Annotated in this window: 59 protein-coding genes (2 of these 59 running past the window's edge); 34 read left to right on the forward strand and 25 right to left on the reverse strand. The window is 68.5% G+C overall.

What is annotated here, in order from left to right:
- The 4 genes from JNB_RS01130 to JNB_RS21225 all read left to right on the forward strand — a co-directional run.
- Window positions 1-200, forward strand: the end of a protein-coding gene (locus tag JNB_RS01130) for a cation-translocating P-type ATPase (protein WP_009774547.1). Its footprint begins 2,263 nt before the window's first position; only the last 200 of its 2,463 coding nucleotides appear in the window; the start codon falls outside the window, past its left edge; its stop codon occupies window positions 198-200.
- A gap of 187 nt (window positions 201-387) precedes the next feature.
- Window positions 388-981 (forward strand): DUF305 domain-containing protein, encoded by a 594-nt coding sequence (locus tag JNB_RS01135; protein ID WP_009774548.1) that lies wholly within the window; start codon window positions 388-390, stop codon window positions 979-981.
- Window positions 982-1,027: 46 nt separating this feature from the next.
- Window positions 1,028-1,900 carry a F510_1955 family glycosylhydrolase gene (locus JNB_RS01140; RefSeq protein ID WP_085942687.1) on the forward strand — a complete coding sequence of 291 codons (873 nt, stop codon included), beginning with the start codon at window positions 1,028-1,030 and terminating at the stop codon, window positions 1,898-1,900.
- Window positions 1,901-2,080: 180 nt separating this feature from the next.
- Window positions 2,081-2,410, forward strand: a complete 330-nt coding sequence (locus tag JNB_RS21225; protein ID WP_148232245.1) for a hypothetical protein — start codon at window positions 2,081-2,083, stop codon at window positions 2,408-2,410.
- 191 nt (window positions 2,411-2,601) lie between these two features.
- On the opposite strand, the gene JNB_RS01145 is transcribed toward JNB_RS21225, so the two are convergent.
- Entirely contained in the window at window positions 2,602-3,018 is a 417-nt protein-coding gene (locus JNB_RS01145; RefSeq protein ID WP_148232246.1) for a hypothetical protein, read from the reverse strand.
- A 971-nt stretch (window positions 3,019-3,989) separates the two neighbouring features.
- On the opposite strand from JNB_RS01145, the gene JNB_RS01155 reads away from it, so the two are divergent.
- The 3 genes from JNB_RS01155 (at window position 3,990) to JNB_RS01165 (ending at window position 6,944) form a co-directional block, all read left to right on the forward strand.
- The gene (locus tag JNB_RS01155; RefSeq protein WP_148232539.1) at window positions 3,990-5,135 is read left to right on the forward strand and encodes an IS110 family transposase; all 1,146 of its coding nucleotides are present in this window, start codon (window positions 3,990-3,992) and stop codon (window positions 5,133-5,135) included.
- Window positions 5,136-5,349: 214 nt separating this feature from the next.
- A complete protein-coding gene (locus tag JNB_RS22265) occupies window positions 5,350-5,580 on the forward strand; it encodes a helix-turn-helix domain-containing protein (RefSeq protein ID WP_202795211.1) in 231 nt (76 codons plus the stop codon).
- 218 nt (window positions 5,581-5,798) lie between these two features.
- Window positions 5,799-6,944 (forward strand): site-specific integrase, encoded by a 1,146-nt coding sequence (locus JNB_RS01165; RefSeq protein ID WP_009774552.1) that lies wholly within the window; start codon window positions 5,799-5,801, stop codon window positions 6,942-6,944.
- A gap of 21 nt (window positions 6,945-6,965) precedes the next feature.
- On the opposite strand, the gene glnA is transcribed toward JNB_RS01165, so the two are convergent.
- Complete coding sequence (gene glnA, locus JNB_RS01170; RefSeq protein ID WP_009774553.1) at window positions 6,966-8,390, reverse strand: type I glutamate--ammonia ligase; 1,425 nt, start codon at window positions 8,388-8,390, stop codon at window positions 6,966-6,968.
- 171 nt (window positions 8,391-8,561) lie between these two features.
- Between glnA and JNB_RS01175 the strand changes: the two genes are divergently transcribed.
- The gene (locus tag JNB_RS01175) at window positions 8,562-8,978 is read left to right on the forward strand and encodes a hypothetical protein (RefSeq protein ID WP_009774554.1); all 417 of its coding nucleotides are present in this window, start codon (window positions 8,562-8,564) and stop codon (window positions 8,976-8,978) included.
- Between the two features lie 14 nt (window positions 8,979-8,992).
- Here JNB_RS01175 and JNB_RS01180 read toward each other — a convergent pair whose 3' ends face one another.
- The 4 genes from JNB_RS01180 to lipA are packed head-to-tail and all read right to left on the reverse strand — an operon-like array spanning window position 8,993 to window position 12,498.
- Window positions 8,993-9,640: a LysE family translocator gene (locus tag JNB_RS01180; protein ID WP_009774555.1), complete on the reverse strand. Its 648-nt coding sequence runs from the start codon at window positions 9,638-9,640 to the stop codon at window positions 8,993-8,995.
- A gap of 59 nt (window positions 9,641-9,699) precedes the next feature.
- The gene (locus JNB_RS01185) at window positions 9,700-10,680 is read right to left on the reverse strand and encodes an endonuclease/exonuclease/phosphatase family protein (protein WP_009774556.1); all 981 of its coding nucleotides are present in this window, start codon (window positions 10,678-10,680) and stop codon (window positions 9,700-9,702) included.
- A 5-nt stretch (window positions 10,681-10,685) separates the two neighbouring features.
- Complete coding sequence (locus JNB_RS01190; RefSeq protein ID WP_009774557.1) at window positions 10,686-11,417, reverse strand: DUF4191 domain-containing protein; 732 nt, start codon at window positions 11,415-11,417, stop codon at window positions 10,686-10,688.
- A 55-nt stretch (window positions 11,418-11,472) separates the two neighbouring features.
- A complete protein-coding gene (lipA, locus tag JNB_RS01195; protein WP_009774558.1) occupies window positions 11,473-12,498 on the reverse strand; it encodes a lipoyl synthase in 1,026 nt (341 codons plus the stop codon).
- A 108-nt stretch (window positions 12,499-12,606) separates the two neighbouring features.
- On the opposite strand from lipA, the gene JNB_RS20205 reads away from it, so the two are divergent.
- Complete coding sequence (locus tag JNB_RS20205; protein WP_009774559.1) at window positions 12,607-13,008, forward strand: hypothetical protein; 402 nt, start codon at window positions 12,607-12,609, stop codon at window positions 13,006-13,008.
- A gap of 38 nt (window positions 13,009-13,046) precedes the next feature.
- Here JNB_RS20205 and lipB read toward each other — a convergent pair whose 3' ends face one another.
- The gene (gene lipB / locus JNB_RS01205; protein ID WP_040883452.1) at window positions 13,047-13,679 is read right to left on the reverse strand and encodes a lipoyl(octanoyl) transferase LipB; all 633 of its coding nucleotides are present in this window, start codon (window positions 13,677-13,679) and stop codon (window positions 13,047-13,049) included.
- 60 nt (window positions 13,680-13,739) lie between these two features.
- Between lipB and JNB_RS01210 the strand changes: the two genes are divergently transcribed.
- The 3 genes from JNB_RS01210 to JNB_RS01220 are packed head-to-tail and all read left to right on the forward strand — an operon-like array spanning window position 13,740 to window position 17,635.
- Window positions 13,740-15,965 (forward strand): MMPL family transporter, encoded by a 2,226-nt coding sequence (locus JNB_RS01210; protein ID WP_009774561.1) that lies wholly within the window; start codon window positions 13,740-13,742, stop codon window positions 15,963-15,965.
- 10 nt (window positions 15,966-15,975) lie between these two features.
- Window positions 15,976-17,037, forward strand: a complete 1,062-nt coding sequence (locus tag JNB_RS01215) for a Gfo/Idh/MocA family protein (protein WP_009774562.1) — start codon at window positions 15,976-15,978, stop codon at window positions 17,035-17,037.
- A gap of 1 nt (window position 17,038) precedes the next feature.
- On the forward strand, window positions 17,039-17,635 hold the full coding sequence (locus JNB_RS01220; protein WP_009774563.1) for a DinB family protein: 597 nt from the start codon (window positions 17,039-17,041) through the stop codon (window positions 17,633-17,635).
- Window positions 17,636-17,650: 15 nt separating this feature from the next.
- On the opposite strand, the gene JNB_RS01225 is transcribed toward JNB_RS01220, so the two are convergent.
- Window positions 17,651-18,385, reverse strand: a complete 735-nt coding sequence (locus JNB_RS01225; RefSeq protein WP_009774564.1) for a peptidase E — start codon at window positions 18,383-18,385, stop codon at window positions 17,651-17,653.
- A gap of 145 nt (window positions 18,386-18,530) precedes the next feature.
- On the opposite strand from JNB_RS01225, the gene JNB_RS01230 reads away from it, so the two are divergent.
- The 6 genes from JNB_RS01230 (at window position 18,531) to JNB_RS01255 (ending at window position 24,277) form a co-directional block, all read left to right on the forward strand.
- Window positions 18,531-19,421 carry an ABC transporter ATP-binding protein gene (locus tag JNB_RS01230; RefSeq protein WP_009774565.1) on the forward strand — a complete coding sequence of 297 codons (891 nt, stop codon included), beginning with the start codon at window positions 18,531-18,533 and terminating at the stop codon, window positions 19,419-19,421.
- Window positions 19,418-20,230, forward strand: a complete 813-nt coding sequence (locus JNB_RS01235) for an ABC transporter permease (RefSeq protein WP_009774566.1) — start codon at window positions 19,418-19,420, stop codon at window positions 20,228-20,230. The genes JNB_RS01230 and JNB_RS01235 overlap by 4 nt, the downstream gene beginning before the upstream one ends.
- 21 nt (window positions 20,231-20,251) lie before the next feature.
- A complete protein-coding gene (locus JNB_RS01240; protein ID WP_237700579.1) occupies window positions 20,252-21,352 on the forward strand; it encodes a sensor histidine kinase in 1,101 nt (366 codons plus the stop codon).
- Window positions 21,349-21,954 carry a response regulator transcription factor gene (locus tag JNB_RS01245; protein ID WP_009774568.1) on the forward strand — a complete coding sequence of 202 codons (606 nt, stop codon included), beginning with the start codon at window positions 21,349-21,351 and terminating at the stop codon, window positions 21,952-21,954. Before JNB_RS01240 ends, JNB_RS01245 begins: the two co-directional genes overlap by 4 nt.
- A 70-nt stretch (window positions 21,955-22,024) precedes the next feature.
- Entirely contained in the window at window positions 22,025-22,651 is a 627-nt protein-coding gene (locus tag JNB_RS01250) for a DUF5701 family protein (protein ID WP_009774569.1), read from the forward strand.
- 51 nt (window positions 22,652-22,702) lie between these two features.
- Entirely contained in the window at window positions 22,703-24,277 is a 1,575-nt protein-coding gene (locus tag JNB_RS01255) for a serine/threonine-protein kinase (RefSeq protein ID WP_009774570.1), read from the forward strand.
- Window positions 24,278-24,336: 59 nt separating this feature from the next.
- Here JNB_RS01255 and JNB_RS01260 read toward each other — a convergent pair whose 3' ends face one another.
- From JNB_RS01260 to lpdA, 3 genes are read right to left on the reverse strand one after another with little or no spacing between them, the layout of a single operon-like run.
- A complete protein-coding gene (locus tag JNB_RS01260) occupies window positions 24,337-25,236 on the reverse strand; it encodes a TIGR01777 family oxidoreductase (protein WP_009774571.1) in 900 nt (299 codons plus the stop codon).
- A gap of 20 nt (window positions 25,237-25,256) precedes the next feature.
- The gene (gene sucB, locus JNB_RS01265; RefSeq protein ID WP_009774572.1) at window positions 25,257-27,203 is read right to left on the reverse strand and encodes a 2-oxoglutarate dehydrogenase, E2 component, dihydrolipoamide succinyltransferase; all 1,947 of its coding nucleotides are present in this window, start codon (window positions 27,201-27,203) and stop codon (window positions 25,257-25,259) included.
- Between the two features lie 39 nt (window positions 27,204-27,242).
- A complete protein-coding gene (gene lpdA / locus JNB_RS01270) occupies window positions 27,243-28,622 on the reverse strand; it encodes a dihydrolipoyl dehydrogenase (protein WP_009774573.1) in 1,380 nt (459 codons plus the stop codon).
- 200 nt (window positions 28,623-28,822) lie between these two features.
- Here lpdA and JNB_RS01275 point away from each other — a divergent pair, with 200 nt between their 5' ends.
- Window positions 28,823-29,152, forward strand: a complete 330-nt coding sequence (locus JNB_RS01275; RefSeq protein WP_009774574.1) for a hypothetical protein — start codon at window positions 28,823-28,825, stop codon at window positions 29,150-29,152.
- A 39-nt stretch (window positions 29,153-29,191) separates the two neighbouring features.
- Here JNB_RS01275 and JNB_RS01280 read toward each other — a convergent pair whose 3' ends face one another.
- Complete coding sequence (locus JNB_RS01280; protein WP_158306110.1) at window positions 29,192-30,022, reverse strand: matrixin family metalloprotease; 831 nt, start codon at window positions 30,020-30,022, stop codon at window positions 29,192-29,194.
- Between the two features lie 117 nt (window positions 30,023-30,139).
- On the opposite strand from JNB_RS01280, the gene JNB_RS01285 reads away from it, so the two are divergent.
- Entirely contained in the window at window positions 30,140-30,331 is a 192-nt protein-coding gene (locus JNB_RS01285) for a DUF5302 domain-containing protein (protein ID WP_040883456.1), read from the forward strand.
- A 103-nt stretch (window positions 30,332-30,434) separates the two neighbouring features.
- On the opposite strand, the gene JNB_RS01290 is transcribed toward JNB_RS01285, so the two are convergent.
- Complete coding sequence (locus JNB_RS01290) at window positions 30,435-31,961, reverse strand: leucyl aminopeptidase (protein ID WP_040883458.1); 1,527 nt, start codon at window positions 31,959-31,961, stop codon at window positions 30,435-30,437.
- A 100-nt stretch (window positions 31,962-32,061) separates the two neighbouring features.
- Between JNB_RS01290 and gcvT the strand changes: the two genes are divergently transcribed.
- Genes gcvT through JNB_RS01305 form a run of 3 tightly spaced genes read left to right on the forward strand, consistent with a single transcriptional unit; the run spans window position 32,062 to window position 33,867 of the window.
- Window positions 32,062-33,174 (forward strand): glycine cleavage system aminomethyltransferase GcvT, encoded by a 1,113-nt coding sequence (gene gcvT, locus JNB_RS01295; RefSeq protein ID WP_009774579.1) that lies wholly within the window; start codon window positions 32,062-32,064, stop codon window positions 33,172-33,174.
- 5 nt (window positions 33,175-33,179) lie between these two features.
- The gene (locus JNB_RS01300; RefSeq protein WP_009774580.1) at window positions 33,180-33,650 is read left to right on the forward strand and encodes an OsmC family protein; all 471 of its coding nucleotides are present in this window, start codon (window positions 33,180-33,182) and stop codon (window positions 33,648-33,650) included.
- Between the two features lies 1 nt (window position 33,651).
- Complete coding sequence (locus tag JNB_RS01305; protein WP_009774581.1) at window positions 33,652-33,867, forward strand: hypothetical protein; 216 nt, start codon at window positions 33,652-33,654, stop codon at window positions 33,865-33,867.
- A gap of 63 nt (window positions 33,868-33,930) precedes the next feature.
- Here the strand turns inward: JNB_RS01305 and JNB_RS01310 are convergent, their stop codons facing one another.
- Window positions 33,931-34,512 (reverse strand): DUF3043 domain-containing protein, encoded by a 582-nt coding sequence (locus JNB_RS01310; protein WP_009774582.1) that lies wholly within the window; start codon window positions 34,510-34,512, stop codon window positions 33,931-33,933.
- Window positions 34,513-34,653: 141 nt separating this feature from the next.
- On the opposite strand from JNB_RS01310, the gene JNB_RS01315 reads away from it, so the two are divergent.
- Both JNB_RS01315 and JNB_RS01320 read left to right on the forward strand, forming a co-directional pair.
- Entirely contained in the window at window positions 34,654-36,030 is a 1,377-nt protein-coding gene (locus tag JNB_RS01315) for a dipeptidase (RefSeq protein ID WP_009774583.1), read from the forward strand.
- A gap of 2 nt (window positions 36,031-36,032) precedes the next feature.
- The gene (locus JNB_RS01320; protein WP_009774584.1) at window positions 36,033-37,100 is read left to right on the forward strand and encodes a glutathione S-transferase family protein; all 1,068 of its coding nucleotides are present in this window, start codon (window positions 36,033-36,035) and stop codon (window positions 37,098-37,100) included.
- Between the two features lie 96 nt (window positions 37,101-37,196).
- Here the strand turns inward: JNB_RS01320 and JNB_RS01325 are convergent, their stop codons facing one another.
- Entirely contained in the window at window positions 37,197-38,423 is a 1,227-nt protein-coding gene (locus JNB_RS01325) for a PHB depolymerase family esterase (RefSeq protein ID WP_009774585.1), read from the reverse strand.
- Window positions 38,424-38,621: 198 nt separating this feature from the next.
- The gene (gene nadA, locus JNB_RS01330) at window positions 38,622-39,815 is read right to left on the reverse strand and encodes a quinolinate synthase NadA (RefSeq protein WP_009774586.1); all 1,194 of its coding nucleotides are present in this window, start codon (window positions 39,813-39,815) and stop codon (window positions 38,622-38,624) included.
- A 155-nt stretch (window positions 39,816-39,970) separates the two neighbouring features.
- Here nadA and JNB_RS01335 point away from each other — a divergent pair, with 155 nt between their 5' ends.
- Window positions 39,971-41,134 (forward strand): glycerate kinase, encoded by a 1,164-nt coding sequence (locus JNB_RS01335; protein ID WP_040883460.1) that lies wholly within the window; start codon window positions 39,971-39,973, stop codon window positions 41,132-41,134.
- A 121-nt stretch (window positions 41,135-41,255) separates the two neighbouring features.
- Window positions 41,256-41,645 carry an iron-sulfur cluster assembly accessory protein gene (locus JNB_RS01340; RefSeq protein WP_009774588.1) on the forward strand — a complete coding sequence of 130 codons (390 nt, stop codon included), beginning with the start codon at window positions 41,256-41,258 and terminating at the stop codon, window positions 41,643-41,645.
- Window positions 41,646-41,661: 16 nt separating this feature from the next.
- On the opposite strand, the gene JNB_RS01345 is transcribed toward JNB_RS01340, so the two are convergent.
- Window positions 41,662-42,387 carry a flavodoxin family protein gene (locus JNB_RS01345; RefSeq protein ID WP_009774589.1) on the reverse strand — a complete coding sequence of 242 codons (726 nt, stop codon included), beginning with the start codon at window positions 42,385-42,387 and terminating at the stop codon, window positions 41,662-41,664.
- A gap of 115 nt (window positions 42,388-42,502) precedes the next feature.
- On the opposite strand from JNB_RS01345, the gene JNB_RS01350 reads away from it, so the two are divergent.
- A complete protein-coding gene (locus JNB_RS01350; RefSeq protein WP_009774590.1) occupies window positions 42,503-44,386 on the forward strand; it encodes a bifunctional UDP-sugar hydrolase/5'-nucleotidase in 1,884 nt (627 codons plus the stop codon).
- A 99-nt stretch (window positions 44,387-44,485) separates the two neighbouring features.
- Here the strand turns inward: JNB_RS01350 and JNB_RS01355 are convergent, their stop codons facing one another.
- Window positions 44,486-45,010, reverse strand: coding sequence for a hypothetical protein (locus JNB_RS01355; protein ID WP_009774591.1), 525 nt, complete (start codon window positions 45,008-45,010; stop codon window positions 44,486-44,488).
- A complete protein-coding gene (locus JNB_RS01360) occupies window positions 45,007-45,354 on the reverse strand; it encodes a PadR family transcriptional regulator (protein WP_009774592.1) in 348 nt (115 codons plus the stop codon). The genes JNB_RS01355 and JNB_RS01360 overlap by 4 nt, the downstream gene beginning before the upstream one ends.
- Window positions 45,355-45,429: 75 nt before the next feature.
- Here JNB_RS01360 and JNB_RS01365 point away from each other — a divergent pair, with 75 nt between their 5' ends.
- Window positions 45,430-46,413, forward strand: coding sequence for a carbohydrate kinase family protein (locus JNB_RS01365; RefSeq protein ID WP_009774593.1), 984 nt, complete (start codon window positions 45,430-45,432; stop codon window positions 46,411-46,413).
- Complete coding sequence (gene aat / locus JNB_RS01370; protein WP_237700580.1) at window positions 46,398-47,111, forward strand: leucyl/phenylalanyl-tRNA--protein transferase; 714 nt, start codon at window positions 46,398-46,400, stop codon at window positions 47,109-47,111. Before JNB_RS01365 ends, aat begins: the two co-directional genes overlap by 16 nt.
- A gap of 3 nt (window positions 47,112-47,114) precedes the next feature.
- On the opposite strand, the gene JNB_RS01375 is transcribed toward aat, so the two are convergent.
- Both JNB_RS01375 and JNB_RS01380 read right to left on the reverse strand, forming a co-directional pair.
- Window positions 47,115-47,345: a sulfurtransferase TusA family protein gene (locus JNB_RS01375; RefSeq protein WP_009774595.1), complete on the reverse strand. Its 231-nt coding sequence runs from the start codon at window positions 47,343-47,345 to the stop codon at window positions 47,115-47,117.
- Window positions 47,342-48,472 (reverse strand): cysteine desulfurase family protein, encoded by a 1,131-nt coding sequence (locus tag JNB_RS01380; protein ID WP_009774596.1) that lies wholly within the window; start codon window positions 48,470-48,472, stop codon window positions 47,342-47,344. Before JNB_RS01380 ends, JNB_RS01375 begins: the two co-directional genes overlap by 4 nt.
- Window positions 48,473-48,532: 60 nt before the next feature.
- On the opposite strand from JNB_RS01380, the gene coxB reads away from it, so the two are divergent.
- The 4 genes from coxB to JNB_RS01400 are packed head-to-tail and all read left to right on the forward strand — an operon-like array spanning window position 48,533 to window position 52,601.
- The gene (gene coxB / locus JNB_RS01385) at window positions 48,533-49,465 is read left to right on the forward strand and encodes a cytochrome c oxidase subunit II (RefSeq protein WP_009774597.1); all 933 of its coding nucleotides are present in this window, start codon (window positions 48,533-48,535) and stop codon (window positions 49,463-49,465) included.
- 20 nt (window positions 49,466-49,485) lie between these two features.
- Window positions 49,486-51,225: a cytochrome c oxidase subunit I gene (ctaD, locus tag JNB_RS01390; protein ID WP_009774598.1), complete on the forward strand. Its 1,740-nt coding sequence runs from the start codon at window positions 49,486-49,488 to the stop codon at window positions 51,223-51,225.
- Between the two features lie 3 nt (window positions 51,226-51,228).
- The gene (locus JNB_RS01395; protein ID WP_009774599.1) at window positions 51,229-51,633 is read left to right on the forward strand and encodes a cytochrome c oxidase subunit 4; all 405 of its coding nucleotides are present in this window, start codon (window positions 51,229-51,231) and stop codon (window positions 51,631-51,633) included.
- 8 nt (window positions 51,634-51,641) lie between these two features.
- Window positions 51,642-52,601 (forward strand): DUF3500 domain-containing protein, encoded by a 960-nt coding sequence (locus JNB_RS01400; protein WP_009774600.1) that lies wholly within the window; start codon window positions 51,642-51,644, stop codon window positions 52,599-52,601.
- Here the strand turns inward: JNB_RS01400 and JNB_RS01405 are convergent.
- The 4 genes from JNB_RS01405 to JNB_RS01420 form a co-directional block, all read right to left on the reverse strand.
- Complete coding sequence (locus tag JNB_RS01405; RefSeq protein ID WP_009774601.1) at window positions 52,598-52,951, reverse strand: metallopeptidase family protein; 354 nt, start codon at window positions 52,949-52,951, stop codon at window positions 52,598-52,600. The two genes, JNB_RS01400 and JNB_RS01405, sit on opposite strands and share 4 nt — an antisense overlap.
- 12 nt (window positions 52,952-52,963) lie before the next feature.
- On the reverse strand, window positions 52,964-54,118 hold the full coding sequence (locus JNB_RS01410) for an RNA polymerase sigma factor (RefSeq protein ID WP_009774602.1): 1,155 nt from the start codon (window positions 54,116-54,118) through the stop codon (window positions 52,964-52,966).
- A gap of 1 nt (window position 54,119) precedes the next feature.
- Window positions 54,120-54,539 carry a YciI family protein gene (locus JNB_RS01415; RefSeq protein ID WP_009774603.1) on the reverse strand — a complete coding sequence of 140 codons (420 nt, stop codon included), beginning with the start codon at window positions 54,537-54,539 and terminating at the stop codon, window positions 54,120-54,122.
- 191 nt (window positions 54,540-54,730) lie between these two features.
- Window positions 54,731-56,063: the 3' portion of a ubiquinol-cytochrome c reductase cytochrome b subunit gene (locus tag JNB_RS01420; RefSeq protein WP_009774604.1), read on the reverse strand. Its footprint extends 467 nt past the window's final position; 1,333 of the gene's 1,800 nt are visible here — the last part of the coding sequence; its start codon lies beyond the right edge, outside the window; its stop codon occupies window positions 54,731-54,733.

The following is a 56,063-nucleotide window of genomic DNA, read 5'->3' on the forward strand; positions in this document are numbered from 1 at the left end:
CGGCCGGAGTCTTCGAACCCTCACTGGGCCTCGTGCTGCGGCCCGAGGCCGCAGCCCTGTCGATGTCCGGGTCTAGTGTCATCGTCGCCGTCAACGCCCTGATGCTCAAGCGGCTCCGGCTCCCCGCCCCACCACAGACAGTCGAGGGCACCAAGCCCACGCAACGTGCAGCCGAACCCGCAGCGCACCGCGGCGGCTGACGCGAATCCCGACCAGTCGCCATAGGGCCGATCAGCCGGTTCAAGCCCATCTTCATCAAACCTTCAGCAAATCCAGATCAGAGGCCCATCGTCGCGCCGCATGCTGGACACCGGCCCGCACCCGACTTCCCCTTCGCCCGGGTGCGCGCCACCACGATCGAAGACGCAACTCAAGGAGCAAACTCTCGTGCACCTCAACAAGCGCTACCCCATCCTTGCCGGGCTCGGCATCACGGCCGTCCTCACGCTCAGCGCCTGCGGAACCGACGAAGCCGGGTCCGCGGCGCCCGGTGGCATGGGCTCCATGTCGTCGAGCGCGTCCGAGAACGCTTACGCAGGCCAGAAGGACGACGTCGAGTTCGCGCAGATGATGATCCCGCACCACCAGCAGGCCGTGGAGATGGCCGACATGGCCCTCGAGGGCGCGTCCTCACCCGAGGTCACCGCGCTGGCGCAGCAGATCAAGGCCGCCCAGGACCCGGAGATCGCGACGATGACCGGCTGGCTCAAGGAGTGGAAGGCGCCCATGTCCGCGGACGGGGGCCACGGCGGTCACGACGGCGGGATGATGTCCGATGGAGACATGAAGGAACTGTCGGCAGCAAATGGTGCCGCCTTCGACGAGATGTGGCTCACCATGATGATCCAGCACCACGAGGGTGCTGTCGACATGGCGCAGGACGTTCTCAAGACGACCAGCAACCCAGAGGTCAAGGAGATGGCCCAGGCGATCGTCGATGGGCAGAACAAGGAAATCGCCACGATGAAGGCCCTCCTCTAACAGTCGGCTAGCACACCATCCGACCTCCTTCGCCCGAAAGGCTTCAATGCACCGCTCGGCATCTCACGGAATCCGCGCGATAGTCGCGCTGGGGATCACGCTGACATTGCTGGCTGGGTGTTCGGCGAACGCCGATGACAACGCAGCCCAAGCGCCCACCGTCTCAAGCGCCGTCGCCAGCGCAACACTGCCGTCGGCGCACGTCCACGGGGTTGGCCGAGACCCTGCAGACGGTGCCCTGCTGCTGGCGACGCACGAAGGCCTCTTCCGGTACGGCCCCGACGGCCCCACGAGGGTCGGCCCGATCGTCGACCTCATGGGGTTCACCATTGCCGGTCCGGGCCATTACTACGCCTCAGGCCACCCCAACATGGTCCGCGAGCTTCCTCAGCCTATGGGCCTCCTCGAGAGCACGGACAGCGGCAAGACCTGGACGGTCCTCTCACGGGGCGGACAGTCGGACTTCCACACCCTCACGCAAGCCGGCGACACCCTCATCGCGTTCGACGGACAGCTCCGACGGACGAGTGACCACCGAACGTGGTCAACTGGCGCCCTCCCCGGAGAGCCGCGAACGCTCTCCTCCGACCCGGAGGGCAAGACCGTTCTCGCGACCACCCAGACCGGGCTGATGGCGTCCAAGGACCAAGGAGTCACATGGGCGCCGATCGCAGGTGCACCGCCGCTGCTGCAGGTCGCATGGGGTGACGCACGAACGGTCGCGGGCGTCACCCCCGACGGGGCAGTAGCGATGAGCGTCGATGGTGCTCAGACATGGCGATTGACCGGCGCAAGCGTCCCTCCTCCGCAAGCCATGAGCGCCAGCGTGACGAAGGCAGGCCTGGAGGTCCTCGTTGTGACCGAACAGGACGTGCTCAGCTCAAAGGACGGAACGCGGTTCACCACCATCAGCAAATGAGGTGGATCGCTACCGCGAGTACCGGGGAGGCGACTCGCCGGCGTCGTACGTCTGCTCAGCCTTCCGACCCTGAACAATCACTTTTGTTTGCCCGGCGTGTGCCAGCGCGCTCCATGCTTGCTCAGGACCCACGTCTCAGACGGGACGCAGCCGAACAGGCGACAATGGCCCGGCAATCGGGTGGCAGAAGCACCGCCGCCGCCGAGCAGGTCCGAGACCGCGGATACCGGAATCGATCCCGAGCTCATCGCGATCGATGGCAGCGGCGGGGTCCATGACGGCCAAGGGGGAGCGGACCGGTGGCCGTGGAGCCGTCGCTGGATTCATTACGTCGTCCCACGGATCAGCGCCGACATGGAATCGCTCATGCTCGACAACCGTACGGTCTTGGTGCCTTGGCACGGCCAGGTCATCCTCGCTTCGACCAAGCGACGGTCACCTCGAGTGATCGTCCACGGCAAGCATGGGGCCATGCTCGGCGAGGTGCGCCCATTCGAACAGAGGCGGTGAACCCGTCGCCGCCGTCAAGGAAAGCAAGCGCGGACCGCGGCAAAGTCGGACGAGCGTAGCCGTCCTCCACGCGGCAAAGTCGGACGAGCGTAGCCGTCCTCCACGCGGCAAAGTCGGACGAGCGTAGCCGTCCTCCACGCGGCAAAGTCGGACGAGCGTAGCCGTCCTGCACGCGGCATGTCCGGTAGTCCTCATTCGGCGCGCTTGCGCCGGCGCCGTTCCTGATCGAGGTCCAGACCGAACGCTTCTATTGACACTCGGCGTGACTCCTCAATGCCCAGCCACACCAACAGGTAGGTCCGAGCGTCGTCATCCTGGATCGGCCACACAGGCCACTCGCCGCGCTGCAAGCGTTCGACAGCGTCCCCGATGTCGGACAAGAACGTATCGTCGAACTCGCCGTCGATGTACGACCAGACTTCTAGCGTCATTTTCGGATGGGACATGTTCTTCCACCACAAATGACCAGTCTGCTGCGCATAGGGCTCAGCGAACACCAGCACGTGTCCGACGCGCCCTTCGCCGATGGCGAGCACTTCCGCCACACGGAAGTCGAAGTCTTGCGCCGGGTGTGGCGACACAGGAGGGAACTGAGGCTTCCAAGGCATGGGGGAATCTTCCCCCACGAGCGGACCGGCCGATCTGGGGCAGATCCGGAAATTGCCTGGCCCTAGAGGTGCGGTAGTTCCGCGCCGCCGCGCCGTTCAGCTCGGCGAAACCGCCAGCGAAAGATCGAGAGGATTGCCACGGGCCAAGCCAATAGCGCTGGAAGCCACAGCCACCACCGCAACCCTGCCTCCTCTGCGGCAATCGATATGGCGACCATCCCGAATACTCCGAGGGCCCGCCATGCACGCCCTTCAAAGAATCCGCGGGAGGTTCGCGGACGTGCCCGAAGTTGGCGGGCGTACTCGTTGGGACCCAGCGCCTCCCACACCTCGCGGGCCAACGCGATGACCTCCGCGTCATCCTGGGCGCCAGTCCGCATCACCAGCGACTCCCAGACTGGATACGTCTGATCTGCAGGCTCGTGTTCCAACTGCACCAGCGAACGTGCTCCGCCAGGGTCGTGGAGCGCGAGGATGACGTCCGCGAGAGCGCGATATCATCGCGCCACCTCGGCGTCACTGAATCCATTGAGCCGGGGAGGACTGCCCGCCAAGGCGACCGGGCGGCCATGCGCGAGAGCCGATGCAATCAATACGTGTGAGGGCTCGGGAATCTCCCACGGGAACTGAGCAGCAACCATCGGCACCCGCGCACACTACTGTGCCGGTCGATCAGCTCTCGACGATTTGACCGCGACTAGGTTTACCGGACATCGGCTACTTGTTTCATTGACGGCATGGCCGGGATCTGACGAGGCTCGGTCTAGGCGTTCGGGGTTGTCGCTCTCATTTCGGCTGCTCACCTCGGTGTGGCTCTCATTTGGCCTGCGCATCCCCGGACGTCGCCAGAGCGGGAGAGGCTCAAGAGGGGTTTGCCCTAGCTCGAAGTAGCGTTGCCCTCCCAGCTCGACCACCCATCAGGTTCGAGTTCGGAGGACACCATGGACACGGCATCGCGAGTCGTCATCGGGATGGACCCACACAAACGCTCAGTCACGATCGAAGTCATGACCAAGGACGAAACCATCGTCGGGACAGGGCGCTTCGCCACCGACCGTGACGGCCATGCCGCGATGCGCCGCTACGTCCAGGCGTGGCCTGACCGCGTCTGGGCGATCGAGGGATGCCAGGGCATCGGTCGGCACGTGGCCAACCGGCTCCTGGCCGAAGGCGAGCAGGTCGTTGACGTTCCACCGAAGCTGTCCGCTCGGGCGCGGGTGTTCGCTACCGGGCAGGGCCGCAAGACTGACGCCACCGACGCGCACTCGGTCGCGTTGGTCGGCACGCGGATGAGCGGCTTGCGACCTGTCGTCGACAACGAGGACCTGGCGGTGCTGCGGATCTTGGTCGACCGGCGCAGGTCGTTGGGCGAGGAGCACACCCGCAAGATGTCGCAGGTCCACCACCTGCTGCTCGAGTTGATCCCCGGCGGCGCGAAGAAGGACCTGTCCGCCGCCCAGGCCAAGAAGCTGCTCGCGACCGTCCGCCCGCGCGATGCCGCCGGCAAAACGCGGCGTCGGGTCGCGGCTGAGCTGATCGCCGACCTCGAGCGGATCTATCAGCGCAAGAAGGCCGCGAACAAAGAGCTGACAGCCTTGGTCGCTGCGACCAGCACCACGCTCATGGCCCTGAACGGGATCGGCCCTTCCGGAGCCGCACGGCTGCTCGTCGAGGTCGGTGACATCACCCGGTTCCCGGACAAGAACCACTTCGGCTCATGGACCGGCACCGCACCCATCGACGCATCCTCGGGCGACAACGTCCGTCACCGGCTGTCCCGCGGGGGCAACCGTCAGATCAACCGGGTGCTGCACATCATGGCCACCGTCCAGCTGCGCAACCCCACCGAGGGCCGCGACTACTTCGACCGCAGCAAAGCCCGCGGCAAGACCTCGAACGAGTCCATGCGGCTGCTCAAACGGCGCCTGTCCGACATCGTGTACCGGACCATGGTCAACGACGCCGCCCGACACATTGGGACGGGCCCGGGAGGGCAACGGGGCGACGACTCTGACTCCAGCGCGGCCGGCTCACAGCCCCACACCAACTCTTCGGACAAGCCACTTCCCGGACCCGCCACCACCGATCCTAGAACCCCGTTCCCGGCCGCCTCTTGACACAGAGGGGAGCCAGATCCGGTAAACCAAACCAGCAACGATGGGGAGGCTGCGACCGAACATCCGTGACGAGCCGCGCCCCGGACTTGGATCTGGGGCATATCTAGTCGTACGGCGTCGCTGGGTGACCACATCGGCTCGGTTCCGCGCTTTAGGTCGACATCGATGTTGTCGTCGGCAGTAGGTGGCTGGCGCTGGACGAAGGAGATCCACAGTGAGCACTACCCCACCCCACGCTATCCAGCGTGCATCTACTCACGCCGACGACGAGCTACTGACTTTGCAGGAAGTCGCCGCTATGGTCCGGGTACCGGTCGCAACCTTGCGCTACTGGCGCCACCTCGGAACAGGGCCGCGTAGCTTCAGGATCGGACGGTGCGTTCGCTACTGGCGCACGGAGGTCGCCTCGTGGCTTGATAACCAGTCTTCAGAAGCGGTGGACTAGGGGAGTAGTGGCGGCGCGAAGGCCGCCGGCTAGCGCGCTGGTCCCGACCTTGGCTCGACAGACCCATGCGACCTGGATGCGTGTTGCCCCGCGGACTGGACAAGGGGGATAGTCGGGGGGCGAGGTCGTTGAGACTCAGACCGCTGCCGTGGGCGTCATGTGCGTCGGCCCGCTGGCCGTCGAGTGACGGTGGGTAGGTGCGATGCCTCGGCCCTTCAATGCAGCACATCCCCGATGATCTCGATCCCGGGCAGACCGCCAATCAGCCGCTTGGCATCAGAAGGACTGTGACGATGGCCAATATCGAGAAGCGACCTGACGGGGTCTGGCGCGCGCGGTACTACGACGCCGCTGGTCGCCAGCACGCTCGTCATTTCAGGCGCAAGGTCGATGCCAAGAGCTGGATCGACGAGGTGACGGCCTCCATCGTGACGGGCAACTACGTGGACCCGAAGGTGGCGCGTACCACCGTGTCTGACTGGTGCGACTCCTGGCTCGTCGGGTACGGCACCCGACGGAAGTCCACGGTCCGGCAGGCTGCCGTGCACGTGAAGGTAATCAAGGCGGACTTCGGTTCCACTCCGCTCTCCGCGGTGAAACCGTCGGACGTGAAGGCTTGGACGGTGACGCTGGGGGAGCGGTATGCGCCCTCGACGACGTACGCGATGTACCGCAGGTTCGCTCAGATCATGAGCGATGCCGTGCACGACGGGATCCTTCAGAAGTCACCGTGCTCAAGGCGCACCTCGCCCCCGCAGGCGAGGCAGCGGCCACATGTCGCGACGACGGAACAGGTGTGGGCTCTCCACGATGTCATGCCTGCGCACCTACGCGTGGCCATTCTGCTCGGGGCGTTTGTCGGTCTGCGGGTGTCCGAGGCGGCGGCGCTGCGTGTGCAGGACGTGGACTACATGCGAGGCGTCGTGACTCCGCAGATTCAGTACCCGGACGTGCCCCTGAAGTCCGAGATGAGCATGACGGCCGTGCCAATGCCTTCGGAGCTGGCCCTCCTGCTATCGGCGAACCATGCCATGTACGGCGGCACCACGGTCGTCACCGCCGAGGACGGACGGGCGACAACCCCGTACGCGATCGAGCGGGCGATCCGGGCGAAGAGGGGGCAGGTCCCCGGGCTCCCGGAGGGCTTCCGGTTCCACGACCTGCGGCACTACCTCGCGTCGCTGTTGATCGCCTCCGGGCTCGACGTCAAGGTGGTCCAGACCAGGCTCCGCCATGCCACAGCCACCACGACGCTCAACACCTACGGCCACCTGTGGCCGGACGCGGACGAGTCCTCACGAGCCGCCGTGGCAGTGGCGCTGAATGCTCGTGAGGACTCGTCAAGGACTGCGGCAGGAGTCTAGGCCTCTGACCTGCGGTTTTGCTCAGATGTCGAAGTACATCTCGAACTCGTGCGGGTGCGGGCGGAAGCGGATCGGGTCGACCTCGTTCTTGGTCTTCCACTCGATCCAGGTGTCGATCAGGTCCTGCGTGAAGACGTCGCCCTCGAGCAGGAACTCGTGGTCGGCCTGCAGTGCCTCGAGCACGGCCGGGAGTGAACCCGGAACCTGCTCGATGGCGTCGTGCTCCTCCGGGGGGAGCTCGTACAGGTCCTTGTCGACCGGCTCCGGGGGCTCGATGCGGTTCTTGATTCCGTCGAGGCCGGCCATGAGCTGTGCGGCGAACGCGAGGTACGGGTTGCTCGACGGGTCGGGGATGCGGAACTCGATGCGCTTGGCCTTGGGCGAGTCGCCGGCGATCGGGATACGCACACATGCGGAGCGGTTGCGCGCCGAGTAGACCAGGTTGACCGGAGCCTCGTAGCCCGGGACGAGGCGGTGGTAGGAGTTCACCGTCGGGTTCGTGAACGCGAGCACCGCGGGGGCGTGCTTGAGCAGGCCACCGATGTACCAGCGCGCGAGGTCCGAGAGACCGCCGTAGCCGCGCTCGTCATAGAAGAGCGGCTCGCCGTCCTTCCAGAGCGACTGGTGCGTGTGCATGCCCGAGCCGTTGTCACCGAAGATCGGCTTCGGCATGAAGGTCGCGGTCTTGCCGATGCCCCACACCGTGTTCTTGACGACGTACTTGAACTTCATCATGTCGTCGCCGGAGGCGAGGAGCGTGTCGAAGCGGTAGTTGATCTCCTGCTGACCAGCGGTGCCGACCTCGTGGTGGCTGCGCTCGACGTTGATGCCGACCTTCTCGAGGTTCAGGCAGATGTTGTCGCGGATGTCAGCGAAGTGGTCGACCGGCGGGACGGGGAAGTAGCCGCCCTTGTAGCGGGTCTTGTAGCCCTTGTTGCCACCCTCCTCGACGCGGCCCGTGTTCCAGGCGGCCTCGATGGAGTCGACGTAGTAGTAGGACGCGTTGGCCTTGGTCTCGAAGCGCACGTCGTCGAAGACGTAGAACTCGGCCTCGGCACCGAAGTACGCGGTGTCGGCGATGCCGGTGGACTTGAGGTAGGCCTCGGCCTTGGCCGCGATGTTGCGCGGGTCGCGGCTGTAGGGCTCGTCCGTGAACGGGTCGACGATCGAGAAGTTCATGATGAGCGTCTTGTGCTCACGGAACGGGTCGAGGAACGCCGAGCTCACGTCGGGGATGAGCTTCATGTCGGACTCGTGGATGGCCTGGAACCCGCGGATCGAGGATCCGTCGAACGCCTGGCCATTCTTGAAGAAGTCCTCGTCGACCGACTGGGCCGGCACATTGAAGTGCTGCATGACACCGGGCAGATCGCAGAAACGGATGTCGACGAACTTGACGTCCTCGTCCTTGATGAACGACAGGACCTCGTCAGCAGAGCTGAACAAGTGGGGCCTCCTAGGCAAAGGGGAAGGTCGGGCGGCGCCCGGGCATGATCCAGACCCTATGTGGCAAGGGTTTCTCGTCCATGACCCGAATGTTTCACCGGTGTTACACCCTGCCAGAGGTCGCGGCGACCCGTCATGGGCGTCCGCAGTGAGAGCGAATACAGTCCTACGGTGAGCACGGAACGAACATCGGAGTATGCCGGTCAGCTCCTGGGCATGCCGGCTTCCGGTCCCGGGTCGATGGCTCCGCTGTGGCGGCGCGCCCTCGGATTGCTCGTGGACTGGTTCTCGGCACAGCTCATCGCGCACTTCGCTTTTGGCGCTGCCCTGGGGGCCGGGGGAGCGCAGGCCTTCGTGCCGCTCGGGGTCTTTGCCCTGATCAACGTCCTCAGCGTGACGGCGTTCGCTGCGACCCCGGGTCAGGCGCTCCTGGGTCTGCAGGTGCTGCAGGTGAGCCCGGGCTCGTTCCCGCTGCAGGTCGTCGTCCGGACCGCGCTGTTGTGCCTGTTCATCCCGGCGATCCTCAGCGATCGCAACGGTCGTGGCTTCCACGACGGCCTCGCCGGCACCGTCATCGTTCGCCGCTGACGCAGGTCCGACGGTCAGAGGGTGCGTGACCCCGTGGCGGCGGTGAAGCCGCCGAGGCCGATGTAGGTCAGGCCGATCGCGATCTTGCCCTTGGTCGACTTCTTGCCACGTCGAGCGCTGAGTCGCGTCGAGATCGTTCCGGCGAGCGCGCCGTAGCTCGCGTCGAAGACGAGACCGATCACGACGAACACCGCGCCGAGGACGAGGATCTGGCCGGTCATCGAGCCGCGGGCCGGGTCGAGGAACTGCGGGAAGAAGGCGAGGAAGAACAGCGCCACCTTGGGGTTGGCGATCCCGACGAGGTAGCCCTGACGCCAGCTCGTCCAGTCGCTCGGTCGAGCCGTGACGACCGGGGCCGCGACCGTCGTGGTTGCGCCGCGCGTGCGCAGCACCCCGATGCCGAGCCAGATGAGGTAGCCCGCTCCGACGTACCTGACGACCGACAGCGCGATGGCCGACGTCGCCAGGACGGCGGTGAGTCCGAGAGCCGTGGCGACGACGAACGTCGCGGTCGCGGACTCGACACCGAGCGCCGACATGACCCCAACCCGTCGACCACCGGCGACGCCCCGGGCCACGAGGAAGAGCATCGCGGGGCCGGGGAAGAGGATCAGGAGGAGAGACGCACCGGCGAACGCGGCAACGGTGGTGGGGGACGGCATACGCCGCACGTTAGACCTGACCAGCCACGCAGGGCCACGGCATTTCGGAAGGTGAGCGGTCAGTCGCCCAGCGCGAGCCGTGCCCAGACGAGGGCATGGTCGGTCCCGGGCACGACGGACATTCCGGCGTCCACGACGTTGCCGTGCCGGACGAGCACGTGGTCGAGCTGCACGAAGGCGGGTATGCCGCTTCCCTGCGGCCACGTGCGCACCCAGCCGGAGCCGGTGGCGCGCTGCGCGTCCACCATGCCTTCGGCGAGACGCCGGTATGCCGGGTGGGCCTGCGAGGCGTTGAAGTCACCTGCGAGGACCAGCGGGGTCTGCTCCGGTTGCTCGGACACCCAGTCGGCGGCCTGACCCAGCTGGCGGTGCCACCCGCGCACGAGCTTCGCCGTCGGTGGGTAGGGGTGCATCGCCCGCACGACGTAGTCGCCGGTGGGCGCGTGCACCGTGGCGACAGGTTGGTCGAAGAGCCCGGGGACGTGCTCGGCCGAGACCTTCGTGAGGGAGTGTCGGCTGAGGATGACCGTGCCGTCGGCGCCGAGTTGTGGTGAGCCGACGCGGTGGGGAAGCAGTTCGGACGCCCCGGCCGCATCGATCGCGTCCGCGGTTTCGGGCGTCACCTCCGTGAGAACCAGCGTGTCCACGTCCAACGTGCGGATGCGGTCGACGATCGCGCCGGGCTCGGCTCTGCCGAACTGGAGATTGCTCGCCGCGACGACCTCGTCGTTGCCAGAGGGCGCCACCGTGCTCTCACCCATCGCCGACGCGGTCAGGGTGAGAGGCACGAGAGCGACGACGAGCGCGGGCAGGGCCAGGCCGATCCGGCGACGCAGAAGCTCGGCGAGCGACAGGGCCCACACGACGGCGGCCACGCCAACGATCGGAAAGGCGGCTTGCAGGACCGGGAGGCGCCAACGGCTGGTGTCGACCCAGCGGGTCGCAAGCGCAGCGGCGAGCAGGACAGTGGGAAGGAGACAGAGACCTGCAACACCGATCCGGCGACCGCGAGACGTGGCGGGGCGGTCGGCAGTGGGCACGCGGCCTACTTGCCCTTCATCGCCTTGCGGTCGACGCGGGCGCGGGTGGGGTCCATGCCGGCCGGCACACCGGTGCGCAGACCGCCGAGGGACTTGAGGCGCTTGTTGACGACCGAGGCCTCGTCCTTGGTGAGGACCGGGCGCAGACGCGTGAGCTTGGAGCTGATCTTGCTCACCTTGACCTCGTCGTCACCGTCGCCGATGACCCAGAGGTGGACCGGCACGCCGGGGGCGACCCGGTTGACCTTCTTCTCCTCGGCCTTGAGGAGCTTGAGGGCGCGCTGCTTGGGGCCCTCGCCGATGAGGACGATGCCGGGGCGACCCAACGCGCGGAAGACCATGGCGGCTCCGGAGAGGTCGCTGGCCTTGGCGGCGCGGTTGGCGTCGACGGCCACCGGCTCGGTCGAGGCGTACCAGCCACGCTTGCCGATGCTCTGCAGGGCAGCGCCGGCCGCGCCGGGCTGGCCCTCGAGCGCGCCGTACATCGCCTTGTTGCCGCGGCGGTTCATGACGAAGACCGCTGCGAGCAGGGCTGCGGGAATCGCGATGATGACGAGGTACCAGCGCCAGATGCCGCCGAGAAGGAAGCCGATCCCCACGATCACCGCGAAGGTGATGAGGGCAGCCAGCAGCATGGCCCAGCCGATCTTGGCGTCGAGCTGCTTGATGGCCTTGTAGGCCTGACGGATCTCGGCGAACCGGCCCGGCTTCTTCTCTTCGGTGGTCTCTTTGGCCACGAGGTGCGTGCTCCTGCGTTGTCGGATGGCGCCGTGCGACGCCCTGATGCTCAGATCAGGATACGGCTCGTGCGGAGCGCGCCACCAAGGACGCTGCTTCCTGACGGGCCGGGTCACCGGCAGCCTGCTCGAGGTGGGACAGGTGCTCGGGGATCGGGCGGCCCCACTTCTTCATCGCGGTGGCCCACAGGCGGCCGGCGCGGTAGGACGAGCGCACGAGCGGCCCGGCCATGACGCCCTTGAAGCCCATGTCCTCGGCGACGTTGCTCCAGTGGACGAACTCCTCGGGCTTGACCCACCGGTCGATCGGGTGGTGCAGCTTCGAGGGGCGGAGGTACTGGGTGATCGTGAGGATGTCGCAACCGGCGTCGTGGAGGTCCGCGATCGCCTCTTCGACCTCGTGGTCCTCCTCGCCCATCCCGAGGATGAGGTTGGACTTCGTCACGAGCTCGGCCTCGCGGGCCATCGACAGGACCCTGAGCGACTTCTCGTAGGTGAAGGCCGGACGGATCTGCCGGAAGATGCGCGGCACGGTCTCGAGGTTGTGGGCGAACACCTCGGGGCGGGCGTCAAAGACCTGGCTCACGAGCTCGGGCTTGGCACCGAAGTCGGGCGGGAGGATCTCGACACCGGTGTTGGGGTTGAGGGCGTGGATCTGACGGATCGTCTCGGCGTAGAGGCCGGCGGCACCGTCGGGCTGGTCGTCACGGGCGACACCGGTGACGGTCGAGTAGCGCAGACCCATCTGCTGCACGGACTCGGCGACACGGCGCGGCTCGTCCAGGTCGAGGAAGGTGGGGCGACCCGTGGCGATGTCGCAGAAGTCGCAGCGGCGGGTGCAGACGTCACCGCCGATGAGGAAGGTGGCTTCCTTGTCTTCCCAGCACTCGAAGATGTTGGGACAGCTGGCTTCCTGGCAGACGGTGTGCAAACCCTCTTTTTTCACCATCGAGTGGAGCTGGGTGTACTCCGGCCCCATCTTGGCGGTGGTGCGGATCCACTCGGGCTTGCGCTCGATGGGGGTCTCGGCGTTGCGGGCCTCGACGCGCAGAAGACGACGTCCTTCGGGTGCGACAGTCACACGGACAAGCGTACGCCCGGGTGTGCCACACCCCACATTCGCCCTCGCCGCGTCGCTCTCCGTCACGCACCCAGGGAACCGAGCGGCCGCCGTCGGCGTCAGAGGCACATGAGACGACTCATCGTGGTGGGGACGGTCGCGCTCCTGACGGGGTGCGGCTCATCGGTTGCCTCACCTCGGCCGGCGACGTCGTCGCAGACACCGACGGCCGAGATCAGCTGTGGCGAGGTCGAGCTGGGGCAGGGCGAGGTGCTGGAGGTGGGCGGTGCCAAGGAACGCGCCTGCTTCGAGGGCGCCCTGCGCGAGGGACGAGCCGCGACCCTGGCCGTCTCCCAGCCCACCATCGAGGGCGATCCGATCGTCACGACCTGGCGGCTCGCCACCGATCGAACGCTCACGGGCGACATCGACTCGAGCAAGGACCGGTTCGGCAACCAGGCGCACACCCTCGTCTCGTGCGGGCGCATCACCCAGCTGCCGGACCCGTTGAGGTGCGCCCAGAGCGGGTGACGAGCGGACGGCATACGCCGCCGTCGTTGCAGTGAAACTCAGCCCAGGATGTCGGTGAGGTGCTTCTCGGCGTATGGAAGGAGATCCTGGACCGTCACGGTCCGCCCGGCCTCGCGGCTGATCGACGAGACGCCGGCGTCGGCGATGCCACAGGCGACGATGTTGTCCGCCCAGGTCAGGTCGGCGTCGCAGTTGAGGGCAAAGCCGTGCATGGTCGTGCGCTTGCTGACGCGCACACCGATGGCGCCGAGCTTGCGGTCGGGACCGCGGTCGTCGGCGAGCACCCAGACACCGCTGCGACCGTCGACGCGCACCGTCTCGACCCCGAACTCGCGGGTCATCCGCATCATCGCGTCCTCGAGCCGGCGCACGTGCGCCACGACGTCGATGGGTACCTCCTGGAGCGCCACGATCGGGTAGCCGACGAGCTGCCCCGGACCGTGCCACGTGATGAGGCCGCCGCGGTCGACGTCGACGACAGGAGTGCCGTCGAACGGCCGCTGTTCGGGCTGGGTGCGCTTGCCGGCGGTGTAGACGGCGGCGTGCTCGAGCAGCAACGTCGTGTTGGGCTCGCGCCCCTCGGCCACCGCGGCGTGCACCTCTCGCTGGCGCTCCCACCCGTCGTTGTAGTCGACGAAGTCAGGCGCAAAACCCAGGTGCACAAAACGCATGAACCCACGGTATGCCGTGAGCGCACCTTGCGCTGCACCGCACCGACGTAGGCTCCCGACATGACGAGCCGCGAGCGCGCGACCACGGTGGGCCGACCTCGGCGGATCCTCCTCGGAGCCCTCGCCGTCATCGTCGTCTGGTTGGCGATCGGGGCGGTGGGTGGACCCGCGACGGGGAAGCTTTCCGAGGTCCAGAAGAACGACAACGCGTCGTTCCTGCCGGCCGATGCCGAGTCGACCGCAGTGCTCAGGGCCGTGAGCCGGTTCAGCGACGAGGAGGAGATCCCACTCATCGTCGTCGCCGAGCGTCGCGACGGCGCCGAGCTCGGTGAGCGGGACGGCTTTGCGCTCCTGCAGCTGGTCCGCGAGCTGCCGGGCATCCCGCTGCCCGGCTCGGACAGGACGCTGGCCGACTACCTCGGCGAGGGGTCGCAGATCGTCCCCGTTCCTGCGCAGGACAGGCGGGCGGCGCTCGTCATCATCCCGCTCAAGGAGAGCGCGGCATCTGACGTCATCGACGGCGAGACACCCATCGTGGCTGCGGCAGAGGAGGTGCGGGTCAAGGCACGGGTGATGCTGGGCGCGGCGGGGATGACGACCCATGTCGGCGGACCCGGTGGCCTCATCGCCGACTTCTCTGCCGCGTTCGCGGGGATCGACGGTGTCCTGTTGCTCGTCGCGCTCTGCGTCGTCCTCGTCATCCTGCTCGTCGTCTATCGCAGCCCGATCCTCCCGATCGCGGTCCTGCTCAGTGCGGTGTTCGGCCTGTCGCTGGCGGTGCTCGTCATTCGCCCGCTCGCGGAGAACGGCACCATCGAGCTGTCCGGTCAGTCGCAGGGGATCATGTTCATCCTCGTCGTCGGGGGAGCGACCGACTACGCCCTGCTGCTCGTGAGCCGGTTCCGCGAGGAGCTGCACGAGCACGAGAGCACCTGGGTCGCGTTGCGCCGGGCCTGGCGGGGTTCGGTCGAGCCGATCGCAGCCTCCGCCGCGACCGTCATCCTCGGGCTGCTCTGCCTCATGCTCGCCTCGCTCCAGAACACTGCGGGGCTCGGGCCGGTGGGCGCGTTCGGTATCGCTGGTGCGTTGCTCGCGTCGCTGACGTTCTTGCCTGCCGTGCTGTTGCTCTTCGGGCGAAAGGCGTTCTGGCCGTTTGCTCCTCGCGTCGACCACGCTCATGCCGAGGACGTCGTGGGCACGCGCTCGCTGTGGGGACGGGTGTCCGGTCTCGTGGGACGGCATCCTCGACGGACGTGGGTGATCACCCTCGTGGCGCTGATCGCGGCGGCCGCGTTCGCGCCTTCGTTCAAGGCGGACGGGGTGACCATCAAGGACACCTTCCTCGTGGCGACGGACTCGGTCGATGCGCAGGGCGCGATCGAGCGGCACTTCGCTGCTGGGTCGGGCAGCCCCGTCCAGGTCGTCGTACCTGCCGACCGTGCGGAGGCGGTTCGCAGCGCAATGGACGATGACCCCGGCATCGAGTCGGCCTACGTCGGGCTGGCGCCACCGGTCCCGGGGCAGCCGGCGCCCGAGGCCACGCCGGTGGACGGGCTCCAGCTCGTGCAGGGAACTGCGACCGGGGCGGCCGACAGCACGGGTGCTGAGGAGACCGTGCGCAGGCTCCGGGCCTCGTTGGACGACGTCAGCCCCGACGCCCTCGTCGGCGGTCAGGCGGCGATCAACCTCGACGTGCTCGAGGCCAGTGGTCGTGACCTGCGGGTCATCGTGCCCGCGATCCTTCTCGTCATCTTCCTCGTGCTGTGCCTGCTCCTGCGGTCGCTGGTCGCGCCGCTGCTCCTCGTCACGGCCAACGTCATCTCGTTCGCCGCGACGATCGGGGTGTCGGCCCTGGTCTTCGACCATGTCCTGGGTTTCGGCGGGAGCGACCCGGCGATCCCGCTCTACGGGTTCGTCTTCCTCGTCGCTCTCGGGATCGACTACTCGATCTTCCTCATGACCCGCGTGCGGGAGGAGTCCGCACATCGCGGGACGCGGCCCGGCATCCTCGTGGGACTCGCGGTCACCGGTGGCGTCATCACGAGCGCCGGCATCGTTCTCGCCGCGACCTTCTCGTCCCTGACGGTCCTGCCCCTGGTCTTCCTCGTGCAGGTGGCGTTCATCGTGGCCTTCGGCGTCATCCTCGACACGTTCGTCGTCCGAAGTCTCTTGGTCCCGGCTCTGGCCCACGACCTCGGGCCGCGGGTGTGGTGGCCCGCGCGCTTGCCCGGTGATCGCGCGACCGAGGCGGAAATGCTCGCGAGGAGTGACGGTCCCTCGCACTAGGGTTCACGCCATGGTGAGAGTCGGACTGGCAGGTTACGCATCGGCAGGGCGCGGGATCCACGCGCCGATCATCCGCGAGGCCGGCCTCGAGCTCGCCGCCGTGGCGACGTCGAATCCGGATCGTCGAGCCGAGGTGGCGCAGGACTTTCCCGATGCGCTCGTCGTCGACGACCTGGACGCGCTGCTGGCCGTCGAGGGTCTCGACGTCATTGTGCTGGCGACACCGAGCGGCAGCCACCTCGAGCACGCCCTCAAGGTCATCGAGGCCGGCATCGCCTGCGTCGTCGACAAGCCCCTGGCTGTCACCGCCGACGACTGCCTGACCGTCGTCGATGCCGCCTCGCACGCAGGTGTGCCGCTCACGGTCTTCCACAACCGACGCTACGACCCGTCGCACACCACCTTGGCCACCGTCGTCGCGGATCGACTTGCGGGAGAGCCGTTTCGGTGCGAGCTGCGTTGGGAACGTTGGCGCCCCGTGCCCAAGGACCGCTGGCGCGAGAACGCCTCTGCGGCCGAGGGCGGCGGCATCATGCTCGACCTGCATGCGCACCTCATCGACTCTGCGGTGCAGCTCTTCGGCCCCGTTCTCACCGTGTTCGCCACCGTCCAGTCCCACACCACTCCCGCCGAGGACGACGCCTTCCTCGTATGCCGTCACGAGTCCGGCGTCGTGAGTCACCTCGGTGCCACCTCGGTCTCGGGCGCAGCGGGTCCGCGCGTTCGTCTCCTCGGGAGCGACGCGGCATACATTCAGAACGAGTTCGAGGGTGAACCGAACGTCTACGCGGACCTCGCCGACGCCGACGCAGACCACTGCGGTTGGCTCATGCGCGCGCTGGAACGTGAGGCGGTGCCCACGACGCCGGCGAGCCAGGTCGACTTCTATCGCGCGGTTGGCTCCGCCCTGTCGGCGCCGGACCCGCAGGCAGCCATGCCGGTCGACCCGCGCGATGCCATCCACACCCTGGCCGTCATCGACGCCGCGAGGGCGAGCGCCGAGGGCGAGCGGGTCGTCGAGGTCATCACACCCGGGCTGCGTCCCGGTCACACCGACGAAGGGGACTCCTGACATGACCGACGACCACAAGGCCATCCTCAAGCGCTATCTGGGTCGTTCCCGCGAGGCGGTGCTCTGGAAGCTCGAAGGACTGTCGGAGCACGACCTCCGCCGCCCGCTGACGCCCACCGGCACCAACCTGCTCGGCGTCGTCAAGCACCTCGCAGGCGTCGAGGCGGGCTACTTCGGTGACTGTCTGGGCCGGCCTGTCCCGGACATGCCGCCGTGGTACGCCGAAATGATGGCCGACACCCTCGAGGACAACGGCGACATGTGGGCGACGGCGCAGGAGTCCAGGGACTCGATCATCGACCTCTATCGCCGGGTCGCGGCCCACGCCGACGCGGTCATCGAGGAGCTCGACCTCGACGACACGGGTTCCGTGCCGTGGTGGGGTGAGAGCGGCACGGCCGTGTCGCTGCAGTGGTTCCTGGTGCACATGATCGCCGAGACCAACCGGCATGCCGGCCACCTCGACGTCGTCCGCGAGCTCGTCGACGGAGCGGCCGGGATGCGACCCGAATCCACCAACATGCCCTCCGACGACGAGGACTACTGGGAGAGCCACCGGGCTCGGCTTCAGGAGACCGCAGACCAGTTCACGGGCTGATTCTTCGCGAGAGGCTCAGGGGTTGACGAGGCGGCGCGGTTCGAGGCGCTCCTCGACCGCCGTGTCGCCCTCACGCGTGACGATGTAGGCGCCCTTGTTGTCGCGCTCCGAGACCGCCTCGACGAGCTCGGTGCCGTGATAGACGAGGCCGACGCCGTCGTCGGTGCAGTGGGTCGTGGGCAGGGTGCCGTTGGCGACGAGCTCGTGGACGAGCGGTCGGCGGCGGGCCTCGGAGTCGTAGTGCACGCCGTTGCCGTAGGGGAGGAGTGCCAGTCCGTTGGTGACGGCGCGCAGCTCGGGTCCGAACGAGTCCGTCGTCCCACCGAGGTACCAGCAGATGGATCCGGCGGAGACGCCGGAGAGGACGACCCCGGCCTCCCACGCGGCGCGCATCGCGGGCGCGAGGTCGTGGACCTGCCAGACGGCCAGGAGGTTGGCAACCGAGCCACCATTGACCCAGACGACGTCCTGGTCGAGGAGCAACCCGGGCACGTCGTCGTGGTTCGGCATCGGGAAGAGGTCGAGGGTGGTGATCTCGAATCCGGCCACGCGTCCGGCCTGGTGCAGGTGGTCGTTGAGGTAGCGCTGGTCACCCATGGCCGTGCCGACGACCGTGACCTTGGGGCGCCGGCCCGTGACGCCGGACAGCTCGACGGCGTGGTGGACGAGGGCATCGAACTCGAGGAACGTGCGGCTGGAGGGGCGGTAGCCACCCGAGGTGGCAAGGATCGTCGGCTGGTCGGCAGGCATGGATTCGACCCTAGCCGGACAGCGCGAAGGGAGCCGGACGGCATACGCCGTCTTCGCCGAAGGCACCTGACGCCTGACATTTGTCATGGGCCGGTCGTGACAACCGTGTGAGGGCGCGAGGCACGTCGCCCGTGAGGCTCGATGCATGACGACACACACAGCGGTCAGCCTCCGCGGCGTGACCAAGAAGTTCGGAGATGTGGAAGCCGTCCGGGGGATCGACCTGGACATCGAGCCGGGCGAGGTGGTGGCTTTCCTCGGCCCCAACGGCGCCGGCAAGACCACGACCATCGACATGCTGCTCGGGCTCTCGAAGCCGACCAGCGGTGAGGTCGAGGTCATGGGCATGAAGCCCCGTGACGCCATCGCTCACGGCCTCGTCTCGGCAGTGATGCAGACCGGGGGACTGCTCAAGGACCTGACCGTTCGCGAGACGGTCGCCTACATGGCCAGCCTCTTCGCCAACACCGAGTCGGTCGACGACGTGCTCTCACGGGCAGGCATCAGCCACATCGCCGGCCGCAAGGTCGGCAAGTGCTCGGGTGGCGAGCAGCAGCGCCTGCGCTTCGCCCTCGCCCTGCTGCCCGACCCGGCGCTCCTTCTCCTCGACGAGCCCACCACCGGCATGGACGTCGAGGGCCGCCGCGCGTTCTGGGGAGCCATCCGTGAGGACGCCTCCCGCGGCCGCACGGTCCTCTTCGCGACGCACTACCTCGAGGAGGCCGACCAGTACGCCGACCGGATCGTCCTCGTGAGCAGCGGCAAGGTCGTGGCCGACGGCAGCGGGTCGGAGGTCAAGGCCCTCGCCAGCGGTCGCACCGTGCGCGCCACCTGGTCCGGCGCCGACGTCGACCGCCTGACCGCCATCGGTGGCGTGGACTCGGTGGAGCTGCGCGGGGACACGGTCTACGTCCACGCCAAGGACACCGACTCGGTCGCGCGCTACCTCCTCGCCGAGACCGACGCGCGAGACCTCGAGATCACCGCGCGGGGCCTGGAAGAGGCCTTCCTCAACCTGACAGGAGCAAACGCATGAGCACCGCAACGAACACCGCCACGTCCTCCGCCAGGAGCGCCGTGGACCCCAGCACTCGCACGGTCCCTCGCTTCGGCGGCTTCAACACCACCATGCTCGGGATCGAGCTCAAGCGGATGCTGCGCAACCGCCGCACGATCATCTTCACGCTGATCTTCCCGGCCGCGATGTTCTTCGCGTTCGGAGGACAGTCGGGCTGGAACGAGAAGGTCGGGAACGGCAACGTCGCGGCCTACATCCTCGTCTCGATGGCCCTCTACGGAGCAGCCCTGACCGCGGCCGCAGGTGGTGCCATGGTCGCCATCGAGCGGGGGCTCGGTTGGTCCCGATCGCTGCGGCTCACGCCTCTCAACCCTGCCGTCTACATCCTCACCAAGGCGCTCGTGGCGCTGGTCATGGGCACCATCGCGGTCACCGTCGTGAACCTCGCCGGAGTCATCCAGGGCAAGCCGCACATGCCGGTCGGCACGTGGATCAGCTGCGCCCTGCTCACGGTGGTCTGCACCCTTGTCTTCGCGGCCCTCGGCGTGTTCATCGGCTACCTCGTGCCGGGCGAGAACGCCATGCAGGTGCTCGGCCCGGGGCTGGCCCTGTTCAGTTTCGTCGGCAACGTCTTCATCCCGATCGACGAGGGAACGACGATGTGGCACGTCGCGTCGTTCACGCCGATGTTCGGAGTCGCCGAGATCGCCCGGTCCCCGCTGACGCACGACCTGCCCTGGTACGCCGTCCTCAACGCGGTGCTCTGGCTGGCCCTGTTCATCGGTGGGGCGGCGTGGCGGATGAGCAAGGACACGGCGCGGGTCTGACCGCACGGCAAAATGGAACCCATGAGCCAGACCATGCCCCTCCAGCGGCCACTCGGCCGCCGGGGGCCGTGGTTTGCCGCCATCTGGCTGGTCTTCCTCATCGATCCTGTTCGCGTCGCCTGGGATGCCCACGACACCGCGAAGGGCGACATCGGCCTGCTGGCCACGCTCGCCTTCGGGACGCTCTACATCGTCATCTGGATCCGGCTTCGCGCCGACCGTGCCCGACTGGTGACCCGACCGTCGTGGGTCGAGTCCATCGGGTGGCTGGCCTCGATGGCCAGCCTCGCCACCGTCATGGTGTGGGCGCTCGGGGAGACCGGCACCGCATCGGCGGTCTATTGCGCCGTCGCGACAGTGATGCTCCTTCCCTTTGCGTATGCCGCCCCGATCGTTGTCGGGATCGCGGCACTGATGATCGTGCTCGGTGAAACGCGACCGACGTGGGACTCGGGAGCCGGCACGGCGTTCGGCGTCCTTGCAGCGGCCCTGGCGGTCTTCGGGATCCAGCAGATGATGGTCCGCAACATCGAGCTCATCAAGGCCCACGACGAGAACGCCGACCTGGCGGTCGAGAACGAGCGCACCCGTTTTGCCCGCGACCTGCACGACATCCTCGGTCACTCCTTGACGGTCATCACGGTCAAGGCCGAACTGGCACAACGACTCCTTGACGTGGACCCGCCACGGGCCAGGGCCGAGCTGGCCGACCTCGAACGGTTGTCGCGCGATGCCTTGGCGGACGTCCGTCGCGCCGTGGAGGGCTATCGCGATCTGAGCCTCCCCGGTGAACTGGCGAGGGCGCGCACCGCCCTCGCGGCCGCCGAGATCACGGCGGAACTGCCCAACTCCACCGAGGACGTCCCGACGGCGTTGCGCGAACTCTTCGCCTGGACCGTGCGCGAAGGCGTCACCAATGTGTTGCGGCACAGCAACGCTCAGCGTTGCTCCGTGGTCCTGACGCCGACGTCCGTGGAGGTGCGCGACGACGGCGGCGGTCCCGGTGGTTCGACGCTGGGCAGTGGACTCACGGGCCTGCAGGAACGCGCGTCCGTGCTCGGAGGGACGGTCGTCACCAGGTCGTTGGAGCCCGGCTACTCGTTGCGGGTGGTGGTCGCGTGATCCGGCTGCTGCTGGCCGACGACCAGGCTCTGGTCCGTGGGGCCCTCTCGGCGTTGTTGTCGCTCGAGCCCGACCTCACCGTCGTGGCCGAGGTCGGGTCCGGGGATCTCGTGCTGGACGCCGTGCGCGAACACCGACCCGACGTCGTCCTCATGGACGTCGAGATGCCCGGACTCGACGGCATCGCCGCCACCGCCCAAGTGCGCGCGACCTACCCCGAGACCCGCGTCCTCATCGTGACGACCTTCGGCCGGCCGGGCTTCCTGCGGCGCGCGATGCATTCCGGCGCAATGGGATTCGTCGTCAAGGACACCCCGGCCGCCCAGCTCGCCGACGCCGTGCGCCGAGTGCACGCCGGCCTGCGCGTCGTCGACCCGGCCCTCGCGACGGACAGCCTCGTCGCTGGTGAGTCCCCGCTGACGCAACGCGAGACCGAGGTCCTCCAGGCCGCCCGAGACGGCTCGTCGGTGGCCGTGATCGCATCCCGGCTCTTCCTCTCCGAAGGCACCGTCCGCAACCACCTGTCGGCGGCGATCGGCAAGACCCAGGCGGCCAACCGGGCCGAGGCCGTCCTCACGGCCGAGAGCAACGGCTGGCTCTGACCGACGTGCCGGGAACGTCGGCTGCCGGTGACGCGTTGAGTACCCCGTCGCCGAAGCAGAGGGAGCACGCATGTCATTCGAGGACCAGGTCACCACGCTCATCGAGTTGGGGTACCCCGCACTGGCAGGGTTGAGCGAGAGGGCCTTTCGCGCCGAGATCGCACCGCTGGCCGAGATGGCCGGCCGTCTCGACGAGGCGGAGCCGAAGGACGAACCGGGGCGGACGGCATACGTCATCGTCGTGACACGGGAGCTCGTCGACCCGATCACGACAGTCCCGTTGCTCCGCCTGGTGGGCGGACGCAGACCCGGGGTCGTCGACCGCAACCACGCCGAGGGCGACCTCGCGACCTATGACCCGCTCCCCGAGCTCAAGGTGCCGGAGGTGCGTGCCTACCTCCTCGTCGACATCGAGCGCGGCGAGGAGTTCTGTGGCGTTCGCCCGCAGGAGGCGCTCCCGGTCATCCGAGGTCGTGGCCGGACTCCTCTCACCATTGACGAGGGCATCGCCGTGGTCACGCAGGCGCCGCACCTGCTCGAGAAGAACAAGTGCTTCATGCTGTCGGGCTCACGCCGTTCGGACCGTCGCGTCCCGGCCCTGTGGATCAGCGAACGCGCGCCCAAACTCGGCTGGTGCTGGGACGGGAACCCGCACACGTGGCTCGGCGTCGCCTCGGCGGGGGAGCGCATCGCCTGACCCTGTGGAAAAGCTCGCGGCGGCTTCGGGCATCTCGGCAACCATGAGGTCATGGAGACCTCGGAAAGGCCGACCGACAGCCGGTATGCCGGCCGCCACCGGATCGTGGACCACACCACTCCCAGCGTGCCCGGCTACGACGTGGTCGAGCCGATCGGACAGGGCGGGTCGGGCGCGGTGTGGTCGGCGACGGATGCTGCGGGCGCGACGGTCGCGATCAAGGTCGTGCCCGCGGTCGATGCAGCCGACGCTCTCGTGGAGCTGGCCGTGCTCGGTCGGATCACCGATCCGCACCTCGTCCGGTTGCACGAGGCGACGGCACTGCCGAACGGCGACGTCGCCCTCGTGCTCGACCACCTGGCCGGTGGCACTCTCGGGTCGGCTGTCCGGGCGCGCGGCCACTTGGCGCCGGGGGAGGCCGTGACGGTCCTCAGCCCGATCGCCTCCACGCTGGGGCGGCTCCACGGGATCGGCGTCGTGCACGGAGACGTCTCACCCGACAACGTGCTCCTCGATCTGGAGGGCCGGCCCTTCCTGGCCGATCTGGGGGTGGCGAGCATCGTGGGGGAGCAGCTCGCGGAGCTCCGGGGGACCGAGGGCTTCGTCGCGCCCGAGGTGGCAGTGGGCGGGGCACCGTCGCCGGCGTCCGACGCCTACGCCCTCGGTGCGCTGGCGTGGTTCGTCCTCACGGGAGAGGCGCCGGGTCCGGCTGTCATCCGGGGACGATTGGGGGAGCGGGTGTCCGGGCTGCCCGTCGACCTGGTCGCCGCGGTTGAAGGAGCGCTGCGTTCACGCGCCGAGGACCGTCCCAATGCCGACGCGCTGGCCGTGGCGATCTTCGAGAGTGCCGACCCCGAGCCGCTCGTGCTGGTGACCGGTGGCGATGACGTCAGCCTTCTCACCCGTCGCATCCGGGCTGCTGCTCGCGCGTCGTCGCACGGTGGTGCCGCGGCAACGTCGGCGCCCGGGCCCGGGCGGGCCCGTGACCTTGCTCGTCGTTGCCTGTCCACCACGTCCACTGGCAGGAAGGTCGCCGCCTCCGGGCTGCGGAGCCTGCGCGCCGTCGCGCCGTTCGTCATGGTCCTGGGAGTCATGGCCGCGGTCGCACTCGGGGTGGTGGCGTGGAGCGGTGGACGTGACGACGCGAGGGCTTCGACCGGATCACCTTCGGCGCTGGCGAGCGCGACGCCCTCGAACGGACCAGCCGCGGCGTCTGGCGCCTCGGACGCGCGTCTGGGGAAGGATGCGCCGCGAGCCGATCCGCTCGGGTTGGTCAGTGCTCTGGCACGGGCGCGAGCCGAGGCCTGGTCGACCGGGATTGCGGCCAGACTCGTCGAGGTCGACGCGCCGCGCTCACCGGCCCTCGCCCGCGACACCGAGGTGCTGGCCGGGGTGCAGCGGGCCAACCAGCGTTACGTGGGGCTCACCTTCACCGTGCGCGAGGCTGCTTTCGAGGGGGAGTCGCGCGGGGTCGCCACCGTCCGGGCGCGCATCGACACGGGCGCCCATGTCGTGAGGGGTCCCGGTGGTGACCAACGCAGACCAGCGGTGGCGGGGCCCCCCGTGCTGCTCGATCTCGTCCGCACCGACTCGGGCTGGCGCGTCCAGGAGGTTCGAGCGGTCTGAGCTGGGCCGAGAGACGACTGGGTCCGGCGACCGATGGAGCCCTGGGTCGACGTAAATCGTTACGCGGGAGCCGTCAGGAGCCAGCGGATCGCGTCGGGGAGGGTGGCCTGACCGTGGGTGAAGCCGGTGTCCTGCAGTCGCTTCGGCACAGCCCGCTGGCTCGCGACGATGTCACCGGCCATCTCTCCGACCACCGCGCGCAATGCGAACGTGGGAGCCGGCAGGAGCGTCGGACGGTGCAGCTGGCGACCCATCTCGGCGACGATGTCGCGCTGGCGAGCAGGCTCAGGACCCGTGAGGTTCACGGGACCTTCGAGCCTCTGGTCGAGCACGTGCTCGATGGCTCGAACGTGGTCGGCGAGGGTGATCCACGACCAGAACTGTCGCCCGTTGCCGAGGGGGCCGCCGAGCCCCAACTTCGCCAGCCGGAGCAACATCTTGATCGCGTCGCCGTCGGGAGCCAGCACGATGCCGGTACGCAGGCAAGCCACGGGTGCCCCAGCAGCCTCGGCGGGCTCGGTCGCGCCTTCCCAGGCGTGGACGAGGTCGACGAGGAAACCCGAACCGGCGCTGCTCTCCTCGGTGAGTACCTCGTCACCGCGGTCGCCGTAGTAGCCCACGGCTGAACCGTTGACGAGATGGATCGGACGTCCTGTCTGCGCGATGGCCGTGGCCAGCGCAGTGGTTCCGTCGACGCGTGAGTTGATCAGCTCGGTCTTGAAGGCCGGGCTCCACCGATGGGCACCCAGGCTCGCGCCGGCGACGTTGACCACGGCGTCGACACCGTCGAGGACCGCGGGGTCGAGCTGGCGGGTTGAGGGGTCCCACTGGATCTCGGACTCGTGCTCGGGTGCTCGTCGAACCAGGCGGACGACGTCGTCACCGCGCTCCCGCAGCGAATGACACAGCGCAGCGCCGATCAGTCCGGAGGAGCCGGCGACGGCGATGCGCTGTGTCATGTGGATCAGGACTCAGAGACTCAAAGGCCCAGATCGGCTTCGAACGCGCCTTCTTCGAGGCGCTCCTTGACCGTGGTGAGGAAGCGGGCGGCGTCGGCGCCGTCCACGATCCGGTGGTCGTAGGACAGGGCAAGGTAGACCATCGAGCGGATGGCGATGGTCTCGCCACCGTCGGAGTCCTTGACGACGACGGGCCGCTTGACGACCGCGCCGGTGCCGAGGATGGCGACCTGCGGCTGGTTGATGATCGGCGTGTCGAACAATGCTCCACGCGACCCGGTGTTGGTGATCGTGAACGTCCCACCGGCGAGGTCGTCCGGCATGATCTTGTTGGTGCGCGTGCGCTCCGCGAGATCGGCGATGTTGCGCGAGAGCCCCGCGATGTTGAGGTCGCCCGCGTTCTTGACCACCGGCACGAGCAGACCCTTGGCGGTGTCGACGGCCATGCCGACGTTCTCGGTGCCGTGGTAGGTGACGTTCTCGCCGTCGATGCTCGCGTTGACCGTCGGGTGGACCTTGAGGGCCTCGATCGCGGCGAGCGTGAAGAACGGCAGGAAGCTGAGCTTGCTGCCCTCGCGGCGGGCGAAGTCACCCTTGGCGCGGTCACGCAGACGCGCGATCTTGGTGACGTCGACCTCGACAACGGTCGTGAGCTGAGCCGACGTCTGGAGCGACTCGACCATGCGCTTGGCGATCATCTTGCGCAGGCGCGTCATCGGCTGGGTCGTGCCACGCAGGCTGCTGTCGCCGGCTGCCGCAGTGCTCGACGAGGCAGCTGCCGGAGCGGCTGCACCAGTCGAGGCGGGGGCGGCGGGTGCCTCGGCCGGGGCCTTGGCAGCCTCTGCCGCGGCGAGGACATCCTGCTTGCGGATGCGACCGCCGACGCCGGTGCCCTTGATGGAACCGAGGTCGATGTTGTTCTCGGACGCGATCTTGCGCACGAGCGGGGTGACATAGGCCGACGCGTCCTGCGACTCGTCGCTGGCGGAAGTTGCCGATGCCGGAGCAGCCGGAGCAGCCGGAGCCTGCGGTGCGGGAGCCGCGGGGGCGGTCGGCGCCGGGGTGGGTGCCGGTGCGGCGGGGGCCGCGGCCTCTGCGGGAGCCGGTGCTGCCGGTGCGGCCTCGGGTTCGGCGGCAGCCTCGGGCTCGGGCGCGGGCGCCTCCTGCGCAGCAGCAGCCTGCGGTGCCTCGGGAGCCGCAGCGGGCTCCTCGGCAGCGGGCTCAGCGGCGGCCGGTGCGGCCTCGGCGGCTGGTGCTTCGGCAGCGCCAGCTGCGTCTCCACCGATGACGGCGAGGTCGGCGCCCACAGGGACGGTCTCGTCCTCCTGGACGAGGATCTTGCTCAGCTTGCCTGCGACAGGGGAGGGGATCTCGGTGTCGACCTTGTCGGTCGAGACCTCGAGCAGCGGCTCGTCGACCGCGACGTCGTCGCCCTCGGCCTTGAGCCAGCGGGTGATCGTGCCCTCCGTGACCGACTCGCCCAGAGCAGGCATGGTCACGGTCGTGCCACCACCGCCACCGGCAGAAGGAGCAGCGGGAGCAGCCTCGGCCGGAGCGGATTCAGCGGGTGCAGCCTCGGCAACCGGAGCTTCCTGCGCCGGAGCCGGCTCAGCGGGTGCTGCCTCAGCAGGCGCTGCCTCGGCGGGAGCGGCTTCAGCGGCGGGCGCTTCCTGCGCCGGAGCCTCGGCGGGCTGCTCGGCAGGTGCAGCGGTGTCGCCACCGGCGGCGGGTCCATCACCGATGACGGCGAGGTCGGCGCCCACGGGAACGGTCTCGTCCTCCTCGGCAAGGATCTCCTGGAGCGTGCCAGCGACAGGTGAGGGGATCTCGGTGTCGACCTTGTCGGTCGAGACCTCGAGCAGCGGCTCGTCCACGGCGACCTGGTCACCAACGTTCTTGAGCCACCGGGTGACGGTGCCCTCGGTCACGGACTCGCCGAGGGCGGGCATGGTCACACGTTCGGACATGGTGTCAGTTCTCCTATCGACGGTGGCTCTGCGTCAACTCTAGTTGTGAGCATGCAGGGGTTTTCCAGCGAGCGCCAGATGGGCCTCGCCGAGTGCTTCGTTCTGGGTGGGGTGCGCATGGATGAGGGGTGCGACGTCGTCGGGGTGGGCTTCCCAGCCGACGATGAGCTGTGCCTCACCGATCTGCTCACCCATCCTCGCGCCGATCATGTGAACGCCGACGACCGGTCCATCCTTGGAACGCACGAGCTTGACGAAGCCGGCGGTCTGCAGGATCTGGGACTTGCCGTTGCCGCCCAGGTTGTACTCGTAGGTCTCGACCTCGCCGTGCACCTCACGGGCCTGCGCCTCGGTCAGTCCGACCGACGCGATCTCGGGGTTGCAGTAGGTCACCCGCGGGATCGTCGACTCGACGATCGGGGCGGGCGAGAGTCCGGCGATCTCCTCGGCGACGAAGATGCCTTGCTGGAAACCGCGGTGCGCGAGCTGGAGGCCGGGAACGATGTCGCCCACGGCATACACGCCGTCGACGCCAGTGCGGAGGCGGTCGTCGGTCGTGACGAAACCACGGTCGAGACTCACGCCGGCTTCGGCAAAGCCGAGCCCGTCGGTGACCGGGCCGCGCCCGACGGCGACGAGCAGCAGGTCGGCCTCGATGGTCGTGCCGTCCTCGAGGGTGACCGTGACGACGTCGCCCTCCTGCGTGGCGCCGGCGAACTTCACGCCCGCCTTGACCGTGATCTTGCGCTTGCGGAAGGCGCGTTCCAGAACCTTGGACACCGCCTCGTCCTCGGCCGCGACGAGCCGGGGGAGAGCCTCGACGACGGTGACCTCGGAGCCGAAGGACCTGAAGACCGACGCGAACTCGACACCGATGACGCCGCCACCAAGGACGACGACACGGTCGGGGACGAAGTCGAGCTGCAGTGCCTGCTCGCTGGTCATGATGCGGCCGGCGATCTCGAGGCCGGGGAGGGACTTGGCATAGGAGCCGGTCGCGAGGACGACGTTGCGGCCGGTCACGCGGCGTCCGTCCACCTCGATGGTCGACGGGTCGACGAGCCGACCCGTGCCCTCGATGAGGTCCACCTTGTGCGCCTTCGCGAGGCCCTGGAGGCCCTTGTAGAGGCGACCAATGACGCCGTCCTTGTAGGCGTTGACGCCAGCCATGTCGATCGACTCGAGCGTCGTCCTCACGCCGAACTGCTCACCTTCACGGGCGGTGTCGGCGACCTCGGCGGCGTGGAGCAGCGCCTTGGTCGGGATGCAGCCGACGTGCAGGCAGGTGCCGCCCAGCTTGGACTTCTCGACGAGAGCGACGCGAAGCCCCAGCTCTGCCGCGCGGAAGGCGCAGGCATAACCACCGCTTCCGCCTCCCAGAATGACCACGTCATAGGTGTCCTCGGCGGTGGCCGGCATCGTTCACTGCTCCCTTGGTTTGCGGCAGGGGGCGCGCGCCGAGCGGGTCTCGCCGACGTCGCGCCAGTGCCGCCCATCCTGTCACTGCACCGTGTCCGTCGTCACACGAGGTCCTCGTCCGTCCACGAACGCTCGCGTATGCCGTCCGCCACCCAGCGAAGTCACACTCACCTCCCAGCGGTCTTCCGTATCGTGGCGCCATGGCGTGGTTCAGGCGGCGGAAGGGCGAAGCCCCCGCGAAGGGTGCGGCGGCACCGACGAAGGACGACGTGCGCAGGGCGCGCAAGCACCTTGAGGAGTTCGCGCGCAGCCGCCGTGGGGTGGAGGCCTTCGTCGAACCGGCCACGAACGTCACGGCGACGACGGTCATCCTCATCGCCCACGACGGTGAGTGGACGCGCCGCGCTGTCCCGTCCCGTGAGGACGCCTTCAAGCTGGCGACCAACCTGCACCTGCCGACCTACGACGTCAACCAGACGGGCTACCCGCAGCGGATGCGCGACTGGAACTCGCGCCAACGCGGCCACTGACCCATCAGGTCAAGGCTGCGACGAAGTCGGGTGTGAAGGTCAGAACTCGCGGTTGCAGGGCACGGCAGCCAGAGCGGCGAGCCCTCGACGATCGCCGTCGCCGAGGCTGGTCTGGCCCTTGTTCTCGGCGTTCATGAGCTGACCGGCTGTCTCGCTGTGGGCCAGGCCGAGGAGGTGGGACAGCTCGTGCGCGACGATCGCGACGGCCATCTCGTGCCCGCCCTTGCGGACGCTGACCTCGGTGAGGGCTGGTCCGTCGAGGTAGACGATGCCGGTGACGTTGTGCAGCTGCCCACGGCTGTCCGTCATGGCCACGCTGCCGCCCACGCCAGCGACGTTGCCGTCGAGGGTGGGGACACGTTCGGGGGTCGTCCACGCCACGAGCGCAGGCGACCAGCGGTTGCCGTAGCGGCCGCGGTCCATCGTCGGCCGCACCTCTTGGGCCAGTTCGTCGGTCGGCCCATCGACGACGATCTGGAGTCCCGCTGCCGGGCCGACCATCGAGATGGCGTCCCTCAGGATGGCGTCGGCGTCCGACGGCGCCCGCTCGTGGTTGACGACGAGATGCAAGGGGCGGCACGGGTCGTAGGCCGCCACACTGCCCGGTTTCGTTGCCAGGAGTTCGAAGCCGCCCGAACCAACAGGGGCTCGAGGGGCCGCCACGAGCCGCCCGACCACGGCGTCCTGCGCGAGCGGAGGCCTCACCTGCGCCAGCGGGACGATGCTGGCCACGTGGTCGATCTGCTGGTCCGCGACACCTCGCACCAAGATCAGCCCTGCCGTGATCGCGAGGGTGGCGACAATCGGCGCCACAGCGACACGTGAGCGGCGGGGCGGCTGGGACACGGCATACCCGTCCTGGGTGACCATGTCCACAAGATCGCATTCGCGGGTGCCCGGCGTCAGGCCGATGGCGGAAAGCATGTGGCTCTCGCGCGGCTGAGCGTGCGAGAGTGAGGCGACCGCACCACCGATCCAGGAGGACCCGTGTCCGAGTCAAAGAGTTCCCGTCCGACGCCCAGCGAGGACATGAAGAAGAAGTTCCGCGAGGCCCTGGACAAGAAGCACGCCCACGGCGGCGCCGATGTCTCGGCCACTGCGGACCAGGGCAAGGTCGACCACGGTCACGGACCCGAGACCTCCGGGCGCGACCAGATGTTCCGCCGCAAGTCCGGCTGACCCACCGCCAGATGCACTTCGTGCCCGAAACGGACACGCCGTCGGCTGCGTACGCAGCCGCGACCGTGTCCGTTTCGGGCACGAAGTGCATCTGGGCCTGGGGTCAGGCGGTGTGGTTCTCGATGAGGTTCACGAGCGTTGCCACGCCGTAGCCGGTGCCGCCCTTGGGGATGGCGCCGTCGGCACCCTTCTCGTTGAAGGACGGGCCGGCGATGTCGACGTGGGCCCACGAGATGCCCTCGCCGACGAACTCCTGGAGGAAGAGCCCGGCGGTGAGCATGCCGCCCCAGCGGTCAGCCTTGTGCTGGAGGTCTGCCACGACCGAGTCGAGCCCGGCGCGCAGCTCGCGCGGCAACGGCATCGCCCACGAGTCCTCGCCCTCGGCGCCACCGGAGTTGACCACCTTGGTGCGGAAGTCGTCGTCGTTGGCCATGACACCGGCGACGCGGCTGCCGAGCGCGACCATCTGCGCACCCGTGAGAGTGGCGATGTCGACGATGACGTCGGGCTTGGCCTCGCTGGCCAAGCAGATGCCGTCACCGAGGACCATGCGCCCCTCGGCGTCGGTGTCGATGATCTCGACGGTCGTGCCGTTGCGCATCGTCACGACGTCACCGGGACGCTGGGCGGTGCCGCTCGGCATGTTCTCGGCGAGGCAGAGGTAGCCGGTGACGGACACCGGGCCACCCAGTTCAGCGGCGGCGATGACCGTGGATGCAACCGCGGCGGCGCCGGCCATGTCGGACTTCATGGTGAGCATGCCGCCGGCCGGCTTGATGCACAGGCCGCCCGAGTCGAAGGTGATGCCCTTGCCCACGAGTGCGACGGACGGGCTCTTGGCCCGACCAGCGGTGGGGGAGTAGGTCATCGTCACGATGCGCGGCGGGTTGACAGAGCCCTGGCCGACGCCGACGATGCCGCCGAAGCCGCCCTTGGCGAGGGCCTTCTCGTCGAGGACCGAGATGGTGACCTTGCCCGAGGATGCCGCAGCGACGGCCTTGACGCGGTCGACGAAGGACTGCGGGGTGAGCAGGTTCGGCGGGGTGTTGACGAGGTCGCGGGTGAGGTCGCGAGCGGCGCCGATGATGGCTGCGCGCTCGACGGCGGACTTGACCCCCTTGCCCTGGCCGAGCGACGAGACGACCGTGATCTTGGGCCCACCAGAAACAGGCACCTTCTTGGCCTTGGGCTGGCCCCCGACCGACGCCTTGGTGGAGGACGCATCGAAGCTGTAGCAGCCGGCATACGCACCGTCGGCGACAGCCGCGAGAGCGGCCTCGTCGGAGGCCGGCAGCGCCACGGCGACCGAGGCCTTCGTGGCGACCGAGCGCAGGGCGGAGCCGGCGGCGGAGCGGAGCACGTCGGGCGTGATGTCGGCGGCGGCGCCGAGTCCGGTCACGACGATGGCGGTGGCGGCCACATCGGGCACGGCCACGACGCGGACGGTCTCGCCCGGCTTGGCCTTGGCCTCGAGGTCGGTGAGAACTGCGGCGAGGTGCTTCGCGGCGGCGGTCGGCAGACCGTGGCCGGCGGCGAGCGTCGCGCCCTTGTCGGTCGAAACGGAGCCGACGACGAGGGCGTCGACCTTGAGGTTCGCGGCGTCGCGCGTGGTGAGGCTGAGGGTGGGCACTGCTTGCACTCCTGGCGTGGTCTGGGCAGGCGAGATCATCGCCCCTTAGCCGAGCACCCTAGCCGCGACCGTGATCCGGGCCACGCGATAGCGTGCCGTCATGACCGATCTGTTGCACTCTCCCGTCCATGACCGCCACGTTGCGCTCGGTGCCAAGCTGGCCGACTTCGGTGGCTGGGAGATGCCGATCGAATACCCCGGTGGTGGGGTCGTCGCCGAGCACAAGTCCGTGCGCGAGCGCGTCGGTCTCTTCGACGTGAGCCACCTCGGCAAGGCACGCGTCAGCGGCCGCGCGGGTGACGTCAGCGCCATCGACTTCGTCAACTCCTGTCTGACCAATGACCTGAGGCGGATCGGCCCGGGTCAGGCGCAGTACACGCTGTGCTGCCAGGACGACGGCGGGGTTGTGGACGACCTCATCGCCTACGTCCGGAGCGAGGACGACGTCTTCCTCATCCCCAACGCGGCCAACACCGCTGCCGTCGTGGACCTCCTACGGGCGGCCGCTCCCGAAGGCATCGAGGTCGAGAACCTTCACGACGCGTATGCCGTGTTCGCCGTCCAGGGTCCCAAGAGTGACGAGGTGCTCACCTCGCTCGGGCTGCCGGTCGATCACGACTACATGTCGTTCGTCGAGACGGAGTGGCAGGGTCTGCCGGTCATCGTCTGCCGCACCGGCTACACGGGGGAGCGCGGCTACGAGCTCGTGCCCGCGTGGGACGCCGCCGGCTCGCTCTGGGACGCACTCGCCTCCGCTGTCGCCGACCAGTCGGGTATGCCGGCCGGTCTCGGCGCGCGCGACACGCTCCGCACCGAGATGGGCTACCCCTTGCACGGCAACGACCTCAGCACCGAGATCACGCCCGTCATGGCTGGCGCCGCGTGGGCGGTCGGCTGGGACAAGGACACCTTCTGGGGCAAGGAAGCGCTGGCCGAGCAGCGCGCGGCCAAGACGAGCCGGTTGAACCGTGGGCTCGTCGTCACCGGCCGCGGCATCCCACGTGCCCACTGCTCCGTCCTCAAGGACGGCGAGGTCGTCGGCGAGGTGACGTCGGGGACGTTCAGCCCCACCCGCAAGGAGGGCATCGCCCTCGCCCAGCTCGAGCGCTCCGTGGCCATCGGCGACGAGGTCGTCATCGACGTGCGCGGCCGCGAGATCCCGGCAACGGTGACCAAGCCGCCGTTCGTCGAGGTCGGCGTCCGCGAGAACTGACGCGCATGGGCGACCACACCTACCGGGCCACGATCGCGTGGGAGGGATCCACGGGTGGCGGCTACACGGCATACCCGCGAGATCACGAAGGAGCGGTGCCTCCGGCGACGGAGTCGTTTGCCCTGAGTGCCGACCCGCACTTTCGCGGTGACGCGACCCGGGCCAACCCGGAGCAGCTCCTCGTGCTGGCGGCGAGCTCGTGCCAGATGCTCTCGTTCCTGCACGTCGCGGCCACGGCAGAGCTGGACGTGCTGGACTACACCGATGACGCCGAGGGCATCATGCCGAAGGGCGAGCAGCCGATGCGGATCACACGAATCACGCTGCGCCCCAGGGTGTTGGTGGCCGCGGGCAGCGACGTGGCCAGGTTCGAGGAGCTCATGCACGAAGCCCACGAGAGCTGCTTCATCGCCAACTCACTGAACACCGACGTCGTCGTCGAGCCGACTGTCGAGATCGCTATCAAGGAGAGCTGACATGACCGAAGCCTGGAGCTGGACCTATGAGAACGCCGCTGGGGCGGCCGTCACCGGCGAGCCGACTACGGCGACGGAGTTCCCGACGCAGTCCGACGCCGAGAACTGGTTCGGGGAGGTGTGGCGTGAGCTGGCCGAGGCCGGTGTCGCAGCCGTGACCCTGCACCGCGACGGCGAGAAGATCTACGGCCCGATGCCGCTGGACAGCTCTGTTTAATCACTGATTGCGCAATCTGCCGTCCCCCGCTGCGCTCCTCCCGACGGATTGCGCAATCAGTGATTACTTGGGGTAGGCGCCGCGCTTGACGATCGGGCGGGGCATCCGGGTGCGACGCATCTGGAAGGCGCGCATCGCGGCGTAGAAGCCGTCGCCGCGCTGGACTGCGTTCTCGCCGAACTTCGCGGCAAGCTGCTTCTTGATCCGGCGCCAGGCCAGGAACGTGTCGACGACAGCCGCCGCGATGAGTCCGTAGACGAGCGTGAAGACGATGAGCATCGCCCACGACTGACGCACGAACGACAGCGCGAGCACGATGAGCATGACGGGCAGCATGAACTCGGCGACGCCCCAGCGAGCGTCGATGTAGTCGCGGATGTAGCGCTTGGCCGGACCCTTGTCGCGCGCCGGCAGGTGCGTCTCGTCACCGGTGATCATCGCCTGGCGCTGCTTGGCGAGCTGCTCGCGTCGCTTGGTGCGGTCGGCACCCTTCGCGGCCTTGCGGTCGGTGACGACGAGGGGCTGGCGACGGGCCGCCTCCTGGTCGCGCCGCTTGGGCGTGGGGCGATTCTTGGCACCTTCGCGGGCAGCGTTGGCTGCCTGCTCCGTGAGCTCTTCCTGGGTGGTCCTGCTGCGTCCGAACACGGCCCGAGTGTATGCCGCCGGGCTGGGTCCTCGTTCCGGCCCCGCCTGCGCTCGCCTGCGTCCGCGCGCACGGTCGGGTTTGCCGCCATCCCCACGGACGTCGTGCTGACGTCGTGCTGTCGCCGTGGGTAGGGTCGCAATGTGACTGACTCATCAACCACCCCGACCGCCCTGACCGAGCTTCCTGCACTGCGCGAGACGGTGCGCGGCCTCATGCCGCAGCTGCGCGCCGACCTCGAGGCGCTCACCCGCATCCCGAGCGTCTCCTTGCCGGCCTTCGACCAGAGCCATGTCGATGCGTCCGCCGAGGCGACGGCCGACCTGCTGCGCGCCGAGGGCCTCGAGGTCGAGATCGTCCGCGAGGGCGGTGCCCCCGCGGTCATCGGGCACATCGACGGACCCGAGGGTGCACCGACGGTCATGCTGTATGCCCACCACGACGTGCAGCCGCCCGGGGACGACGCCGACTGGGACAGCGCACCCTTCGAGCCGACCGAGCGCGACGGTCGCCTCTACGGGCGAGGTGCCGCCGACGACAAGGCCGGGATCATGGCCCACATCGCCGCCCTGCGCGCCCACGCCGGCAACCTGCCGGTCGGTGTCACGGTCTTCGTCGAGGGTGAGGAAGAGGTTGGTTCCGACTCGCTCATGACCATCCTTGAGCGCCACGGCGACAAGCTCAGGGCAGACGCCATCGTGCTCGCCGACTCGACGAACTGGGACATCGGAACGCCCGCGCTCACCACGACCCTGCGCGGTCTCATCCGCGTCGTCGTCACCGTCACGACCCTTGACCACGGCATCCACTCCGGCATGTTCGGCGGCGCTGTCCCCGACGCGATCACGGCCCTCGTGCGCCTCATCGCCACGCTCCATGACGACGAGGGCAACGTCGCCGTCGCCGGGCTCAAGTCCGGGGAGGCCGCCGACCTCGACTTCTCCGAGGAGCGGCTGCGCGAGGAGTCCGGCCTGCTCGACGGTGTCTCGACGATCGGCTCGGGTTCACTCCTGTCGCGCATGTGGACCAAGCCGTCCCTCACGACGATCGGCATCAACGCGCCGTCGGTCGAGAAGTCCTCCAACACGCTCGTCCCCAGCGCCTGCGCCAAGCTGTCCATGCGCATCGCCGCGGACGAGGTCCCGGCCGACGCGTTCAAGGCCCTTGAGAAGCACCTGCGTGAGAACGCTCCGTGGGGCGCCAGGATCGAGATCACCCTCGACGACCAGGGCGCAGGTTTCGCCGCCGATGCGAGCGGACCGGTCTATGACCAGGCCCGCGCCGCCTTCGCCGACGCGTGGGGCAAGGAGCCGGTCGACATCGGTGTCGGAGGGTCGATCCCCTTCGTCGCGGCCTTCGCCGAGCGCTTCCCCGACGCCGCGATCCTCGTGACCGGCGTCGAGGACCCCGACACGCGCGCCCACGGCGCCAACGAGTCGCTCCACCTCGGCGAGTTCGAGAACGTCTGCGTCGCAGAGGCGGCGCTCTTTGCCCGCCTCGGCGCGATGCCGAGGTCCTGACGATGTCGCAAGACACCAGCGCAGCCGGGGCCGAGGGGTCCTCACAGGGCTCGTACGTCGAGGCAGAGTTCAAGCGCGACACGGCATACATCGAGGACCGGATCACCCGCACCGGTGAGCAGTGGCCGGTCGAGGCGGGTCGCTATCGCCTCGTCGTGGCACGGGCCTGCCCCTGGGCCAACCGCGCGATCATCGTCCGTCGACTCCTCGGCCTCGAGGGCGTGATCTCCATGGGCATCTGCGGACCGACCCACGACGCGAACTCGTGGACGTTCGACCTCGATCCTGGCGGCCTCGACCCGGTGCTGCACATCCCGCGCATCAAGGACGCCTACCTCACTCGCTTCCCCGACTACCCCAAGGGCATCACCGTCCCGGCGATCGTGGACGTGCCGACCGGGGGAGTCGTCACCAACGACTTCCCGCAGATGACCCTCGACTTCTCGGGTGAGTGGACCGAGTTCCACCGCGAGGGTGCGCCGCAGCTCTACCCCGAGCACCTGCGCGCCGAGATCGACGAGGTCAACAAGCGCGTCTACACGGAGGTCAACAACGGCGTCTACCGCTGCGGGTTCGCCGGGACCCAGGAGGCCTATGACGCTGCCTATGACCGGTTGTTCACGGCGCTCGACTGGCTGGAGGAGCGGCTCGCCACCCAGCGCTACCTCGTCGGCGACACGATCACCGAGGCCGATGTGCGGCTGTTCACGACGCTGGCCCGCTTCGACGCGGTCTATCACGGGCACTTCAAGTGCAATCGTTCAAAACTGTCCGAGCTCCCAGCGCTCTGGGCCTACGCGCGCGATCTCTTCCAGACCCCGGGTTTCGGTGACACCACCGACTTCGTGCAGATCAAGAGCCACTACTACGAGGTCCACCGCGACATCAATCCCACGGGAGTCGTGCCGCTCGGACCCGACCTCGCCGGCTGGGCGACGCCGCACGGGCGCGAGTCCCTCGGTGGTCGACCGTTCGGCGACGGGACTCCGCCGGGCCCACCGCCCGAGGGCGAGCGCGTTGCGCCGAGCAACAACCCGCACGTCGGCGCGGACGGGCTCATCTCACTCTGACGGCGCGCCCACTCTCACGTTGATCTCGCCCAGCGGAAGGACCACGGCAGCGCGGTGCGACGAGATCACCGTGGCGGTGCGAGGCGGACCCGACGGTCAGCACTTCTGCCAGTAGCCGGGGCTCGTCTCGCGCACCGCTGAGGTGTAGAAGGTGTTGTAGAGCCCGAGGTTGTCGTTCGATCCGTTCGCGAGCGCATAGCCGCCGACGTTGTGGGCTCGACCCGCCTGGACGTGGGCGTAGTTCGTCGCCGTGACGCACGTTGGCGTGCTGGTGGCGGTGGGAGTGGGAGTCGGGGTGGGCGTTGCTGTCGGGGTGCCGGTGGGCGTCGCTGTCGCAGTGGGTGAGGGTGAGGAACCGATGAGCCCGAAGAACTGCGCGTCGTAGTAGGCGCCGCAGACCGTGTCGATGAAGTAGGCACCAGCCGTCCCGCACTGCGTGAGACCGCTGCCCGGATCGACTGGCGTTCCGTGGGTCATGCCCGCGATCTCGGTGAGGCGAACCGCTCCACCGCCGTACTCCGTCCAGGTCACGCCCGACGCCAGAGTGCCTGTGGCAGTGGGGGACTGGCTCACACCTGCGACGTCGGTCCACTGGTCCCGCAGCTCCCGACCGTTCATCGGAGCGACGGTCGTGTCGGACTGGCCGTGCCAGATGGCGACCTTCGGGCGCGGACCGGACCACGCGGCATACCCCGCTCTCGCAAGGTCACCCCACGCCTTCGGCGTCTTGTCCACGCCCGGGTTCATGCACGAAAACGCCTGTGCCACAGTCGTTGCGCACCCATGTGCGATGCCAGCGTTGATCGAGCCACCGGCAAACAGGTCCGGGTATGCCGCGAGCATGCTGGCCGTCATTGCCCCTCCGCCGGAGAGCCCGGTGACGTAGACGCGGGCCGGGTTCGCGGAGTAGGTCGTGATCGCGTGCCGGACCATCGACGCGATCGAGGCGACCTCGCCCTGGCCGCGGGTCACGTCGCCGGCCTGGAACCAGTTGAAGCACGTGTTCATGTTGTTGGCCGTGCTCTGCTGCGGCAGGACAACGGTGATGCCGTTGCGGTCGGCGAGATCACGCCACCCAGATCCGTTGAGGTAGGTGCTGGCTTCCTGGGTGCAGCCGTGCAGGGCGATGACGAGGGGAGCCCCGGCTGCTGCGTTGTCGGGCCGATAGCTCCACATGGTCAGGGCGCCGGGGTTCGACCCGAACGACGTGACCTGTTGCAGCGTGGCAGCGGATGCCCCCTGTGCGGTGACGATGCCGAGCGTTGCGGCGGCGGCCACCGCGAGGGCGGACATCCAGCCGAGGACAGTGCGAGTGCGGGCCATGCCGACCTCCCGGGTCCGGGCATCGCCGTTGACGCCCTGGTCCGGGAGACGCTAGTGAGGTCGACGTCGCGAAGCCGTGGGCGCAGCCCCCATGATTCCGGGCTGCCGACTGGTCCCTCGCCCCACTGTCAGGACCTCGAACCAGGTCATCTTCGGACCACGTGCGGAGCCCGACGCCCCGCTGCACTCCGGAGCGCGTCAGTCCTTGCTGGTCTCGCCGGGCAGGGCGAGCATCTGGTCGAGGGCGGCCCTGGCCTCGATGGCGACCTGCTCGTCGACGCGGATGGCGTTGACGACGCGGCCCTCGACGAGCGACTCGAGCGCCCACACGAGGTGCGGCAGGTCGATGCGGTTCATCGTCGAGCAGTAGCAGACGTTCTTCTCGAGGAAGGTGATGCGCTGCGTGGGGAACATCTGGCCCAGGCGCTGGACGAGGTTGAGCTCCGTGCCCACCGCCCACGCCGTGCCGTCGGGCGCGGCGGCGATGGTCTGGATGATCTTCTCGGTCGAGCCCACCTCGTCGGCCAGCTCGACGACCTCGTTGCGGCACTCGGGGTGGACGATGACCTTGACGCCGGGGATGGTCGCGCGGGCCGCCTCGACCGCCTCCGTGGTGAAGCGTCCATGGACCGAGCAGTGTCCGCGCCACAGGATCATCCGGGCCGCCTGCAGTTCCTCGATCGTGAGACCCCCCATGGGACGGTGCGGGTCCCAGACGACGCAGTCATCGAGCGAGCCGCCGAGGTCGCGCGCCCAGGTGTTGCGGCCGAGGTGCTGGTCGGGGAGGAAGAGGACCTTGCCCTCACCCTCGACCCCGCCGGACTCGCCGAAGGCCCACGTGAGCGCGGTCTTGGCGTTGGAGGACGTGCACACCGTGCCGGAGTGGCGACCAGTGAAGGCCTTGATCGCGGCCGACGAGTTCATGTAGGTCACGGGGACCACCTGATCTGCGACACCGGCCTCCACGAGCTGGTCCCAGCAGTCCTCGACCTGGGCGATGGCCGCCATGTCGGCCATGGAGCACCCGGCCGCGAGGTCGGGAAGGATCACGGTCTGGTCATCGCTCGTGAGGATGTCGGCGGACTCGGCCATGAAGTGCACGCCGCAGAAGACGATCCACGGGGCGTCAGGCCTGGCCGCAGCCTCCTTGGCCAGCTTGAAGGAGTCGCCGGTGACGTCGGCGAACTCGATGACCTCGTTGCGCTGGTAGTGGTGACCGAGGACGAACACCTTGTCGCCCAGCGCCTCCTTGGCCGCACGCGCCCGGGCCACGAGGTTGGGTTCGGACGGTGCCGGCAGGTCACCGGGACACTCGACGCCGCGCTCGGAGCGCAGGTCGCGGCCCTGGCCGAGGACGAGGAGCGGGAGCGGGGCGATGGGCGTGGTCGTCACAGAGCGATCGTATGCCGGGTCACTCCTTCCCGGTTCTGGGTAGTCGAGAGGAGAGAACTCGCCGTATGCCGCCCGGCGCGAGCGGCGGGTTCTCTCCTCTCGACTGGCGATGGCGGTCTCGCCCCGGTCGCTCGCCACCGGCTAGCGTGCGTGCCGTGCATGTCGTCATCGCTCCTGACTGCTTCACCGGAACCCTCACCGCCACCCAGGCCGCTGAGGCGATGGCCGCTGGGTGGCACGACACGGCGCCCAACGACACCCTCACGCTGCTCCCGCTCTCGGACGGTGGCCCGGGCTTCCTCGACGTGCTCGCCGGCGCGCTCGACGGCGAGACCGTCGCCCTCACGGTGAGCGACCCACTCGGCCGTGACGTCCCCGCAGCGATCCTCGTGGTCGGTGAGGAAGGCGAGCGGACGGCATACGTCGAATCGGCTCAGGCCGCAGGCCTGCACCTGCTCGCCGCCGACGAACGCAACCCCGGGCTCACCAGCACATGGGGCGTCGGCCAGCTGCTCGAGGCTGCCCTGGCCGAGAAGCCGCAACGCATCGTCGTCGGACTGGGTGGCAGCGGCACGAACGACGGTGGTGCGGGACTGCTTTCCGCCCTAGGCGCCGGCCCGCCCGAACACCTCGCCCGAGGCGGCACCGCCCTCGCGAGCGCTCCCGACGACGCCCTGTCCGGGCTGCTGGCCGTGCGCGAGCAGCTCGCCGGCGTCGACCTCGTCGTCGCGACCGACGTCGAGAACCCGCTGCTCGGCTTCAAGGGCGCGAGTGCGGTCTTCGGTCCGCAGAAGGGCGCGACACCCGAACTCGCCCAGGCCCTCGAGGGCGCACTGGGGCGCTTCACCGAGATCGTCGCCCGCACGGTGTCCGAACCCCTCGACCTCCTCGCCGGTGCCCCGCGGCGGCTCGAACGCGAACCCGGCGCCGGTGCCGCAGGCGGCCTGGGCTACGCACTGTTCCTGCTGGGCGGACGTCGGGTCAGCGGGGTCGATCTCGTCCTCGACGCGGTCGGCTTCCACGACGTCGTGCACGGCTGCGACCTCGTCGTCACGGGGGAGGGCACCTTCGACTGGCAGAGCCTGCAGGGCAAGGTTGCGTCGGGCGTCGCGGTGGCCGCTCTCGGCGCCGGACTGCCCAGTGTCGTGCTCGCCGGTCAGGTCCTCGTAGGGCGCCGGGAGACCATGGGGCTCGGCATCAGCGGCACGTATGCCGTGGCCGAGACGCCCGAACAGGTCGACGCTGCGCTGCTCGATCCGGTCGGAACCCTGCGTGCCCGGGCGGCCCGCGTCGCCAGAACGTGGTCCCCTGCTCGGTGATCCGGCCAACCGGACGTACCCTTGACGAGACGTTCGGGAACAGATCGCGGCCGACAGCAGTTGCGACCTGATGCAAGCCCCACAGTCCATCCCGAGCCCCGACGCATCACAGGAGTCACCCATGAGCGAGCTCGACACCCAGCCCCAGACCAGCACAGCGACCGAGACCGCGGCCGACGCACCGGCCCACGAGGTCCTCCTCACCGACCTCGCTGCGGGCAAGGTCAAGTCGCTTCTCGCACAGGAGGGTCGTGAAGACCTGCGCCTGCGAGTCGGCGTCCAGCCCGGCGGCTGCTCCGGCCTCATCTACCAGCTCTACTTCGACGAGCGTTCCCTCGACGGTGACCTCGTGCGTGACTTCGACGGTGTCGAGGTCGTCATCGACCGCATGAGCGCCCCGTACCTCGTCGGCGCCACCATCGACTTCTCCGACACCATCGAGAAGCAGGGCTTCACCATCGACAACCCCAACGCCGGCAGCTCCTGCGCCTGCGGCGACTCGTTCAGCTGACACCGCGCAACAGGCTTCAGCGATATTCGGGGTTGGGGTGGTCGAAGTTGGCGCCCCGGTCCCACTTGACGCGCTCGTTGCCTCCGGCCGGGAAGCCGCCGCCCTGCTTGAGCAACCAGGCCAGGTGCATGAGGTTCCACGTCATGAAGGTCGTGTTGCGCTGGGTGAACTCGTTCCTTGGCCCGCCACTGCCGGCGTCGAGGTAGGACGGCCCCGGTCCGGCCTCGCCGATCCACCCGGCGTCGGCGTTGGGTGGGATCGAGCAGCCGAGGTGCTGGAGGCTGTAGAGGATGTTGGACGCGCAGTGCTTGATGCCGTCCTCGTTGCCGGTGATGATCGTGCCGCCGACCTTGCCGTAGTAGATGTACTGGCCCTTGTCGTTGTGCTGGCCGCTCATCGCGTAGAGACGCTCGATGATCTGCTTGGTGACGCTCGAGTTGTCGCCGAGCCAGATCGGGCCCGCGATGACGAGGATGTCGCTCGCCAGGACCCGCTCGAAGATCGTCGGCCACTCGTCGGTGTCCCAGCCGTGCTCGGTCATGTCCGGATAGACGCCGATCGCGATGTCGTGGTCGATGGGCCGGATCACCTCGACCTCGACGCCGTGCTTGACCATGATCGCCGTGCTGACGTCGATGAGCCCCTGCGTGTGGCTCTTCTCGGGTGAGCGCTTGAGCGTGCAGTTGAAGACCATCGCGCGTAGGCCGGTGAAGTCGGCGTCCTGCCAGTGAGGGGTGTCCATGTCCGCACTCTGCCCCTGCGCTCGACTCGGGACAAGGCTGCTGGGTGAATGCGGGTGGGTGAATACGGCCTGGCCCCTTGTAGGGGACGGTCGTGGTGTGGTCGCATGTCGTCCCATGACCGACTCCCATCACCACCTGTCCCAGCCCACCCCTCGCTGGTGTTCCTGCGCCGTCCCTGACGACGCCATCGACCGATCGTCGTCCGTCACCCGTCGTGGTGTCGTCCTCGGCGCCAGTGCGGCGAGTGTCCTCGCCGCCGCCGGCTGGCCGTCGCCGGCAGCCGCAGCCCCAGCCGCACGGGACGGAAACGTCACCATCACCGTGATGGGCACCTCCGACCTGCACGCGAACGTCGTCAACTGGGACTACTACAAGGACGCGACCTACAGCGACAGCGCCGGCAACACCGTCGGTCTCGCTCGGGTCGCGAGCGTCGTCAAGCAGATCCGGGCCGACCGCGGGCGTGAGCACACCCTGCTCTTCGATGCCGGTGACACGATCCAGGGGACGCCGCTCGGTTTCTACTACGCAACGGTCGAGCCGACCACCGAGACGGGCGCCGTCCACCCGATGGCCGCGCAGATGAACGCCCTCGGCTACGACGCCGTCGCGCTGGGCAACCACGAGTTCAACTACGGCCTCGACTTCCTCGACCACTGGATCGAGCAGATGGATGCGCCGGTGCTCGCGGCCAACGCCGTGCACGCTGGCACCAAGGTGCCGAGGTTCCGGCCCTACACGATCACGACCATGAAGGTGAAGGGTCGCCCGCCGATCCGCGTCGGCGTTCTCGGCCTCACGAACCCGGGCGTCGTCATCTGGGACAAGGCGAACGTCTCGGGCAAGGTCGAGGTGCAAGGGCTCGTCGAGGCAGCTGCCCGCTGGGTCCCGGTGATCCGTGGCGAGGGCGCTGACGTCGTCATCGTGAGCGCCCACTCCGGCGACAGCGGCACGTCCTCCTACGGGGGCGACCTGCCCGTCGAGAACGCTGCTGCCCTCGTGGCCCAGCAGGTGCCGGGCATCGACGCCATCCTCTTCGGTCACGCGCACGTCGACGTCCCCGAGCGGTTCGTCACGAACGTCAAGACCGGCAAGCAGGTCATCATGAGCGAACCGAAGAACTGGGGTCAGCGCCTCAGCGTCTTCGACCTGCAGCTCGAGTTCGTGCGCGGCAGCTGGCAGGTCGCGCAGAGCCACTCGCTGACCGTGAACACGAACACCGTCGAGGACGACCCCGCGTTCGTCAGCATCGTGCGTGACCAGCACGCCGCGGTGGTCAAGTACATGAACACCCCCGTGGCGAACTCCACCGAGGCGATGTCGGCGGCCGAGGCCTGCTGGAAGGACACCGCCATCCTCGACTACGTCAACGAGGTGCAGGTGGCGACCGTGACAGCCGCGATCGCAGGCACCCCGGAGGCCTCTTTGCCCGTGATCTCCATCGCCGCGCCCTTCAACCGCTCCGCAAGCTTCCCGGCCGGGCCGGTCACGATCAGGGACGTGGCAGGTCTCTACATCTACGACAACACGCTCATGGCCTCGGTGCTCACGGGCTCCCAGATCAAGGACTTCCTCGAGTACTCGGCGAAGTACTTCAAGCAGGTCGACCCGGGCGCTCCGGTCGACCCTGCTGCCTGGACCAATGCGCCCTACCCGACCCCCACCTCGCCGACCACCCCCGACTACAACTACGACCAGTTCTCCGGGGTCGACTACTCGGTCGACATCTCACAGCCGGTGGGCTCGCGCATCACCGGGATGTCGTACGAAGGCGTGCCCGTGGCCCCGGACCAGAAGTTCGTCGTCGCGGTGAACAACTACCGGCAGTCGGGTGGTGGCGGGTTCCCGCACATCGCGTCGGCGCCGGTCATCTACAACGCCCAGGTCGCGATCCGCGAGGCCATCGTGGCCTACGCATCGGCAGCGGGAACGATCGATCCCGCGAGCTTCCACGTCGAGAACTGGCGGCTCGTCCGGGGCGGTGTGCCGGTCTTCTGACCGACCGCCTCCTGACCCGCGACAAGGGCCCCTCACCGTGTGGTGAGGGGCCCTTTCGGGTATGCCGTGACTCTCGTTGCGCTGATCCGCTCTCCTTCGTCACTCGACCACGGGCAAGGGTTGCGGGCGCCTCAAGCGACGCCAGGGCTGGGCGACGAGCAGGAAGACGAGGAGCGGTCCGACGAGGAGCTGCCACGGTGCGTGGAGTTCGGCCCCGAGTGACCCCGGGGAGGACTCGACGACGAACGTCGTCCCGAGCCACGGGAACGGTCGCACGGACACCGGTTCGCCGACACCCGCGGCCTCCACCGTCTCCACGATCGTGAGCATGGTCAGGGCCAGCCACACCAGGAGAACGGCGAAGGTGCCACTGGCCCAGAACGCGCCCAGAGACCAACGGGGACGGGAAGCGTCACCCTCGGTCGCGGCATACGCGAGCTGTTTGGGTGAGCCGATGCCGAACAGTGCCCGGGTGACGCCGACGTCGGCGCTGGCTTCGGTGAGGTTGGCGCGCAGTTCGCGGCGCAGCTCACGGCGGCGCGCGCCGCTCACTCCGCGCAGCTCGAGCGAGAAGTCGTAGCGCTGGACGGCGTACTCGATCCGAAGGCGGTCGAAATTCTTCATGCTGATTCCCCTGTCTGGTGTGCGGGTGCCGTGGCGATCGCGACGGAATGGACGAGGTCGCTCCAGGAGGTGCGACGGTGGGTGAGCTCTGCCTCACCGGCATTGGTGAGGCGGTAGTACTTGCGGGCCGGGCCGGAGTCGCTGCGCAGGAGGTAGGACTCGAGGTAACCCGCGCTCTCCAGCCGGGTGAGCGCCGGGTAGACCGTGCCCTCGGCGAGTTCGTCGAATCCGGACGAGCGCAGCAGGGTCACGAGGCCGTAGCCGTAGTGGTCGCCGGTCGACAGCGCGCTCAGGAGGAGGAGTCCGAGGACTCCCTTGAGCATCTGCGGGTCGTGGGTGGGCATGGCTCCACTGTGATGCCCAGTACTAGGCAATGTCAAGTAGTCGCCGGCAAGAATCATCTGGGGTAGGTTGCCGAGGTGCGTATCGCTGTCACTGGGTCCATCGCGACCGACCACCTCATGACCTTCCGAGGCCGCTTCCGCGACTCTCTCGTCGTCGAGCAGCTCGACAAGATCTCGGTGAGCTTCCTCGCCGACACCCTCGAGATCCGGCGAGGGGGAGTGGCCGGCAACATCTGCTTCGGCATGGCCGCGCTCGGCCAGCAGCCGCTGCTCGTGGGCGCCGCGGGCGAGGACTTCGAGGACTACCGCAGCTGGCTCACCCGGCACGGAGTCAACTGCGACCACGTCCTCATTTCGACGACGAAGCACACGGCTCGCTTCGTCTGCACGACCGACGACGACATGGCCCAGATGGCGACCTTCTACGCCGGGGCCATGAGCGAGGCCCGCCTCATCGAGCTCGGCCCGATCGAGGCCGCCGCGCCGCTCGACCTCGTCCTCGTCGGCGCCAACGACCCCGACGCGATGCTCCGCCACACCGATGAGTGCCGCAGCCGTGGCATCACCTTCGTCGCCGATCCGTCGCAGCAGCTCGCGTTCGCCGACGGACCGTTCATCCGCAAGCTCATCGAGGGCGCGGACTACCTCTTCACCAACGAGTACGAAGCGCACCTCACCGAGCAGAAGACCGGCTGGAGCGCCGCCGACATCGAGGCCCAGGTGACGACCCGCGTCATCACCAAGGGCAAGGACGGCGCCGTCATCATCACCCGCGGTGAGGAGCCCATCGAGGTCCCCATCGCCGGCGAGACGCGTCGGGCAGACCCGACCGGAGTCGGCGACGCCTTCCGCGCGGGCTTCCTCACCGGACTGTCGGCCGGACTCGGCCACCGTCGCTGCGCCGAGATCGGTTCGCTCCTCGCCACCTACGTCCTCGAGACCGTCGGCACCCAGGAGTACGTCCTGGACCAGGCGAAGTTCCTCGAGCGTCTCGCCCAGTCCTACGGCGACGACTCCGCGGCCGAGGTCGAGCCGCACATCACGTGCGTGAGGCGCTGACCTCCACGCCCGTGGACGTGCCCTTCCCGCCCGTCGAGCCACCACCCAGCGAATGGGCCCTGGGGCACCTGCGACCCACTGACGACGAGGACCTCGTCGCAGCTGGAGCGGACCTCGCCCCGGGCACCCTGCTCGTCGCCTACCGCGCTGGGCTCTTCCCCATGGGTCTCGGGGACCACGGCACCAGGCCCATCGGCTGGTGGTCGCCCGAACCCCGCGGTGTCCTCGTGCCCGGCGGCTTCCGCGAGAGGCGTTCGCTCACGAAGTCCAGGGCGCGCTTCGAGATCCGGGTCGACACCGCCTTCGCCGACGTCATGCGCCGGTGTGCCGACCCCGAGCGCGAGGGGCGCTGGATCACCGACGAGATCATCGCGGCATACACCGAGCTGCATCGGCTCGGCTGGGCCCACAGTGTCGAGACCTGGCGCGAGGGTGAGCTCGTCGGTGGCCTCTACGGCGTGGCCATCGGTGGGCTCTTCGCGGGTGAGTCGATGTTCCACGCCGAGCGCGACGCCTCCAAGGTGGCCCTCGCGGTGTTGGTGGACATCGTCCACGCCGACGGTGACGAGCGCCGGATCATCGACGTGCAGTGGGCCACCGAGCACCTCGAGCGCCTCGGCGTCGTCGAGTGGCCGCGCGCGAGCTACCTCGCGGCGCTCGGACAGGCATTGCAGGCACCTCCCGTGGCGTTCGGCTGAGTCTCAACCCAGAACGACGGTGTATGCCGTGTGCTCACCTTCGCGTTCGAGCGTCACGCTGTGGCCACGCATGCGGGCCCATGCCGGGATGTCGGCCTCGGCGGCGGGGTCGTCAGCAAGGGCGAGCAGCGTTGTGCCAGAAGGGAGTTCGCGAGCAAGGCGAGCGAGCTTGATGACGGGCATGGGGCACTTGAGGCCTCTTGCGTCGAGGTCGGGGCCGCGGTCGGCGCTCACAGGTCGCTCACACCCAGGCGGTCGCGCAGGTCAGTGATGACTCCGGGGAGCTCGCGACACAGCGCCTCGACATCGGCGGCGCGGTGGGGGGAGACGGACTCGAGGGGCAGTGTCACGCGGACGTTGCCGTGGGTGAGGGCGCCCATCGCGGCCAGGACGTGGCTCGGCTCCAGACGGCTCGACGTGCACGCGGACCCGGATGCGACGACGATGCCGAGTCGGTCGAGGGCGTCGACGATGCTCTCACCGTCGACATAGAGCGCGCTGAAGGTCACGACGTGGGGGAGTCGATCGCTCGGGTCACCCACGACGTCGACGTCGGGGACGCCGGCAGCGGCCGTGCGGATCTGGTCAACGAGCAGGCGGGCCGAGGCAGCCTCGCTGTCTCGGGTGTGGACGGCCTGCTGCCAGGCCTCCGCGGCGGCGAGGGCGAGGGGAACCCACGGATCTGCGGGCTCGCGACCGTGCTCGGGCTCCCACCTCGGCCCGGGCAGGTCGAAGCGCGTGCCGGTGCGCACGACGAGGACACCCAGTGGGGGCCCAGCCACCGTGGCGGCGTCACCCACCAGGGCGTCATGGGACTGAGGGGTCTCGAGGCGTCCCAGCGACGAGGTTCCGTCGACCAACAGCGGCAGGCCTGCTGCACGGCATACCGAGAAAAGGTCCTCGAGGGGCTGGACGGTGCCGACTTCGCCGTTGGCGTGCTGGAGGGCAACTGCCGCCGCAGGCGGACCCGCGACCAGCGCTTCGTGCAGGGTGTCGGGCGACAGGCGGCCGAGGTTGTCGACGAGCAGGGGAGTGGAGTCCGGATCTGCTTCATGGGCCTCGTGCAGCAGGACCGCCTGGTCCACGGCGGAGGTGATCAGCCGCGATCCGACTCGGCGACGCGCGTGCCGCAGCCCAGCCACGCCGGTGCGCAACGCATGGGCACCGCTCGGGTGGAAGGAGAGCTCGTCGGGTCGCACCCCGAGCGAGGCCGCCAGGCTCTCGCGGGCCCGGTCGAGCAGCAGCCGTGCCTGACGCCCCTCCCGGTGGAGGCGTCGAGGATCGGCCCAGCCCGCGTCGAGGGCCGCGAGCAGGGTCTCGCGAGCGGAGGGGTGCAGCGGGCTGCGAGTGGCGTCCAGCACGTCACGACCGTAACGCCACCCGTCCCCAGGAAGTTCCACGTCATGCACTAGTGTTTCCCCGTGTTCCAGCAGACGAAGCAGGAGGCTGCCCCGGTGCCCCAGCACGACCAGATCAAGCCCCGCTCCCGCGGCCGCAGAATGGCCATTTGGGCCTCTGTGACCGTGGTCGCGATGGTGGCTCTCAGCGGATGCGAGCTGGGTGCCGCAAGGGACGGCTTCCTCCCCAAGGGCGTGACCGAGAACGCCGAGCGCGTTCGCACCCTGTGGATCGGCGGATGGATCGCCCTCCTCGTGGTCGGAGTCCTCGTGTGGGGCCTCATCCTGTGGTGCGTGGTGGCCTACCGCCGCCGCCGCGACGACAACGAGCTCCCGGTGCAGCTGCGCTACAACGTGCCGCTCGAGATCCTCTACACGATCCTCCCGATCTTCATGATCGCGGTGTTCTTCTTCTACACCGCGCGTGACCAGACGGCCCTGCTGGACACCTCCAAGGACCCCGCCGTGACGGTCAACGTCGTCGGCAAGCAGTGGTCCTGGGACTTCAACTACGTCGAGGGTGACGTCCACGAGGTCGGCAGCCAGGCGATCATGACTGGCCAGCCCGGCGCCGAGGAGACCATCCCCACGATGTACCTGCCGGTGGGTGAGCGCACCGAGTTCGTGCTGACCTCGCGCGACGTCATCCACTCGTTCTGGGTGCCGCAGTTCCTGCAGAAGCTCGACATGATCCCCGGCAAGGTCAACAAGTTCCAGGTCGTTCCGACCGAGGAAGGCACCTTCAAGGGCAAGTGCGCCGAGCTGTGTGGCGCCTACCACTCCCAGATGTTGTTCAACGTCAAGGTCGTGTCTCGCGCCGACTTCGACGCACACCTCGCGGACCTGAAGTCGCGTGGCCAGACCGGACTGTTGGGCACCGACCTGAACCGTGACGGTTCGGGCCTGGTGCCGGGCGAAGACAAGCTTCTGCCCGAAGAACTGAGGAAGAAGCCATGAGCGCGGCAACCGAAAGCCAGATGTTCCGTGAGCGTGACACCGTTCGCGCGCACCCCCGACTCGCCAAGGGCGCGACGGTGGTCAAGTGGATGACCACGACCGACCACAAGGTCATCGGCAACCTCTACTTCATCACCTCGTTCGCGTGGTTCCTCATGGGTGGCGTCATGGCGCTCATCATCCGCGCGGAGCTGTTCGAGCCGGGCATCCAGCTCGTGGACAACCCCGACCAGTTCAACCAGCTGTTCACGATGCACGGCACGATCATGCTGCTGCTGTTCGCGACGCCCCTCTTCGCCGGGTTCGCCAACGCGCTGATGCCGCTGCAGATCGGCGCGCCCGACGTGTCGTTCCCGCGCCTCAACATGTTTGCCTACTGGCTCTACCTCTTCGGTGGGCTCATCGCCGCCGGTGGCTTCCTCACCCCGGGTGGGGCGGCCGCGTTCGGCTGGTTCGCCTACACGCCACTGTCGGACTCGTCCTACAGCCCCGGCATGGGTGGCAACCTCTGGGTCTTCGGTCTGGCGCTGGCTGGTTTCGGCACGATCCTCGGCTCCGTCAACTTCATCACCACGATCCTGACGATGCGTGCTCCGGGCATGACCATGTTCCGGATGCCGATCTTCGTGTGGACGGTTCTCGTCACCTCGATCCTCGTCCTGCTCATCTTCCCGGCCCTGGCCGCAGCACTCTTCGCGCTCGGTGCCGACCGACGATTCGGCGCACACATCTTCGACCCGGACTCGGGCGGCGTGATGCTCTGGCAACACGTCTTCTGGTTCTTCGGGCACCCCGAGGTCTACGTCATCGCCCTGCCGTTCTTCGGGATCATCTCCGAGATCCTCCCGGTGTTCTCGCGCAAGCCGATCTTCGGCTACAAGACCCTCGTCTACGCGACGATCTCCATCGCCGCGCTGTCGGTCTCGGTCTGGGCCCACCACATGTACGGCACGGGCCAGGTGCTCCTTCCGTTCTTCGCGATCATGACGATGCTCATCGCGGTCCCCACCGGGGTGAAGTTCTTCAACTGGATCGGCACGATGTGGGGCGGCAAGCTCACCTTCGACACGCCGATGCTGTGGGCGATTGGCTTCCTCGTGACCTTCCTCTTCGGTGGTCTCACCGGCGTCATCCTCGCGAGCCCCGCCCTCGACTTCCACCTCACCGACAGCTACTTCGTCGTGGCGCACTTCCACTACGTCGTCTTCGGCACGGTCGTCTTCGCGATGTTCGGTGGCTTCTACTTCTGGTGGCCCAAGCTCACCGGTCGGATGCTTGACGAGACTCTGGGCAAGATCCACTTCTGGATGCTCTTCGTCGGCTTCCACACGACCTTCCTCATCCAGCACCTGCTGGGCATCTGGGGTATGCCGCGTCGCTACGCCGACTACCTGCCCGAGGACGGCTTCACCTTCGCCAACCAGGTGTCGTCCATGGGTGCCTTCCTCCTCGGCGCCTCGATGCTGCCGTTCTTCTACAACGTCTGGCGGACGTGGCGCTACGCGCCGCTCGTCGAGACCGACGACCCGTGGGGCTACGGCGCCTCGCTCGAGTGGGCGACGTCCTGCCCGCCGCCGCGCCACAACTTCAACTCGATCCCACGGATCCGCTCCGAGCGTCCGGCGTTCGACTTGAACCACCCCGAGGCCGCCCCCGCTGGCTACCAGCGCACCGGACTCGTCAAGGTCATGGGCCCCGCCGATCTCGGTGACCAGGCGCTGTCATCCTCGACGACGAAGACCAAGAACAAGGAGTCCTGACCCATGCTGGCGATGGAACGCATCGGCTACATCTTCGGTGGCTTCGCTGCCCTGATGGCCGTCGTCTACGGCGCCTGGAACGAGTGGGGCGAGCCGATTGGCACCGTCTGCCTCGTCGTCGCCGCGCTGCTCGGCTTCATGATTGCCGGCTACCTCAACATCACCCGGCGCAAGCTCGACGGCGTGCCGCCCGAGGATGACCCCCTGGGCGAGATCAGCGACATCGCTGGCGACTACGGCTTCTTCAGCCCCTACAGCTGGTGGCCGCTGTGGCTCGCGGGCTCGTGCGCCTTCATCTTCCTGGGCCTCGCGGTCGGCTGGTGGCTCGTGGCCCTGGGCGCGGCCCTCGTCGTGCCGGCCCTCGTCGGTTGGGTCTTCGAGTACTGGAAGGGCCCGCACGCCCTCTGAGTCGTGTCATGACGACCCGGCTGACCCACGCAGCGACCGACCTGCTCGGCGCTCTGTCGGTCTCGGCCCGTGCCGAGGTGTCGGCGGCGATCGAGGACCCGAGCTGGACCCGCTGGAGCTATCTCCCCGGTGACCGGCCGGGCCTGTCGCTCGAGCACGCCGATCCCGAGATGCTCGGCCACGTGAACGACCTGCTCGCGCGTTCGCACTCCGAGCTCGGTGTCGAGCTGGTGCAGGGTGCGATCGAGGTCGAGCGAGAACGACGCAGGTCCATCACCGGCGAGACCCCGAGCGGGGATCGCTACTGGCTGCGCGTCCACGGGACCCCCGGCGGCGATGGTCCGTGGGCCTGGCGGCTCAACGGCCACCACGTCGGCGTCCACGTGGTCGTCGACGGTGAGGGTTTCACCGCCACGCCGCACTTCATCGGCTCCGAGCCGGCGCACCTCACCGAGGGGCCGCTCGCCGGGACGCGGCTGCTGGGCCGCGAGGAGGACCTCGCCCGTGAGCTGCTGGCCCAGCTGTCGGCTGGCCAGCGCGAGCAGGCCATCAGCTCGGGGACCGCTCCCGACGACATCCTCAGCGCGATGGACCCCGTTGTCGACCCGAGCGTGCTCCCCACAGGGATCCGTCGCGCCGGGCTCGACGCGAGCCAACGACGCACCTTCGACGCACTGACCCGGCGCTACCTCGATCGCCTGCCCACGGCATACGCCGATGCCTGTTGGGAGGAAGCGATCGACGTCGGTGCCGACGAGATGGCCTTTGCCTGGGCAGGCAGCACGAAAGTGGGCGAGGGGCACTACTACTGCGTGACGACTCCGGTGTTCCTCATCGAGTACGACAACACCCAGGACGGGGCCAACCACGCCCACTCGGTGCTGCGTCACCTGCGCGACGACTTCGGTGGGGACGCCCTGCGTCGGCACCACCGAGATGGGCACTCACCGGCGGCGCTCGGGACCTAGCCCCAGCCGAGCTCGTGCAGGGCGGCGTCGTCGATGCCGAAGTGGTGCGCTATCTCATGCACGACCGTCACCGCGATCTCCTCGCGCAGGTCCTCGAGATCGTCACACATCCGTGTCAGCGGGCCCTGGAAGAGGGTGATCCGGTCGGGCAGGTTGCCCAGTCCCCACCCGGAGTCGCGCTCGGTCAGGGGGACTCCGTCGTAGACCCCGAGGAGGTCGGGATCGTCCGCGGGTGGCTCGGCCTCGACGAGGAAGACGACGTTGTCGAGCATGGCCATGAGCTCCTCGGGGACCTCGTCGAGCGAGTCGCCGACGATGGCCTCGAAGGCGGCGACATCAACGGGTTCCACGGCTCAACCCTGTCACGCCTCCGGAGCGCTGGCGTGCAGGCGGGCCGCCTGGCGGGTGAGGTGGTCTCGCTCGGCCGTGCTTCCGGCGGCACGGGCGGCCACGGCATACAGTGCTTGCGCCTGGCGGCGGTCACCGGCGCGCTCGTGCAGGTAGGCCCGCACGGCCGCGTGCCGCGGCACGGTCTCGGGCACGCGGCCGACGGCGGCCAGGCCGGCCATGGGGCCGTCGGCATGGCCCACGGCGACCGCGCGGTTGAGCTCGACCACGGGAGTCGGGTTGAGTCGCATGAGCTCGTCGTACCACTCGAGGATCTGGGTCCAGTCGGTCTCGTTGGCCGTCGGCGCGTCCGCGTGCAGGGCGGCGATGGCGGCCTGGGCCTGGAACTCGCCGAGGCGATCCTGTGCCAGAGCGTGCTGGAGGACGTGCACCCCCTCGGCGATGAGCGTTGTGTCCCACAGTGTCCGGTCCTGCTCATCGAGGCTCACGAGGGACCCGTCAGCGCTCCAGCGTGCCGGCCTGCGGGCGTGGTGGAGCAGCATGAGGGCGAGGAGGCCACCGACCTCGGGCTCTCGCGTCTGGGCGCCCAGCTGGCGGGTCAGGCGGATGGCCTCCTGGGCGAGGTCGACCTCGCCGGTGTGGCCCTCGTTGTAGATGAGATAGAGCACGCGGACCACGACGCCGAGGTCTCCCGGGGTGGTGAGGCGCTCCTGGGACAGGGTGCGCTTGGCCCGTGAGATGCGTTGGGCCATGGTCGCCTCGGGGACGAGGTAGGCACTGGCCACCTGACGCGTCGTGAGGCCTCCCACGGCTCGCAGGGTGAGGGCCACGGCCGAGGACGGCGTCAGGGCGGGATGGCACGCCAGGAAGAGCAGCAGGAGTGTCTCGTCGGCGCCAGTGACGGGTCCTGGCTCGGGCTCGAGGTGGTCGGAGACCTCACGGCGCTGGCGAGCCGTCTGGGACCGGATGCTGTCGAGGTGCTTGCGCCAGGCCGTGGTCACGAGCCAGGCGAACGGGTCGTCAGGCGGGTTGTCGACCCACCGCTGGTGCGCCTCGAGGAGAGCCTCCTGGACGGCGTCCTCGCCCGAGGCGAAGTTTGCTCCTCGCCGGACGAGGACGCCGAGGACTCGTGGACCGAGATCCTTGAAGAGTCCCTCCAGGTCGGTCACGTCACTCGCCGAGAGTGCCGTTGTGGGGCGCGCCCATGAACGCGCGAACCTCGATCCACTCCTCGAGCGGCACGCCTCCGGAGCCGGGGGCCGAGGAGAGGAACGCCGCAACCTCGTGGGCCCGCTCAACGCTGTCGACATCGATGGCCATCCAGCCGGCGATGAGGTCCTTGGTCTCCGCGAACGGGCCGTCGGTGACCGGCGCCTTGCCCTCGCCGTCGAAGCGCACGAACGTGCCCTCGGGGGAGAGCCCCTGGGCGTCGACGAACTCGCCACGCTCCGTGAGGACGTCGGCCACGTGGTTCATGAAGTTGACGTGGTCGATGACCTCCTGTTGCGTCCACTGGTCCATCGGGACGTCACACTGCGGCTGACGCTCGGGCCCACCCTGGTAGTGCTTGAGCAGCAGGTACTTCGCCATGATTTCTCCTTGTCCTGTGGCGGCCCGAGCGGCCGCCGACACCCCAGAGACGGAGCCGGATGCCGGTTCTCGACACCTCTGAGCCATCCTTTCGCGAAACCCTGACCAACGGCAGCGGCCCCGAGGACGAAAGTCCTCGAGGCCGCTGTTGTTTGACCGGGTGGCGAACCGCGAAGGGTCCGCCGTAGTGCTCACTCCCTGACGGGGCTGCCGCTGCTGATGCCGCGGGACTCGGTGGCCCCAGCGTCGGTGTCGGCGCCGTGGCCGCCACCGTCGATGCCCTCGTGGTGCGAGGGCGCTTCGATGGCTTCGGCGTGCTGTCCGTCGTGGTGCGCGGCTGCCAGCTCGGCCGGTGTGACCGGGTTGACCGCATCCTTGAAGTAGAAGTGCGACACCTTGGCACGCAGACGGTCCTTGCGGGCCGCAGGGCGAGCCACGCCGTTCTCGTCGACGTCGGGCTTGAGCTCGAGCGGTGCAACCGGCTCGTGCTGCACGAGGATCCAACGCTCACGATCGGTGAGGTCGTCGTGACGCTCGTGGAACGAACCGTCGGCGCCACGGATGATCCGACCCGACTCACGCGAGTGGAGCGCGAGCTGACGGTCGTGGCGCTGCAGGCTGAGGCAGATCCGCTTGGTGACCCAGAACGCGAGCGGCGGGAGGACGAACAGCCCGATCCGGAAGAACCAGGTGATGTCGTTGATCGACAGACCGAGCTTGATCGCGATGATGTCGTTGCCCGCGGCGAACATGAACACCGAGTAGGCCACGATTCCGGCCATGCCGAGTCCGGTGCGCGTCGGGTTGTTGCGCGGCCGGTCGAGCAGGTGGTGTTCGCGGGTGTCCCCGGTGACCCATCGCTCGACGAAGGGATACACACCGACGACGATGTAGACCAGAGGCAGCAGGACGAGCGCACCCAGGGCGATGTTCAGCGACAGCGTGAACCCTTGGATGTGGAACTCGAGCCAGCCCGGCAGCAGACGCAGCGCGCCGTCGTAGGCACCCATGTACCAGTCAGGCTGCGAGCCCGCAGTGACGGGGGAGGGGTCGTACGGACCGTAGGCCCAGATCGGGTTGATCGTGAACAGCGCCGAGATGAGGGCGATGACACCGAAGACGATGAAGAAGAACCCACCGGCCTTGGCGGCATACACCGGCATGACGCGGTAACCGACGACGTTGTCGTTGGTCCGGCCCGGGCCGGGGAACTGGGTGTGCTTCTGCACGGCCACCAGCACGATGTGCGCGGTGAACAGACCCACGATCAGTGCCGGGATGAGCAGCACGTGCGCGGAGTAGAGGCGCGGGATGATCGCCTCGCCGGGGAACGGTCCACCGAAGATCGCGAACGCGAGGTAGGAACCGATGACCGGCGCCGTCTGGACGAAGCCCTCCATGGCGCGGATGCCCGTGCCCGAGAGGAGGTCGTCAGGGAGGGAGTAGCCGGCGAAGCCCTCGATGGCTGCGAGGAGCGCGAGGACGGTGCCGATGACCCAGTTGAGCTCGCGGGGCTTGCGGAAG

The sequence above is a fragment of the Janibacter sp. HTCC2649 genome (assembly GCF_000152705.1).
GTDB lineage: Bacteria > Actinomycetota > Actinomycetes > Actinomycetales > Dermatophilaceae > Knoellia.

Bases quoted from the DNA above. Each gene is read 5' to 3' on its own strand.
- JNB_RS01340 (WP_009774588.1), top strand. From the start codon at position 41,256: ATGAGCGAGCTCGACACCCAGCCCCAGACCAGCACAGCGACCGAGACC.
- JNB_RS01255 (WP_009774570.1), top strand. From the start codon at position 22,703: ATGGAGACCTCGGAAAGGCCGACCGACAGCCGGTATGCCGGCCGCCAC.
- JNB_RS01155 (WP_148232539.1), top strand. From the start codon at position 3,990: ATGGACCCACACAAACGCTCAGTCACGATCGAAGTCATGACCAAGGAC.
- lpdA (WP_009774573.1), bottom strand. From the start codon at position 28,622: ATGCCGGCCACCGCCGAGGACACCTATGACGTGGTCATTCTGGGAGGC.
- JNB_RS01320 (WP_009774584.1), top strand. From the start codon at position 36,033: ATGTCGCAAGACACCAGCGCAGCCGGGGCCGAGGGGTCCTCACAGGGC.
- ctaD (WP_009774598.1), top strand. From the start codon at position 49,486: ATGTTCCGTGAGCGTGACACCGTTCGCGCGCACCCCCGACTCGCCAAG.
- JNB_RS01360 (WP_009774592.1), bottom strand. From the start codon at position 45,354: ATGCCCACCCACGACCCGCAGATGCTCAAGGGAGTCCTCGGACTCCTC.
- JNB_RS01180 (WP_009774555.1), bottom strand. From the start codon at position 9,640: ATGCCGTCCCCCACCACCGTTGCCGCGTTCGCCGGTGCGTCTCTCCTC.
- JNB_RS01300 (WP_009774580.1), top strand. From the start codon at position 33,180: ATGGGCGACCACACCTACCGGGCCACGATCGCGTGGGAGGGATCCACG.
- JNB_RS01400 (WP_009774600.1), top strand. From the start codon at position 51,642: ATGACGACCCGGCTGACCCACGCAGCGACCGACCTGCTCGGCGCTCTG.
- JNB_RS01140 (WP_085942687.1), top strand. From the start codon at position 1,028: ATGCACCGCTCGGCATCTCACGGAATCCGCGCGATAGTCGCGCTGGGG.
- JNB_RS01250 (WP_009774569.1), top strand. From the start codon at position 22,025: ATGTCATTCGAGGACCAGGTCACCACGCTCATCGAGTTGGGGTACCCC.
- JNB_RS01415 (WP_009774603.1), bottom strand. From the start codon at position 54,539: ATGGCGAAGTACCTGCTGCTCAAGCACTACCAGGGTGGGCCCGAGCGT.
- JNB_RS01280 (WP_158306110.1), bottom strand. From the start codon at position 30,022: ATGGTCACCCAGGACGGGTATGCCGTGTCCCAGCCGCCCCGCCGCTCA.
- JNB_RS01235 (WP_009774566.1), top strand. From the start codon at position 19,418: ATGAGCACCGCAACGAACACCGCCACGTCCTCCGCCAGGAGCGCCGTG.
- JNB_RS01215 (WP_009774562.1), top strand. From the start codon at position 15,976: ATGGTGAGAGTCGGACTGGCAGGTTACGCATCGGCAGGGCGCGGGATC.
- JNB_RS01225 (WP_009774564.1), bottom strand. From the start codon at position 18,385: ATGCCTGCCGACCAGCCGACGATCCTTGCCACCTCGGGTGGCTACCGC.
- lipB (WP_040883452.1), bottom strand. From the start codon at position 13,679: ATGCGTTTTGTGCACCTGGGTTTTGCGCCTGACTTCGTCGACTACAAC.
- sucB (WP_009774572.1), bottom strand. From the start codon at position 27,203: ATGTCCGAACGTGTGACCATGCCCGCCCTCGGCGAGTCCGTGACCGAG.
- JNB_RS01220 (WP_009774563.1), top strand. From the start codon at position 17,039: ATGACCGACGACCACAAGGCCATCCTCAAGCGCTATCTGGGTCGTTCC.
- JNB_RS01260 (WP_009774571.1), bottom strand. From the start codon at position 25,236: ATGACACAGCGCATCGCCGTCGCCGGCTCCTCCGGACTGATCGGCGCT.
- gcvT (WP_009774579.1), top strand. From the start codon at position 32,062: ATGACCGATCTGTTGCACTCTCCCGTCCATGACCGCCACGTTGCGCTC.
- JNB_RS01165 (WP_009774552.1), top strand. From the start codon at position 5,799: ATGCAGCACATCCCCGATGATCTCGATCCCGGGCAGACCGCCAATCAG.
- JNB_RS20205 (WP_009774559.1), top strand. From the start codon at position 12,607: ATGAGACGACTCATCGTGGTGGGGACGGTCGCGCTCCTGACGGGGTGC.
- JNB_RS01230 (WP_009774565.1), top strand. From the start codon at position 18,531: ATGACGACACACACAGCGGTCAGCCTCCGCGGCGTGACCAAGAAGTTC.
- JNB_RS01275 (WP_009774574.1), top strand. From the start codon at position 28,823: ATGGCGTGGTTCAGGCGGCGGAAGGGCGAAGCCCCCGCGAAGGGTGCG.
- JNB_RS01350 (WP_009774590.1), top strand. From the start codon at position 42,503: ATGACCGACTCCCATCACCACCTGTCCCAGCCCACCCCTCGCTGGTGT.
- JNB_RS01305 (WP_009774581.1), top strand. From the start codon at position 33,652: ATGACCGAAGCCTGGAGCTGGACCTATGAGAACGCCGCTGGGGCGGCC.
- JNB_RS01145 (WP_148232246.1), bottom strand. From the start codon at position 3,018: ATGCCTTGGAAGCCTCAGTTCCCTCCTGTGTCGCCACACCCGGCGCAA.
- JNB_RS01240 (WP_237700579.1), top strand. From the start codon at position 20,252: ATGAGCCAGACCATGCCCCTCCAGCGGCCACTCGGCCGCCGGGGGCCG.
- JNB_RS01355 (WP_009774591.1), bottom strand. From the start codon at position 45,010: ATGAAGAATTTCGACCGCCTTCGGATCGAGTACGCCGTCCAGCGCTAC.
- JNB_RS01345 (WP_009774589.1), bottom strand. From the start codon at position 42,387: ATGGACACCCCTCACTGGCAGGACGCCGACTTCACCGGCCTACGCGCG.
- JNB_RS01210 (WP_009774561.1), top strand. From the start codon at position 13,740: ATGACGAGCCGCGAGCGCGCGACCACGGTGGGCCGACCTCGGCGGATC.
- JNB_RS01395 (WP_009774599.1), top strand. From the start codon at position 51,229: ATGCTGGCGATGGAACGCATCGGCTACATCTTCGGTGGCTTCGCTGCC.
- JNB_RS01325 (WP_009774585.1), bottom strand. From the start codon at position 38,423: ATGGCCCGCACTCGCACTGTCCTCGGCTGGATGTCCGCCCTCGCGGTG.